This window comes from Amycolatopsis sp. NPDC050768 (genome assembly GCF_040654155.1).
GTDB lineage: Bacteria > Actinomycetota > Actinomycetes > Mycobacteriales > Pseudonocardiaceae > Amycolatopsis.
The window spans coordinates 57466-112811 of the sequence record NZ_JBFAHL010000014.1 but is presented as its reverse complement, the minus strand read 5'-3'; the positions used below and the strand labels follow the sequence as shown (position 1 = coordinate 112811).

The 55346-nt window shown below is 70.7% G+C and carries 57 protein-coding genes and 1 pseudogene (2 of these 58 only partly in view); 27 read left to right on the top strand and 31 right to left on the bottom strand.

Annotated elements, in window-relative coordinates; all coding sequences use genetic code 11:
- The 3 genes in view from AB0H62_RS34460 to AB0H62_RS34450 are tightly spaced (each overlapping or abutting the next) and all read right to left on the bottom strand, a layout consistent with a single transcriptional unit that may run on beyond the window.
- Positions 1-660 carry the 5' portion of an ABC transporter permease gene (locus tag AB0H62_RS34460; protein WP_360590731.1) on the bottom strand. The gene continues 39 nt to the left of window position 1, outside the view, so the window shows 660 of its 699 coding nt (coding positions 1-660); the start codon lies at positions 658-660; the stop codon falls past the left edge of the window.
- Positions 657-1352: an ABC transporter permease subunit gene (locus AB0H62_RS34455; RefSeq protein WP_220243998.1), complete on the bottom strand. Its 696-nt coding sequence runs from the start codon at positions 1350-1352 to the stop codon at positions 657-659. The genes AB0H62_RS34460 and AB0H62_RS34455 overlap by 4 nt, the downstream gene beginning before the upstream one ends.
- Positions 1352-2440 (bottom strand): ATP-binding cassette domain-containing protein, encoded by a 1089-nt coding sequence (locus AB0H62_RS34450; RefSeq protein WP_220243999.1) that lies wholly within the window; start codon positions 2438-2440, stop codon positions 1352-1354. Before AB0H62_RS34450 ends, AB0H62_RS34455 begins: the two co-directional genes overlap by 1 nt.
- Before the next feature lie 195 nt (positions 2441-2635).
- On the opposite strand from AB0H62_RS34450, the gene AB0H62_RS34445 reads away from it, so the two are divergent.
- Entirely contained in the window at positions 2636-4057 is a 1422-nt protein-coding gene (locus AB0H62_RS34445; RefSeq protein WP_360590728.1) for a bis-aminopropyl spermidine synthase family protein, read from the top strand.
- A gap of 19 nt (positions 4058-4076) precedes the next feature.
- Here AB0H62_RS34445 and AB0H62_RS34440 read toward each other — a convergent pair whose 3' ends face one another.
- The 3 genes from AB0H62_RS34440 to AB0H62_RS34430 all read right to left on the bottom strand — a co-directional run bounded on the left by AB0H62_RS34440 (position 4077) and on the right by AB0H62_RS34430 (position 7152).
- The gene (locus tag AB0H62_RS34440; protein WP_360590726.1) at positions 4077-4952 is read right to left on the bottom strand and encodes an LLM class F420-dependent oxidoreductase; all 876 of its coding nucleotides are present in this window, start codon (positions 4950-4952) and stop codon (positions 4077-4079) included.
- 45 nt (positions 4953-4997) lie between these two features.
- Positions 4998-5873, bottom strand: a complete 876-nt coding sequence (locus tag AB0H62_RS34435) for an LLM class F420-dependent oxidoreductase (RefSeq protein ID WP_220244002.1) — start codon at positions 5871-5873, stop codon at positions 4998-5000.
- 88 nt (positions 5874-5961) lie between these two features.
- On the bottom strand, positions 5962-7152 hold the full coding sequence (locus AB0H62_RS34430) for an NADP-dependent malic enzyme (protein WP_354864606.1): 1191 nt from the start codon (positions 7150-7152) through the stop codon (positions 5962-5964).
- A 461-nt stretch (positions 7153-7613) separates the two neighbouring features.
- Here AB0H62_RS34430 and rfbC point away from each other — a divergent pair, with 461 nt between their 5' ends.
- The 3 genes from rfbC (at position 7614) to AB0H62_RS34415 (ending at position 9143) form a co-directional block, all read left to right on the top strand.
- Entirely contained in the window at positions 7614-8222 is a 609-nt protein-coding gene (gene rfbC, locus AB0H62_RS34425) for a dTDP-4-dehydrorhamnose 3,5-epimerase (protein WP_220244004.1), read from the top strand.
- 67 nt (positions 8223-8289) lie between these two features.
- Entirely contained in the window at positions 8290-8703 is a 414-nt protein-coding gene (locus tag AB0H62_RS34420) for an SRPBCC family protein (RefSeq protein WP_360590723.1), read from the top strand.
- A complete protein-coding gene (locus tag AB0H62_RS34415; protein WP_360590721.1) occupies positions 8700-9143 on the top strand; it encodes a MarR family winged helix-turn-helix transcriptional regulator in 444 nt (147 codons plus the stop codon). The genes AB0H62_RS34420 and AB0H62_RS34415 overlap by 4 nt, the downstream gene beginning before the upstream one ends.
- Before the next feature lie 4 nt (positions 9144-9147).
- Here the strand turns inward: AB0H62_RS34415 and AB0H62_RS34410 are convergent, their stop codons facing one another.
- Complete coding sequence (locus AB0H62_RS34410; protein WP_360590719.1) at positions 9148-10677, bottom strand: GMC oxidoreductase; 1530 nt, start codon at positions 10675-10677, stop codon at positions 9148-9150.
- 10 nt (positions 10678-10687) lie between these two features.
- Positions 10688-10988, bottom strand: a pseudogene (locus AB0H62_RS34405) (hotdog fold domain-containing protein); the annotation flags it as partial.
- Positions 10989-11074: 86 nt separating this feature from the next.
- On the opposite strand from AB0H62_RS34405, the gene AB0H62_RS34400 reads away from it, so the two are divergent.
- Together AB0H62_RS34400 and AB0H62_RS34395 are read left to right on the top strand one after the other, a co-directional pair.
- Positions 11075-11665, top strand: a complete 591-nt coding sequence (locus AB0H62_RS34400) for an acid phosphatase (protein ID WP_220244007.1) — start codon at positions 11075-11077, stop codon at positions 11663-11665.
- Positions 11666-11669: 4 nt separating this feature from the next.
- Positions 11670-12152 carry a GNAT family N-acetyltransferase gene (locus AB0H62_RS34395; RefSeq protein WP_220244008.1) on the top strand — a complete coding sequence of 161 codons (483 nt, stop codon included), beginning with the start codon at positions 11670-11672 and terminating at the stop codon, positions 12150-12152.
- Between the two features lie 14 nt (positions 12153-12166).
- Here the strand turns inward: AB0H62_RS34395 and AB0H62_RS34390 are convergent, their stop codons facing one another.
- Positions 12167-12649 (bottom strand): hypothetical protein, encoded by a 483-nt coding sequence (locus AB0H62_RS34390; protein WP_220244009.1) that lies wholly within the window; start codon positions 12647-12649, stop codon positions 12167-12169.
- Between the two features lie 349 nt (positions 12650-12998).
- Here AB0H62_RS34390 and AB0H62_RS34385 point away from each other — a divergent pair, with 349 nt between their 5' ends.
- From AB0H62_RS34385 to AB0H62_RS34360, 6 genes are all read left to right on the top strand, one after another.
- Positions 12999-13925: a diacylglycerol kinase family protein gene (locus AB0H62_RS34385; protein WP_360590716.1), complete on the top strand. Its 927-nt coding sequence runs from the start codon at positions 12999-13001 to the stop codon at positions 13923-13925.
- Positions 13926-14199: 274 nt separating this feature from the next.
- A complete protein-coding gene (locus tag AB0H62_RS34380; protein ID WP_220247091.1) occupies positions 14200-14454 on the top strand; it encodes a WhiB family transcriptional regulator in 255 nt (84 codons plus the stop codon).
- 543 nt (positions 14455-14997) lie between these two features.
- Positions 14998-15381, top strand: coding sequence for a PadR family transcriptional regulator (locus AB0H62_RS34375; RefSeq protein WP_360590714.1), 384 nt, complete (start codon positions 14998-15000; stop codon positions 15379-15381).
- Complete coding sequence (locus AB0H62_RS34370; RefSeq protein WP_220244012.1) at positions 15378-16337, top strand: permease prefix domain 1-containing protein; 960 nt, start codon at positions 15378-15380, stop codon at positions 16335-16337. The genes AB0H62_RS34375 and AB0H62_RS34370 overlap by 4 nt, the downstream gene beginning before the upstream one ends.
- Positions 16334-17011 (top strand): VC0807 family protein, encoded by a 678-nt coding sequence (locus AB0H62_RS34365; RefSeq protein ID WP_220244013.1) that lies wholly within the window; start codon positions 16334-16336, stop codon positions 17009-17011. The genes AB0H62_RS34370 and AB0H62_RS34365 overlap by 4 nt, the downstream gene beginning before the upstream one ends.
- Entirely contained in the window at positions 17008-17733 is a 726-nt protein-coding gene (locus AB0H62_RS34360) for an SDR family oxidoreductase (RefSeq protein ID WP_220244014.1), read from the top strand. The genes AB0H62_RS34365 and AB0H62_RS34360 overlap by 4 nt, the downstream gene beginning before the upstream one ends.
- On the opposite strand, the gene AB0H62_RS34355 is transcribed toward AB0H62_RS34360, so the two are convergent.
- Positions 17720-18421, bottom strand: coding sequence for a MerR family transcriptional regulator (locus tag AB0H62_RS34355; protein WP_220247092.1), 702 nt, complete (start codon positions 18419-18421; stop codon positions 17720-17722). The two genes, AB0H62_RS34360 and AB0H62_RS34355, sit on opposite strands and share 14 nt — an antisense overlap.
- A 113-nt stretch (positions 18422-18534) precedes the next feature.
- Between AB0H62_RS34355 and AB0H62_RS34350 the strand changes: the two genes are divergently transcribed.
- Positions 18535-19749 carry an erythromycin esterase family protein gene (locus tag AB0H62_RS34350; protein WP_360590711.1) on the top strand — a complete coding sequence of 405 codons (1215 nt, stop codon included), beginning with the start codon at positions 18535-18537 and terminating at the stop codon, positions 19747-19749.
- Here the strand turns inward: AB0H62_RS34350 and AB0H62_RS34345 are convergent.
- The 3 genes from AB0H62_RS34345 to AB0H62_RS34335 form a co-directional block, all read right to left on the bottom strand.
- The gene (locus AB0H62_RS34345) at positions 19746-21266 is read right to left on the bottom strand and encodes a PAS domain-containing sensor histidine kinase (RefSeq protein ID WP_220244016.1); all 1521 of its coding nucleotides are present in this window, start codon (positions 21264-21266) and stop codon (positions 19746-19748) included. The genes AB0H62_RS34350 and AB0H62_RS34345 overlap by 4 nt on opposite strands.
- A gap of 361 nt (positions 21267-21627) precedes the next feature.
- Complete coding sequence (gene rsrA / locus AB0H62_RS34340) at positions 21628-21954, bottom strand: mycothiol system anti-sigma-R factor (protein WP_220244017.1); 327 nt, start codon at positions 21952-21954, stop codon at positions 21628-21630.
- Positions 21951-22577 (bottom strand): sigma-70 family RNA polymerase sigma factor, encoded by a 627-nt coding sequence (locus AB0H62_RS34335; protein ID WP_220244018.1) that lies wholly within the window; start codon positions 22575-22577, stop codon positions 21951-21953. Before AB0H62_RS34335 ends, rsrA begins: the two co-directional genes overlap by 4 nt.
- Before the next feature lie 189 nt (positions 22578-22766).
- Between AB0H62_RS34335 and ybaK the strand changes: the two genes are divergently transcribed.
- The 3 genes from ybaK (at position 22767) to AB0H62_RS34320 (ending at position 24302) form a co-directional block, all read left to right on the top strand.
- Complete coding sequence (gene ybaK / locus AB0H62_RS34330) at positions 22767-23243, top strand: Cys-tRNA(Pro) deacylase (RefSeq protein WP_360590709.1); 477 nt, start codon at positions 22767-22769, stop codon at positions 23241-23243.
- A 214-nt stretch (positions 23244-23457) separates the two neighbouring features.
- A complete protein-coding gene (locus AB0H62_RS34325) occupies positions 23458-23877 on the top strand; it encodes a prevent-host-death protein (protein WP_360590707.1) in 420 nt (139 codons plus the stop codon).
- A gap of 62 nt (positions 23878-23939) precedes the next feature.
- Entirely contained in the window at positions 23940-24302 is a 363-nt protein-coding gene (locus AB0H62_RS34320) for a cytotoxic translational repressor of toxin-antitoxin stability system (RefSeq protein WP_255638428.1), read from the top strand.
- 4 nt (positions 24303-24306) lie between these two features.
- Here AB0H62_RS34320 and AB0H62_RS34315 read toward each other — a convergent pair whose 3' ends face one another.
- Together AB0H62_RS34315 and AB0H62_RS34310 are read right to left on the bottom strand one after the other, a co-directional pair.
- Positions 24307-24915 (bottom strand): alpha/beta family hydrolase, encoded by a 609-nt coding sequence (locus AB0H62_RS34315; RefSeq protein ID WP_220244022.1) that lies wholly within the window; start codon positions 24913-24915, stop codon positions 24307-24309.
- Positions 24912-25667: an SOS response-associated peptidase gene (locus tag AB0H62_RS34310; RefSeq protein ID WP_220244023.1), complete on the bottom strand. Its 756-nt coding sequence runs from the start codon at positions 25665-25667 to the stop codon at positions 24912-24914. Before AB0H62_RS34310 ends, AB0H62_RS34315 begins: the two co-directional genes overlap by 4 nt.
- 112 nt (positions 25668-25779) lie before the next feature.
- Between AB0H62_RS34310 and rsgA the strand changes: the two genes are divergently transcribed.
- The 4 genes from rsgA to AB0H62_RS34290 all read left to right on the top strand — a co-directional run bounded on the left by rsgA (position 25780) and on the right by AB0H62_RS34290 (position 30074).
- Positions 25780-26790 (top strand): ribosome small subunit-dependent GTPase A, encoded by a 1011-nt coding sequence (gene rsgA / locus AB0H62_RS34305; RefSeq protein WP_220244024.1) that lies wholly within the window; start codon positions 25780-25782, stop codon positions 26788-26790.
- A 101-nt stretch (positions 26791-26891) separates the two neighbouring features.
- The gene (locus AB0H62_RS34300; RefSeq protein ID WP_255638429.1) at positions 26892-28103 is read left to right on the top strand and encodes a cytochrome P450; all 1212 of its coding nucleotides are present in this window, start codon (positions 26892-26894) and stop codon (positions 28101-28103) included.
- 162 nt (positions 28104-28265) lie between these two features.
- On the top strand, positions 28266-29153 hold the full coding sequence (locus AB0H62_RS34295; RefSeq protein WP_220244025.1) for a hypothetical protein: 888 nt from the start codon (positions 28266-28268) through the stop codon (positions 29151-29153).
- A 150-nt stretch (positions 29154-29303) separates the two neighbouring features.
- A complete protein-coding gene (locus tag AB0H62_RS34290) occupies positions 29304-30074 on the top strand; it encodes a hypothetical protein (RefSeq protein WP_220244026.1) in 771 nt (256 codons plus the stop codon).
- Positions 30075-30087: 13 nt separating this feature from the next.
- On the opposite strand, the gene AB0H62_RS34285 is transcribed toward AB0H62_RS34290, so the two are convergent.
- A complete protein-coding gene (locus AB0H62_RS34285; protein WP_360590703.1) occupies positions 30088-31620 on the bottom strand; it encodes an FAD-dependent monooxygenase in 1533 nt (510 codons plus the stop codon).
- Positions 31621-31671: 51 nt separating this feature from the next.
- Here AB0H62_RS34285 and AB0H62_RS34280 point away from each other — a divergent pair, with 51 nt between their 5' ends.
- Complete coding sequence (locus tag AB0H62_RS34280) at positions 31672-32388, top strand: TetR/AcrR family transcriptional regulator C-terminal domain-containing protein (RefSeq protein WP_220244027.1); 717 nt, start codon at positions 31672-31674, stop codon at positions 32386-32388.
- Positions 32389-32395: 7 nt separating this feature from the next.
- On the opposite strand, the gene AB0H62_RS34275 is transcribed toward AB0H62_RS34280, so the two are convergent.
- From AB0H62_RS34275 to AB0H62_RS34265, 3 genes are read right to left on the bottom strand one after another with little or no spacing between them, the layout of a single operon-like run.
- Positions 32396-32896 carry a DUF4240 domain-containing protein gene (locus AB0H62_RS34275; protein ID WP_255638431.1) on the bottom strand — a complete coding sequence of 167 codons (501 nt, stop codon included), beginning with the start codon at positions 32894-32896 and terminating at the stop codon, positions 32396-32398.
- A 40-nt stretch (positions 32897-32936) separates the two neighbouring features.
- Positions 32937-33428 carry a hypothetical protein gene (locus AB0H62_RS34270; protein WP_220244028.1) on the bottom strand — a complete coding sequence of 164 codons (492 nt, stop codon included), beginning with the start codon at positions 33426-33428 and terminating at the stop codon, positions 32937-32939.
- Positions 33425-34831, bottom strand: coding sequence for a wax ester/triacylglycerol synthase family O-acyltransferase (locus AB0H62_RS34265; protein WP_220244029.1), 1407 nt, complete (start codon positions 34829-34831; stop codon positions 33425-33427). Before AB0H62_RS34265 ends, AB0H62_RS34270 begins: the two co-directional genes overlap by 4 nt.
- 34 nt (positions 34832-34865) lie before the next feature.
- On the opposite strand from AB0H62_RS34265, the gene AB0H62_RS34260 reads away from it, so the two are divergent.
- Positions 34866-35627: an RNA methyltransferase gene (locus AB0H62_RS34260; RefSeq protein ID WP_220244030.1), complete on the top strand. Its 762-nt coding sequence runs from the start codon at positions 34866-34868 to the stop codon at positions 35625-35627.
- On the opposite strand, the gene AB0H62_RS34255 is transcribed toward AB0H62_RS34260, so the two are convergent.
- Entirely contained in the window at positions 35620-36003 is a 384-nt protein-coding gene (locus tag AB0H62_RS34255) for an HAD-IA family hydrolase (protein WP_255638432.1), read from the bottom strand. The two genes, AB0H62_RS34260 and AB0H62_RS34255, sit on opposite strands and share 8 nt — an antisense overlap.
- Positions 36004-36168: 165 nt before the next feature.
- Between AB0H62_RS34255 and AB0H62_RS34250 the strand changes: the two genes are divergently transcribed.
- Positions 36169-36657, top strand: a complete 489-nt coding sequence (locus tag AB0H62_RS34250; RefSeq protein WP_220244031.1) for an Rv3235 family protein — start codon at positions 36169-36171, stop codon at positions 36655-36657.
- A 33-nt stretch (positions 36658-36690) separates the two neighbouring features.
- Here AB0H62_RS34250 and AB0H62_RS34245 read toward each other — a convergent pair whose 3' ends face one another.
- From AB0H62_RS34245 to AB0H62_RS34210, 8 genes are all read right to left on the bottom strand, one after another.
- A complete protein-coding gene (locus tag AB0H62_RS34245) occupies positions 36691-37899 on the bottom strand; it encodes a cytochrome P450 (protein WP_360590699.1) in 1209 nt (402 codons plus the stop codon).
- Positions 37900-38096: 197 nt separating this feature from the next.
- Complete coding sequence (gene secA / locus AB0H62_RS34240; RefSeq protein WP_220244032.1) at positions 38097-41003, bottom strand: preprotein translocase subunit SecA; 2907 nt, start codon at positions 41001-41003, stop codon at positions 38097-38099.
- A 261-nt stretch (positions 41004-41264) separates the two neighbouring features.
- A complete protein-coding gene (gene raiA / locus AB0H62_RS34235; protein ID WP_220244033.1) occupies positions 41265-41972 on the bottom strand; it encodes a ribosome-associated translation inhibitor RaiA in 708 nt (235 codons plus the stop codon).
- Positions 41973-42512: 540 nt separating this feature from the next.
- Positions 42513-43322: a ComF family protein gene (locus AB0H62_RS34230; RefSeq protein ID WP_360590696.1), complete on the bottom strand. Its 810-nt coding sequence runs from the start codon at positions 43320-43322 to the stop codon at positions 42513-42515.
- A gap of 79 nt (positions 43323-43401) precedes the next feature.
- On the bottom strand, positions 43402-45153 hold the full coding sequence (locus AB0H62_RS34225; RefSeq protein WP_360590694.1) for an LpqB family beta-propeller domain-containing protein: 1752 nt from the start codon (positions 45151-45153) through the stop codon (positions 43402-43404).
- Positions 45150-46847 (bottom strand): MtrAB system histidine kinase MtrB, encoded by a 1698-nt coding sequence (mtrB, locus tag AB0H62_RS34220; protein WP_360590916.1) that lies wholly within the window; start codon positions 46845-46847, stop codon positions 45150-45152. The genes AB0H62_RS34225 and mtrB overlap by 4 nt, the downstream gene beginning before the upstream one ends.
- Before the next feature lie 94 nt (positions 46848-46941).
- Entirely contained in the window at positions 46942-47619 is a 678-nt protein-coding gene (mtrA, locus tag AB0H62_RS34215) for an MtrAB system response regulator MtrA (RefSeq protein ID WP_139099890.1), read from the bottom strand.
- A gap of 180 nt (positions 47620-47799) precedes the next feature.
- Entirely contained in the window at positions 47800-48141 is a 342-nt protein-coding gene (locus AB0H62_RS34210; RefSeq protein WP_360590692.1) for a bifunctional 3-phenylpropionate/cinnamic acid dioxygenase ferredoxin subunit, read from the bottom strand.
- A 162-nt stretch (positions 48142-48303) separates the two neighbouring features.
- Between AB0H62_RS34210 and AB0H62_RS34205 the strand changes: the two genes are divergently transcribed.
- The 3 genes from AB0H62_RS34205 (at position 48304) to solA (ending at position 52730) form a co-directional block, all read left to right on the top strand.
- Entirely contained in the window at positions 48304-49089 is a 786-nt protein-coding gene (locus tag AB0H62_RS34205; protein ID WP_220244037.1) for an IclR family transcriptional regulator, read from the top strand.
- 219 nt (positions 49090-49308) lie between these two features.
- Positions 49309-51588, top strand: a complete 2280-nt coding sequence (locus AB0H62_RS34200) for an FAD-dependent oxidoreductase (protein WP_360590689.1) — start codon at positions 49309-49311, stop codon at positions 51586-51588.
- Positions 51585-52730: an N-methyl-L-tryptophan oxidase gene (gene solA, locus AB0H62_RS34195; RefSeq protein WP_360590687.1), complete on the top strand. Its 1146-nt coding sequence runs from the start codon at positions 51585-51587 to the stop codon at positions 52728-52730. Before AB0H62_RS34200 ends, solA begins: the two co-directional genes overlap by 4 nt.
- Before the next feature lie 4 nt (positions 52731-52734).
- Here the strand turns inward: solA and AB0H62_RS34190 are convergent, their stop codons facing one another.
- Together AB0H62_RS34190 and AB0H62_RS34185 are read right to left on the bottom strand one after the other, a co-directional pair.
- Positions 52735-53385 carry a dTMP kinase gene (locus AB0H62_RS34190; RefSeq protein ID WP_220244040.1) on the bottom strand — a complete coding sequence of 217 codons (651 nt, stop codon included), beginning with the start codon at positions 53383-53385 and terminating at the stop codon, positions 52735-52737.
- A gap of 13 nt (positions 53386-53398) precedes the next feature.
- On the bottom strand, positions 53399-54424 hold the full coding sequence (locus AB0H62_RS34185; protein WP_360590685.1) for an aldo/keto reductase: 1026 nt from the start codon (positions 54422-54424) through the stop codon (positions 53399-53401).
- Positions 54425-54563: 139 nt separating this feature from the next.
- Here AB0H62_RS34185 and AB0H62_RS34180 point away from each other — a divergent pair, with 139 nt between their 5' ends.
- Positions 54564-55190 (top strand): TetR family transcriptional regulator, encoded by a 627-nt coding sequence (locus AB0H62_RS34180; protein WP_360590683.1) that lies wholly within the window; start codon positions 54564-54566, stop codon positions 55188-55190.
- Here the strand turns inward: AB0H62_RS34180 and AB0H62_RS34175 are convergent.
- Positions 55187-55346: the final stretch of a hypothetical protein gene (locus AB0H62_RS34175; RefSeq protein WP_360590681.1), read on the bottom strand. Its footprint extends 272 nt past the window's final position; only the last 160 of its 432 coding nucleotides appear in the window; its start codon lies beyond the right edge, outside the window; the stop codon is at positions 55187-55189. The genes AB0H62_RS34180 and AB0H62_RS34175 overlap by 4 nt on opposite strands.

Here is a 55346-nt window from a genome sequence, read left to right as displayed (position 1 = left end):
CGCCTGCGCGGCGAGTCGGACGCCCTCCGGCACGAGTGCGCGCTGCACCGCGGCGAGCACCAGGTCGAACGCGATCGCCAGCAGCGCCGTGAGGATGGCGCCCGCGACGACCTCCGTGTAGTCGAGGATGGCCAGCCCGTCGAGCAGGAACCGGCCGAGGCCGCCGAGGCCGACGTACGCGGCGACCGCCGCCGTCGCGATCAGCTGCAGCACGGCGTTGCGGATCCCGCCCAGCACCAGCGGCAACGCGATCGGCAGCTCGACCTTCCACAGTTGCTGCCAGCCGGTCATGCCGATGCCCTCGGCGGCGTCGACCACGTCGTGCTCGGCCGCCTGCAGGCCCGCGTACGTGCCGGCCAGCACAGGCGGGATCGCCAGCACCACGAGGCCGATGATCGTGGCCGTGGTGCTCTCGGTGAAGAGCAGGAACAGGAACGTGACGAGCCCCAGCGTCGGCAGTGCGCGGATCGCGTTGCCCGCGCCCACCAGCACCACGGCGCCGCGGCCGGTGTGCCCGACCCACAGGCCGAGAGGGAACGCGATCACGACGGCGATGACCAGCGCCAGCAGCACGTACCCGATGTGCTCGCCCAAGCGCGTGGCGATGCCGTCCGGGCCCTGCCAGTTGGCTGCGGTGGTGAACCAGTCGAAGACGTTCACGCGGTCGCCTCCGCGAGCACGGGTGCACGGCCGGCGCGCTCCCACGGGGTCAGGACGTTGCGCAGCTGCACGAGCACCACGTCGACGACCAGCGCCAGCAGCAGCGTGAGCACGATGCCGACCACGATCGGCGAGAAGTACTCGCGCTGGAAGCCGTCGGTGAACAGCACGCCCAGCCCGCCGGTGCCGATCAGCGCGCCGACGCTCACGAGGCTGATGTTGCTCACCGACGCCACGCGCACGCCCGCGGCGAGCACCGGCACCGAAAGCGGCAGCTCCACGCCGAGGAAGCGCCGCGGCGCCCGGTAGCCGATGGCCGTGGCGGCGGCGATGATGTGCGACGGCACGGCCTCGAGCGCGTCCAGCACCGGGCGTACGAGCAGCGCCGTGGTGTAGATCGTGAGCGCGACGATCACGTTGATGCTGTCGAGGATCTTCGACCCGATCAGGCCCGGGATCACCACGAACAGCGCCAGCGACGGGATCGTGTACAGCAGGTTCGCCACCACCAGCAGCACACTGCGCACCGGCTGCCAGCGGTGCCCGAGCCAGCCCAGCACGATGGCGAGCACGATCCCGATCACCAGCGGCACCAGCGCGAGGTAGATGTGCTCGCCCAGGTCACCGAGGATCTCGCCGCGGTTGTTCGCGCTGCCCAGGTAGCGCCCGAGCTCGTCGAAGAAGCCGCCCATCAAGACGCCTGCGGAGTGGCCTCGATCACGTCCAGGACTTGGTGGGCCACGACCGTGCCGATCACGCGGTGTTCCTCGTCCACGACCACGCCGAGGCTGGCGGGCGACGACAGGGCGGCGTCGAGCGCGCCGCGGATCGGCGTGCCCTGCACGTAGAGGGATCCGCCGGCCACGATGTCGCCCTCGGCGAGCTCACCGTCCACAGTGGAGTTCGGCGGCAGCCAGCCGCGGGGTTGCTTGTCGGAGTTCACGACGAGCAGCCAGTTCTTCGACGGCTCCGGCACCTTCGTGCCGAGCTCCACGACGTCCGCAGGGGACACCTCGACGCCGCTGGCGGACACGAAGGACAGACCGCGGTAGCCGCGGTCGCGGCCGACGAACGACGCCACGAAGTCGTCCACCGGGTGGCGCAGCACGTCGGACGGGGTGCCGTACTGGGCGAGCACGCCGCCCACGCGCAGCACCGCGATCTTGTCACCGAGCCGCACCGCCTCGTCGATGTCGTGCGTGACGAACACGATGGTCTTGCCCAGCTGCGACTGCAGCCGCAACAGCTCGTCCTGCAGCTCCTCACGCACGATCGGGTCGACCGCCGAGAACGGCTCGTCCATCAGCAGCACCGGCGAGTCGCCCGCGAGCGCCCGGGCCACGCCCACGCGCTGCTGCTGGCCGCCCGAGAGCTGAGCCGGATACCGCTTGCCCAGCTCCTTCGGCAGGCCGACGGTCTCCAGCAGCTCGGCCGCGCGGGCGCGGGCCTTGCGCTTGTCCCAGCCGGACAGCAGCGGCACGGTCGCGATGTTGTCGAGCACCGTCCTGTGTGGAAAGAGGCCGGCGTGCTGGATCACGTAGCCGATGCCGCGGCGCAGCAGCGCGGGGTCGCCCTCGCTCACGTCCTTGCCGTCGAGCAGCACGGCACCCGACGTGGGCTCCACCATGCGGTTGATCATGCGCAGCGACGTGGTCTTTCCGCAGCCCGAAGGGCCGACGAGCACGGTGATGGTGCCGTCGTCGACGGTGAGCGAGAGTCCGTTCACCGCCACCGTGCCGTCCGGATAGCGTTTGGTCACATCGCGGAACTCGATCGTCACGGACTTCTCCCCACGTCAGATGCAGATCGACCGTAGCCCACTCGGCGGGCCTTGGCAGCCTTTCCCGCACTGTGGCCCCTTACCGATCCGGCCAAAAGAAGGCGGGTACCCAACCGGACGTGACCGCGTCTGACGACCATTCCCGCCGTGGCTGTGGCCGGATTGGTAACGAGCAGCACAGTAGGCTGGGCGCTCGTGACCGCTCTCGACGACCTCTTGACCGCGCACGGCGCCGGCGTACGCCCGCTGTACGAGGTGATCGACCTGCTCCGCACGGGTCCCCGCGAGCTGGCCGACCTGGTGCGCCTGGCCGCGGCGCCCCGGCGCAGTGTCGAGGACGTGCTGGCCGCGCTGGAGCGTGATTTGGAGCGTTCCGCCGCAGGTATCCGGATCGCACCCGCCGCGCTGCCCGAGTACGAGGCGTACCGCTTGCCGCGGTTGCCCGATCCGCTCGACGGCGCCGTGGCCGCGCATTCCGAGCTGCTCGCGTCGATTTCCGGCTGGGTCGCCGGTGTGCCGGCGCCGCTCGCCGCTCTCGACCACGTGCAGGCGACGCCCGAGACGGTGCTGCGGCGTGCTTTGTGGCTCAACGCCCGCTACGACCTGCGCCGCTCCCGCCTGCTCTTCCTCGGCGACCACGACCTGACCTCGCTGGCCGTGCACGCCGTGTGCCCCGAGGCCGAGCTGACCGTGGTGGACCTCGACGAGCGCGTTCTGTCCTACCTGGACTCCACCAGCGACCGGAAGGTCGCCACCGCGCACGCCGACCTGCGGGTCGGCCTGCCGCCCGCCGTGACGGGCCGCGCGGACCTCGTCTTCAGTGATCCGCCCTACACCCCGGACGGCATGGGGCTGTTCGCCGCTCGCGCCGTGCAGGCGCTGCGCGAGCCGACCGAGGGCCGCATCCTGCTGGCCTACGGCTACAGCCCCCGCCACCCCGCACTCGGAGCCCAGGTGCAGCGTTCGCTGGCGACGCTCGGGCTCACGTTCGAAGCGATCCTGCCCGACTTCAACCGCTACGACGGCGCCCAGGCCATCGGCGCCGCCGCCGACCTCTACGTCTGCCAGCCCACCGCGAAGGCCCGCAAAACGGGCCGGGGCAAGGGAAAGTCGGCCATCTACACCCACGGGCCGCAGTCCGTGGAGGCCACCGGCACGAAACCGACGCTGCTGTCCGCGTTGCGCGACATCGCCTCCGAAGGCGGTCTGGCCCTGGAAACCCGGCCCGTCGACTGGTCGATGTCCGCGCCCGAGGGTGACGCCGTCGCCATGGACCTCACCGCGGACCCCGGCCCGTGGCTGCTGCGCACCCTGCTCGGCACCAACGCCCGCCGCCTGGCCCTGCTCGTGCCCAACAACCACCCGGACCTCGCCGACGCGGCCTCGCAGGCGGCACTCACCGACCTCATGGCCGGCAAGTACCGCCTGCGGTTCCTGCGCAGCACGCCGGACAACCGCCACGCCGTGGTCACCGCGGACATGGTCGACGACCCGTCGGAGGTCCTGACCCGGGCGCACGCGCGGCTGGCGAACGTCGCGCTCGACGTGCCGGGCGAGCTGGTGGACCTCCGGCTGGTCGACGTGCCGCGGCACCGGCTGGTGGAACTGCTGCGCTGAAGCCGGGGACCGCAGTGGCTCAGAACAGTTCCGCGGCCAGTGCCTTGTAGACACTGAAGACCTCGTCGTCGTAGACCTGCAGTTCGACGTCCGGAATGGCCGGGTGGGTGGCGTGGCGGGTGGTGATCACCTGGATGGCGACATGGTTCGCGCCCTGATTGTGGTGTTCGCCGAGCTGCCCGGCGATAGCGGCCGCGTCGCCGTGGGCGACGACGGCGTCGATGAGGCGGTCGCTGCCGTCGCCGGTCAGGTCTTCGTCGGTGAAACCCAATCGACGCAGGTTGCTGGTGTAGTTGGTGAGGCCCAGGTACGGGTGTTTGATGCGCGGCCGCGCCGTGTCACGGGCGCGAGCCGGGTCCGTGTCGAGCACCACCTTCTGCTCGGGCGCCAGCAGCGCGGAAGGGCCGAGCGCCGCACGCGAAAGCCGCGTGTGCGACGGCGGCACGAGGTAGGGCACCGACCCGCCCGCGCGCGAAGCCGTGAGCTCCAGCATCTTCGGCCCCAGCGCGGCGATCGCGCGGCCCTCCACCGGAACGCCGCCCTCGTCGAGGCCGTCGAGGTAGCTCTTCATCGCGGCGAGCGGCTTGGTGAACTCCCGCGTCTGCTCCGGGTGACCCGCGCCGATGCCGAGCCAGAACCGGCCGGGGAACCGCGAAACCAGCCGGTGGTACGCCTTCGCGGCGACGGCGGGGTCACCGTGCCAGATGTTGAGGATGCTCGTGCCGACCACGAGCGTCGAGGTGGCTTCGAGGAGTTCGTCGAGGCCCGCGAGGTCGGTTGGTGGGCCGGCGGCCCACAACGTGGAGAAGCCGAGCTGCTCGATCTCCTTCGCCATCGCCGGGGTGGTCAGAGCGGCCGGTTGCCAGACGCCGTAGGCGCCGAGGTCGATCGTCATGCCCCCAGCGTGGCGACAGAAAAATGGACCGGCAAGTCCAGAGCGTCAGAAGAGCTCGGCCGCCAGCGCCCGGTAGACGGCCAGGATCTCGTCGTCGTAGCTCGGCAGCTCGATCCCGGGGAAGTCGGGATGCTCGACGGTCGCGCCGGTGATCACCTGGATCGCGACGTGGTTCGCGCCTGCCGCCAAATGCTCGCCGAGGCGGGCCGAGATGGTGGCCGCGTCGCCGTGCGCCACGAGGGAGTCGAGCAGCCGGTCGCTGCCGTCCCCCGAGAGGTCCTCGTCGGTGAAGCCCAGGCGGCGCAGGCTGTTGGTGTAGTTGGCCAGCTTGAGGTACGCCGCCGTGACCCGCGGCCGGGCCGTCTCGCGCGCCCGCGCCGGGTCCGGGTCCAGCAGCACCTTCTGCTCGGGCGCCAGCAGGAGCGAGGGACCGAGGGCCTCACGGGCGAGCCGCGTGTGCTCGGGCGTCACGAGGTACGGCACGGCCCCACCCGTGCGCGAAGCCGCGAGCTCGAGCATCTTCGGGCCCAGCGCGGCGAGACCGCGGCCTTCCACGGGCACGCCCGCGGCGTCGAGGCCGTCGAGGTACGCCTTGGTCGCCGCCAGCGGCTTGGCGAACTGCTGCGTCTGCTCGCGGTGCCCCACACCGAGCCCGAGCCAGAACCGGCCGGGGAACCGCGTGCTGATCCGGTGGTACGCGGCAGCGGCGGTGGCCGGGTCGCCATACCAGATGTTGAGGATGCCCGTGGCGACGACGAGCGTCGACGTCGCCTCGAGCAGCTCGTCGATGCCCGCCAGGTCGACGGGCATGGCCGCCACCCACAGCGTGGTGAAGCCGAGCGCCTCGATCTCCTTGGCCATGTCGGGAGTGGTCAGGGCGCCGATCTGGAAGATGCCGTACTGACCGAGTTCGATCTTCATCACCTCAGCATGGCCCGGAAAAAATGGACCGGCGAGTCCAAAAAAGGGGCTCCTCACCATAGAGGAGCCCCTTTTCGGCAGGAAGAACTCAGCCGGTCACACCGTCGGCCACCGCGGCCTTGGCGACGGCCGCCGCGACCTCAGGGGCGACGCGCGGGTCGAGCGGGCTCGGCACGATGCGGTCGGGGCCGAGGTCGTCGGTCGCGACGGAGACGATGGCGTCGGCCGCGGCCAGCTTCATGTTCTCGGTGATCGCGCGCGCACCGGCGTCGAGGGCGCCGCGGAAGACGCCGGGGAACGCCAGGACGTTGTTGATCTGGTTCGGGAAGTCGCTGCGCCCGGTGGCGACGATCGCCGCGTAGCGCGCCGCGTCGGCCGGGTGCACCTCCGGGTCCGGATTGGACAGTGCGAACACGATCGGGTCGTCGGCCATCGAGCCGAGCAGCTCGGGGTCGATCGTCGCGCTGGACAGGCCGAGGAACACGTCGGCGCCCTTCAGCGCGGCTTCGAGACCGCCGGTGAGACCGGAGGAGTTGGTGGTCGTGGCCAGCTGCTGCTTGATCGGGTTCAGACCCTCGCGTCCCGAGTGGATGATGCCGCGCGAGTCGAGCACCGTGACGTCGCCGACACCGGCCTCCTGCAGGATCTTCGCGCAGGCCACCCCCGCCGCGCCCGCACCCGAGATGACCACGCGCTGGTCGGCGATCGCGCGGTCCAGCACCAGGTTCGCCCCGCGCAGCGCAGCGAGCGTGACGATCGCGGTGCCGTGCTGGTCGTCGTGCATGACCGGGCAGTCGAGCGCGGCCTTGAGCTTGTCCTCGAGCTCGAAGCACCGCGGCGCCGAGACGTCCTCCAGGTTCACCGCGCCGAACGACGGGCGAAGGCGCACCAGCGTCTCCACGATCTCGTCGACATCGGTGGTGTCGAGCACCAGCGGAATCGAGTCGAGGCCGCCGAACGTCTTGAACAGCACCGACTTGCCCTCCATGACGGGCAACGACGCGCTCGCGCCGATGTCGCCGAGGCCGAGCACCGCCGTGCCGTCGCTGACGACCACCACGAGACGGTCGGCCCAGGTGTACCGCTTCGCCTGGGCGGCGTCCTCGGCGATCGCGCGGCTCACCTTCGCCACGCCGGGCGTGTAGGCGATCGAGAGGTCGCGCGGGTCGGAGATGGGCCGGGTGGCCGCCACGGAGAGCTTGCCGCCCTCGTGCCCGGCGAAGATCTCGGCGTCCGTCACCGGCGCGGCGGTGGCGGCGGTGCTGGCCTGGTCGGTCATCGGGGTTCCTGTCGTCGTTTCCGGCGTTCGCCCCTCGGCGATCGCGGAACTCGCGGGGTGGATCTGCGTCACTGAATTACTCCTGGGACTGCGAGCGGGGGACCACTGGCAGCGGGCGAAGGCGCACCCGCGCACCCTTGGAACTTGTCCTCCGGACGGCAGCCCAGCGCGGTAGCGCCGGCCTGTCGGCGAGGCGTCACAGCGGCCATCCGATCCGTGGGGTGTGGCTGATGGCCGCGGACGCTGCGGTCTCCCAATCATGACAGGAGCCCCTCCGGAGGCGGACCCTCGGTGCGGCTCATGTCACAGATTCAGTGGACTTCCCGAGGAAAACCGCCGAAAATCCCCTATTCCCAAGACGTCCGTCCGGTTTTGTTGAATGGTTCCGAACCGATTCAGTGACCACGACGGACCGCGGCCACCCGCATTTCGCGCCGCGCGGCACTCGATAAGGTGAGCGCATGCAATTCCGCCCACTGAAGGTCGCCGACGCCTACGAGTTCACCCCCCGCGCGTTCCACGACGAGCGCGGACTCTTCGTGGCGCCGTTCCAGGAAGAGGCGCTGCTGAGCGCCACCGGGCACCCGATGCGCATGGGCCAGACCAACCACAGCGTCTCCCGCCGCGGCACCATCCGCGGCGTGCACTTCGCCGACGTACCGCCGGGCCAGGCGAAATACGTCTACTGCCCCGCCGGTTCCCTGCTCGACGTGATCGTCGACGTGCGCACCGGCTCCCCCACCTTCGGCCAGTGGGACTCCGTCCTGCTCGACGCCAAGGACTTCCGCGCCGTGTACGTCGCCGAGGGCCTGGGCCACGCGTTCGTGGCGCTCGAGGACAACACGGCGATGGCGTACCTGTGCTCCGAGCCGTACAACCCGTCGGGCGAGCACGGCATCAGCCCGCTCGACCCCGCGCTCGACCTGCCGTGGCCCGCCGATCTGACGCCGATCGTGTCCGAAAAGGACGGTTCCGCCCCGACGCTGGCGGAGGCCGAGGCACAGGGGCTGCTGCCGTCGTACGCGGATTGCACGGCCTATTACGAGAAGCTGCGCTCAGCTCACCACTGAGTTCCGGCCGACCCACGGCCGGTTCTCGCTGTTGCGCCTTTAATATGCGCGCATATAGTATGCCCGCATGGCACTATACGAGTACGAGCACACCGAGACCACCACCGCGCCCGCGTCCGCCGTCTGGCCACTGTGGACGGACACGTCGCGCTGGCCCGAATGGGACGCGGGCCTGCGGGAAGTCGTGCTGGACGGCCCGTTCGAGGCGGGCACCAGCGGCACCATGACGATGCCGGACCAGCCGCCGATCCCGTTCACGCTCACCGCCGTCGACGATGGCCGCGGGTTCACCGACGAGACCCGGCTGCCCGACGCCACGCTCGTCTTCGAGCACTGGCTGGAGGACGCCGAAGACGGCACGCGCATCGTCTACCGCGTGACGGTGGACGGACCACCGGAGCTGGGCCCGGCCGTCACCGAGGACACCCCGGACGCCGTGCGCGCGCTGGCACGGCTGGCCGAGGCATCCTTGCGGGCATGACCGCTCTGGAGTCCCGCCTGCCCGGTCCCGACGAGAGCCCCGGCTTCCTGCTGTGGCGCGTCACGCTGGCCTGGCAACGCGTGATGCGTGCCGCGCTGGCGCCGCACGACCTCACGCACGTCCAGTTCGTGCTGCTCACCACCACGTGGTGGCTCACGCGCTCCGGCGAGCCGCCCACGCAGCGGCAGCTCGCCGAGCAGGCCGGCACCGACACGATGATGACCAGCCAGGTCGTGCGCAAGCTCGCGGACCGCGGCCTGCTCACGCGCGCCGACGATCCGGCCGACGCGCGCGCGAAGCGGGTGCAGCTCACCGAAGCCGGCTCGGCGCTCGTCGCGAAAGCGTTGCACGACGTCGAAGACGCAGACGCACGGTTCTTCGGCGGGCTCGGCGAGCGGACCGGTGGGTTCGTGTCCGCGCTGGCCGAGCTCGGGACATGAGAGCTCAGACCAGCACGTCCTCCGCCAGCACCCGTTCGACGTTGCGCTCGGCCAGGGCCGTGATCGTGACGAACGGGTTCACGCCCGTGCTGCCCGGGATGAGCGAGCCGTCCGTCACGTAGAGGTTGCGGTAGCCCTTCACGCGCCCGTAGTCGTCCGTCGCGTCGCCGAGGACGAGGCCGCCGAGGGGGTGATAGGTGAACCGGTTCGCGAACGGGCGGGTGTCGCCGAAGAGGTCGTAGCGGTAGATGGTGACGTTGGCCGCGTTGATCTTGTCGAACATCGCCTTCACCGCATCGATCGACGGCTGGCCTTGCGAGGCGGTCCACTGCAGTTTCGCCGAATCCGAAGCCACATCGTAGGTGAAGTGCCCACGTTCCGGGTTCTTCGTGATCGCCAGGTACAGGCTCACCCACGTCTCGAGCCCGGCCGGCACGGGCGCGATCTCCGCGAAGACCGGGTGCACGGGGTCGTTCCAGTTGTCGATGCCGAGCGCGGGCATGCCGGACTGCAGGCTGCCCGTGGTGTCCCAGACGTGGTTGGCGCGCCCGAGCATCACGTTGCCGTTGGTGCCCCAGCCCTGGCCCACGGCGTCAGGCAGGTCCGGCAGGCGGCCGGTTTCCCTTGCCCGCAACAACAGTTCGGTGGAACCGACACTGCCGGCGCCGAGGAAGAGGTGCTTCGTGCTCACGCGCTTGGTGGCCACGACCGCGCCGTACTGGTCGATTTCGCGCACCACCAGCGTGTACGCGCCGTCGGGCTGCTGGATGATTTCGCGGACCTCGTGCAGCGTCTGGACCGTCACGTGCCCGGTGCCCAGCGCGGCCGCGAGGTAGGACTTGTCGAGCGAACGCTTTCCGTGGTTGTTGCCGTAGATCACTTCCGACGCGAGCGCGGAGCGTTCGACGGTGCCGGCCTCTTCCTGCTCCAAGTATGAGAAGTCGTAAACGCTGGGCACGAAAGTCGTCGTGAAACCGGCTTTCTGCGCGGCTTTCTGCGCGGCTTTCCGCGAAACGCGCGCGTATTGGTAGGAGCGGCAGGTCTCGAACCACTGCTCGTCCACGGAGTTCACGCCGAGCCCGGCCCGCGCGCGCGGGAAGTACATTTCGTACATCTCGTCGGCGTCCACGCGCGGCAGAATTTCCTCGAAGTACGAACGTTTCGGCGTCACGGCCATCGCGCCGTTGACCAGCGAGCCGCCGCCGACGCCGCGGCCGAGGTACACGGACATGTCGCCGTAGTTCACGCGGTCGAGCACCCCGGCATACGGCTTGATGTCGTGGTTGGCGATGTCGAGCCACAGGAACGACGCGAGCGGCGCCTGCGTGCGGTTCTTGAACCACATCGAGCGCTGGTCGGGGTTCAGCATCTCGCAGAAAACCTTGCCGTCAGGCCCGGGATCGTGCCATAGCTGCCCCATTTCGAGCATCAGCGTGGGCACACCGGCCTCGCCGAGGCGCAACGCGGTGGCCGCGGCGCCGTAACCGGTCCCGATGATCACGGCGGGCGAATACCCGGGCAGGGGCGTGTTCACGGTGGCGCCGCACGTCCATCCCCTTGGGCAGCCAGCGGTGCGACGGCGGCACGGTCGCCTCCGCGAGCATGCCCATCGCGATCTCCGCGAGGTTGCACGCGGCGATCGCGTGAAAGGTCCGGATGTGGTTGTGGACACCCCACCACTTCGGCGCGGTGACCGAACAGTGCCCCGGACACAGCTGCCGCACCGACGGCAGCACGGTCGGCGAAATAGGGCACGCGCAGGCACATCGCCGCGGAAAACAGCTGCTTACCGCCCGGTTTGCCGGCCAGCCGGCGCCACAGCGCGAACGTCGGGCTCGTGCCCATCGGAACCTCCCCATCTACCTACTCGTCAGTAGGTAAACACAGTACGCGACCTGCCCACAAACGGGAGCGGGGCTATATTCGGGCTCGTGGCACATCGGCTTTTCCTCCTCAGACACGGCCAGACCGAGTGGTCCGTCAACGGCAGGCACACCGGACGCACCGACATCCCGCTCACGGCGGCGGGTGAGGACCAGGCGCGCGCGGCGGGCGGCACCCTGCGCACCCTGCTTGGCGGCCCCAAGCTCGTGATCTCGAGCCCGCGCGAACGCGCGAAGCGCACGGCCGAGCTCGCCGGCCTGCGCGTGGACGAACTCACCGAAGACCTCGCCGAGTGGGACTACGGCGAGTACGAAGGCCTGACCACGCCCGTGATCCGCGAAACGGACCCGGGCTGGACCGTGTGGACGCACGCGATCCCCGGCGGCGAGAGCGCCGCCGACGTCGCCGCGCGCGCCGACAAGGTCCTCGATCGGGCACGCCGCGAAATCGACAACGGCGACGTGGTCCTGGTGGGCCACGGGCACTTCAGCCGCGTGCTGGTGGCGCGCTGGGTGCGCCTGTCGTCCACCGCGGGTGTCCACTTCGGACTGGACCCGGCCGGCATCGCCGTGCTGGGCGACGAACGCGGCGAGCCCCAGGTCGAGCACCTGAACCTGCTGCCCGCACTGGAAGGCTGAGCGCTTGCCCGACCCCCGCATCCGGCGGATCCGGCCCGAAGACGTCGACGCCGTGGTGGAACTGGTCTACGCGCTCGCCGAGTTCGAGCGCGCGCCGGACGAATGCCACCTCGAAGCGCCGCAACTGCACAAAGCGTTGTTCGGCCCCGCGCCGGCGTTGTTCGGCCACGTCGCGGAAGTCGACGGCCGGGTCGCCGGGTTCGCGTTGTGGTTCCTGAGCTTCTCGACCTGGCGCGGCACGCACGGCATCTACCTGGAAGACCTGTTCGTGCGCGCCGAGCTGCGTGGCTCGGGGCTGGGCAAGGCGCTGCTCGCGGCGCTGGCCGCCGAGTGCGTCGAGCAGGGTTACCAGCGGCTGGAGTGGGCAGTGCTGAACTGGAACCCGGCCGTCGGGTTCTACCGGGCACTCGGTGCGCTGCCGCAGGACGAGTGGACCACCTACCGGCTCACGGACGCGCCGCTGAAGGCGCTGGCCTCCGAAAGCTGACGCAGCCAGGCCCGTCAATCCTCGTCGTGGCGCTCGCGTTCCTCGCGGCGCCCGGCGAGGCCACCGCGTTCGGCTGCTTCTTCCTCCGTCTCGCCTTCGCGCAGGCCGAGCGCCCACGCGCGGGCCGGGCGGCGGAAGAGCAGCACGAGCGCCGCGAGGCCGCACACGCCGATCGGCACACCCCAGGCCGGCTGGCCGGACGGGCCGAGCACATACCAGCCGATGCCCATGAGCAGCAGCGCGACCACGACACCGGGCGAGCGCGCCCACTGCCGGCCGAGGACCAGCCCCGCCGAGGCGGCCAGGAACGCGATCGCCAGCACCGCGTAGGTGCCGAACTCGGCCCAGATGTTGTTGCCCGGCTGAGAAGGTTCCTGCAGGCCGCGCACGAGGATCACGACGCCCAGCACCAGGAGCCCGAGACCGGGCAGCGCGGTGAGGATCCCGGCCAGCCGGACCTCGAACGGGGTGGGCGGCTGGTTCTCGTCGAGCGACACGGGTGCGGCCTTCCAAGCTGCTTTGCGGGAGCACAGCGACCCGACCTGCACGGGTCACGGTGGGTGAGCGGTTTCGATCGTATGCCACCCGGTCGGCCGTTTTCGCGGGGCGCCGGGCACGTGAAAATCGGGGTTGTCGTCGATGAGCGGGCGGTCGGCCCGGGTGCACTTGTCACGACGAGCGGATGTTCGCCGTACGCAAGGGAGGATCGCCCGCCACAGGGTCACCGGACGCAGTACTGGCGCACTCCTTCGGTGCATCTGGAGCGCCGTTCCCCGTGTTGAGCTTCGCGTCACCTTGTGCCGTCGAAGGTTCTCCACCCGGGCGAACGTCACCTACGGTGGGGAAGTGCGCGCCATCCTCGTCGTGAACCCCCAGGCCACCTCGACCACCGCCGGTGGCCGGGATGTGCTGGCGCACGCGCTGGCCAGCCAGGTGAAGCTCGACGTCGTCGAGACGGACTACCGCGGCCACGCGATGGCCGTGGCGCGCTCGGCGGCCCGCGACGGTTTCGACCTGGTCGTGGCCCACGGCGGCGACGGTACGGTCAACGAGGTCGTCAACGGTCTCCTCGCGGACTCCACCGGCGACCCGGGCCGGCTCGGGTGCGTCCCGATGCTCGGCGTGGTGCCCGGCGGCTCGGCCAACGTGTTCGCGCGCGCCCTCGGCCTTCCCGTGGATCCCGTCGAAGCCACGCACCAGCTGCTGATCGCGCTGGAGAACGACCGGCGCCGTCGCATCGGGCTCGGGCTCGCCGACGGGCACTGGTTCACCTTCAACGCCGGGCTCGGCTGGGACGCCGACGTGGTGGGCCGCGTGGCGAAGCGGCGGGGCAAGGAAACGAGCGCCGCTCTCTATCTACGCGCTTCAGTGGGCTCCTACTTCCGGCCGCCGATGGGCCGGCCCGCCCTGACCGTGCGGATCCCGGGCGAGGAACCCGCCGAGGTGGTGACCGCGTTCGTGTCCAACACCGATCCGTGGACCTACCTGGGTGATCGCGCCGTCCACCTCAACTCGGGTTGCTCGTTCGAGACAGGATTGGGCCTGTTCGCGTTGAACGGTCTGCGGTTGCCCACCGTGTTCACGCATGTACGCCAAGCTTTGCTCACGAAGAGCGACCAGCACGGGCGTCGTCTGATGCGCCGCGACGACGTGCCGATGATCCGCATCGACGCAGCTGAACCGGTGAACTTCCAGGTCGACGGGGACCTCGTCGGGCAGCGGACGCGGGTGGAATTCCACAGCGTGCAGGATGCACTCACAGTAATCGTGTGACGGTGCGACCACTGATCGCCTGCGGCAAAGTGCATCTTGCCGCTCGTCGACCCAGAACCTCCGCTCACCGCATCGCGCTTCCGCCGGGCGGTCTGTTTCGGACAGAAACCGCAGGTCAGAGGCGTCGCTCGGCCGGGTGAGCTGACTCACCGATCTTCGGGAAACCCTTGTCGAACGCGGTGCTTCGTGAAAGCATTCACAAGCACCCAAAAACACGACCGCCATGACGACTGTGGCGCGGCCTTCCCGCGCCACTATGAAGGAGCTCACGAACATGGACTGGCGCCACGACGCGTCCTGCCGAGACGAGGACCCCGAGCTGTTCTTCCCGGTGGGAACCAGCGGTCCGGCTCTGCTGCAGGTCTCCGAGGCGAAGGCCGTGTGCCACCGCTGCACCGTCGCTTCCGACTGCTTGGCCTGGGCTCTTGCCAGCGGCCAGGACGCCGGCGTGTGGGGCGGCATGAGCGAGGACGAGCGACGCGCGCTCAAGCGCCGCCGTACGCAGATCGGCACGCGTACCATCGCCTGAGCCTGAAGGCTCAGAAGCACCACAACCCTGAACTGGATTCGTCGCAGGGGCTTTTCTTTGTCCCGTCCGCCTGCGACTTGGGGCGATACCCATCCGGTTTAAGCGTAACAACCGAGGTGAAACCACCCGCACCCGGGTGCACTGCACCTCACCAGGACTGAACAAGTCCTCCCGCGGAACGTCGTGAGGGCCGGTACCGATTCGTTCGGTACCGGCCCTTCGGCGTGTCCGGGGTTCTTTCGGCGTCGCCCTCTTCCGTGCCGCCGACCCAGTCGCCCGCCGGCCGTCCGTTGTGGACCGACCTCCGCGGCCGATTGCCCTGGGGTAGAAGATCTTTCGCGTTTGACGCGCCTTGCCGCCGTCGTGAGCTCGCTCCGCCGGCCGCGTTCCCGATGAACGGCTACCCGTCGGTTGAACGTTTGCCGAACGACTCCTGAACGCGACGCGACCCAAGCCTGCGTGACCCCCCCTCTCGCACACCCTGCCGCCTCGCACAGCATTGCCATTTGACGATACTGTGTCTCACACACTATCGTGGCAAGCGTGAAAGACACCGACTTGCTGGACGCGCATCGGCAGGAGCTGTGGCGAGGGACGGTCGTGCTGGCGAGCCTGCTGGCGCTGCAGAAGCCCGGGTACGGCTACGGACTGCTCGACGCACTGGAGCGCGCGGGGGTGCCCGCGCCGGCCAACACGCTGTACCCGCTGTTGCGCCGCCTTGAGGGTCAAGGGCTGCTGACCAGCGAGTGGGACACCTCGGGCACCCGGCCGCGGAAGTTCTACCGCACCAGCCGCGACGGGCTACGGCTCGCGCGGGAACTGCAGAAGGAGTGGCGCGCCATCGACACCGCGCTGAGCCTGCTGGACACCGAAGCGGACCCGGAGACGAAGACCGAAGAAGACACCGAACTGGGGGAACAACCATGAGCACCACACTCACCGACCGATATGTGGCCGCCGCCGTGCGGCATGTCTCGGGCAAGCACCGCGGCGAGATCGACCGCGAGCTGCGGGCCGCGATCGCCGACGACGTCGACGCACGGGTCTCGCTCGGGGAGAGCCCGGGCCAGGCCGAGTACGCGGCGCTGGCCGAGCTCGGCGACCCGGCGCAACTGGCGACGCGGTACGCCGACAAGGCGACCGCGCTGATCGGGCCGGCCACCTACCCGGACTACGCCCGGGCGGTGCGCCTGCTGAGCGCGACCGTCCTGCCCATCACCTACGTCGTGAACGGGATCGGGCACTGGGTGCGCGGCGAAAACGTTGCGGCGGCGATCTTTTCGCCGCTGGGCGCCACGTTGACCGTCGCGATGTACCTGCTCGTCGCGATCACTGTCCTTTATGTACTCGTCGAGCGCTTCGGCAGCGAGCGCGGCCCCGGCGAACCCGACGAGGACTGGAAACCCGACCAGCTCCCGTTCTCCGACGCCACGGCGACCACCACGTGGAACGAAGTCGGCAGCGGCATCGTGCTGGCGGTCCTGCTGGTGGTGGCGCTGTTCGTGCAGCGTTCGGCCACGCTCGTGACAACGGCTTCCGGCGCGCGGGTGCCGGTTCTCGACCCCGCGTTGTGGGGGTTCTGGGTGCCGTTCTTCGTTGTCGTGCTGGTGCTTTCGCTCGCACTGGCGGTGGCGAACCTGCGACTGGGCCGCTGGACGCCCGCGACGGCCGTCGCCGGCACCGTGCTCATCCTCGCGGCGACGGGACCGCTCGCGTACCTGTTCTTCGAGGCGCGCGTACTCGATCCCGCGCTCGGCAGCGGCTTCGCCGAGACCGGCAGCTGGATCGGCTGGCTCGCCCTGGTCGTCCTGGCTGCCGTCACCGTCGCCGTGCTCGCCAAGACCTGGCGCCACCGCGACCGTCAGCGGATCGAGGTCCGATGACGACCACGCTCGCCCCTCCCGAAAAGCCCACCACTCCCCCGGAACTGCGCCGGGAGCTGATCGTCAACCTCGCCATCAACCTCGTCGCCCCGGCCGCGCTCTTCTACGGCCTGCGCGCGCTGGGCGTCAACCAGTGGCTGGCGCTGCTGGCGGGTGTCGTCCCGCCGGCCGTGCGCGCCGTGCAGACGGTGGTCACGAAGCGACGCGTGGACACGCTCGCGGTGTTCACGTTGAGCATCCTGGTGCTGAGCGTCGCGACGTCGTTCCTGTCCGGCAGCCCGCGGTTCCTGCTGGCCAAGGACGGCTGGATGACCGCGGCCGCCGGGCTCTGGATGCTGGCGACGCTGCTGCGGACACCGTTCCTGTACCAGGTGCTGCGGTCGTTCCTCGGCCAGGAGGCGCGCGACCGCATGGAGCGCAACTGGCTCGGGTCGCCCACCTACCGCCACGTGCTGCGCGTGACCACCGCGATGTGGGGTGTGGTGCTCGTGCTCGACGCCGGGGTGCGCGTGGTGCTGGCCTACACGCTGTCCGTGGACCGGGTGCCGCTGATCAGCGGGCTGCAGTACGTGGCCGTGTACCTCGCGCTCGAGGTCGCCACGCGGGTCTACGCCCGTCGCAAGAGTGTCATCGCCGCCATCGCGGCCGAAGTCGGAGAGGAATCACCTGCATGACCGTCGTTCTGATCACCGGAGGTTCGAGCGGCATCGGTGCCGCCGTGGCGCGGCACTTCGCGGCCGAGGGCGCCCGGGTGGTGGTGGCCGACGTCGACGAGGCTGCCGGCGCGGAGGTCGCCGCCGAGGTCGGGGGCCTGTTCGTGCGCACCGACGTCACGCGGCCCGAGGACAACGAGGCCGCCGTGGCCGCGGCGGTGGCCGAGTACGGCGGGCTCGACGTCGTGCACCTCAACGCCGGCACCGGCGGCGCGGGCGGCCTCGACGACTTCGACCTGGAGCGTTATCGCCGCACGTTGGCGGTGAACGTCGACGGCACGATGTTCGGCCTGCGCGCCGCCGTCCCGGCGCTGCGGGCTCATGGCGGTGGCGCGATCGTGGTGACGTCCAGCCTCGCCGGCATCTCGCCGGCCACGTTCGACCCGGTGTACTCGGCGAGCAAGCACGCGATCATCGGCCTGGTGCGGTCACTGGCCCCGGCCTGTGCCGATTCGGGGATCACGCTCAACGCCGTGTGCCCGGGGTTCGTGGAGACGCGGATGATCGGCGGGCTCAAGGACACGCTCGTGGCGAACGGCTTGGCCGTGGCTTCTCCGGCGGAAATCGCGTCCGCGGTCGCGACGATCGCCTCGGGTGAGGGCACTGGAGAGGCGTGGATGCTGCAGGCCGGGCGCGCTCCGGAACGCGTCGAGTTCCCGGTGGTCGAGCTCAGCCAGGCGTGACCGAATCGCGCAAGGTGAGGTAGGCGTCGAGCTGGGCGGCGCCGGCGAGCAGGGCGCGGCTGCGGGCGGTGAGCCGATGCTGCCAGGCGTCGAGGAAGGCGCTCAACGCGTCGGCCCCGCCCGCCTCGCGCAGTGATTCGAGGAACTGCGCGACCTGGCGCAACAGGTAACCGCCACGGCGGAGCTGCCGGGCGATCTCGGCGTCACGCACGCAGTCCGGGCCGTATTCGCGATAACCGGTGGCCCGATTTCGTTCAGGACGCAGGATGCCCTCGGTTTCCCAGGCGCGCAGCGTCGCCGGGTGCACGTCGAGCCGTCGCGCGAGCTCGCCGACGGTCAGCGGCGGGCCTTGCAACGGTGCCGGCGCCGTGGACAGGGTGCCCAGGGCCGCCGCGACTTCAGTGCGGGTGTCGCGTTCGGCGAGCAGAGCGACATGCGCGGCGTCGATGAGCCGGTAGGCGGATTCGGTGTCACCGCGGTGGATCGAGCGCATGATCTCCACTGCCGGCTGGTGCCCGTGGCCCGCGCGCAACGCTAGGAAGGCGCGCAGGCCCTGCGCGTGCAGCGGCGTGTAGCGGCGGTAGCCGCTGTCGCTGCGTCCGGTCGGCGGGAGCACGCCGGCGTCGTCGTAATTGCGGACCGCTTGGGCGGACAACCCGTGCTCCCGCGCGAGGTCGATGGGTCGCAGGGTGAACCTCCGTTTGAGGCTTTCGGCCTTGAACTGCAGGTGGTTCGCATCGAAGTTTCACTCGATTCTTCAACGATACGGTCGAGGACAGGTTTCTCTGGAAGGGGTTTTCCATGTCCACTGCCACCACCCTGCGCGGGGCCGGCCGCGAAATCGGCGACGCGGCGAGCCTGGGCCGCACCGTCGACGAGCTGCTCGCCCAGGCCCGGCCCGCGCTGCTCGCCCTCGGCGAGCCGACGCACGGGATCCGAGCGTTTCCCTTGCTGCGCAACGAACTTCTCGCCCACCTCGTCGAGCGGGGCTACCGGTCGATCTCGCTGGAGACCGACGTTTTCGCCGCGTCCATCGTCAACGACTACGTGACCGGCGGCGCCGGTGACCTCGACGAGGTGCTGAAAACCGGCTTCAGCCACTGGTTCGGTCGCGTGCCGGGCAACCGAGAACTCGTCGAGTGGCTGCGCGAGCACAACGCCGGCCGCGCGCCCGAGGATCAGGTGCGGTTCCACGGCTTCGACGCGCCGACGGAGACCACCTCCGCGCCCAGCCCGCGGCGCGCGCTGACCGCCGTGATCGACTACCTGCCCACAGCGTTGTGTCCGGCCTCGATCCACGACCTGGATTCGTTGCTCGGCGAAGACGACGACTGGACGAACGAGCAGGCCATGTACGACGCGGCCGCGTCGATCGGCGGCTCCGACCGCGCCCGCGCGTTGCGCATCGTCGCCGACGACCTCGCGAGCGCCCTCCACCGCGCGGCGCCCGTGCTCCAGCCCGCCGATCCCCCCGGCTACGCGCTCGCCGCCGCGTACGCACGCACCGCCGTGAGTCTGCTCCGCTACCACGCGGCGATGGCCTTCGCCGCGCCCGATCGGTTCGGGACCCTGCTCAGCCTGCGCGCCGAGATGATGGCCGACAACCTGCTCGCGATGCTCTCGCAGGAGCGGGACCGCGGGCCGAGCCTGGTGTTCGCGCACAACGTGCACCTGCAGCGCGTGCCGTCCACCCTGCAGATGGGCCCGGAGGAGGCGACGTGGGGCAGCGCGGGCGCGCTCGTCGCGTTGACGCTGGGCGAGCGCTACGTCTTCGTCGCCGCCGACGCCAACCCCCACGCGGAACCCGGCACGCTCCAGGGCGAGCTGGCCGCGGCCACCACCCGTCGCTCGCTGTTCCCAGCGCAAGCCCTGCGCGGCGCGCTGCCCGCGTCGACCGGCACGGGCGAGCCGATCCTGCCCGGCCACCTCCCGCTGAGCCCGGCCCAGATCGACGGCGCTGACGCGGTCGTCTTCGTGGCCGACACCGACGGGCAGCGCGTCGAGTACTGGCGTTAGAGCCGGCGGGAGAGGGGGATGCGCAGCGCGGCCTCGGTGCCCGGCACGCGCGCGCCGGTGGAATCCGTGCGCACCTTGCGCAGCGACAGGGACCCGCGCAGTTCCGACTCCACCAGCGTGCGCACGATCTGCAGGCCGAGGCCGTCGCTGCGTTCCAGCGAGAAGCCCGAAGGCAGGCCGCGGCCGTTGTCCCGGATGAGGACGTCGAGCCAGCGCGCCGAGCGTTCCACGATGATCTCGACCTTGCCCGGGCGGCCCTGCGGGAACGCGTGCTCGATGGCGTTCTGCACGAGCTCCGTGAGCACCATGACCAGCGGCGTCGCGATCTCGGCGATGACGATGCCGAACGAGCCCTTGCGCGTGAGCCCCACCTGCGACTCCGCGGTGGCGACCTCGCCGACCATCGGCAGGACGTTGTCGAGCAGCTTGTCGAGGTCCACGCGCTCGTCGACGGAGATCGACAGGGCCTCGTGGACCATCGCGATCGACGAGACGCGCCGCACGGACTCGCCGAGCGCGAGGCGGGCCTCTTCGCTCGTGGTGCGGCGCGACTGCAGCCGCAGCAGCGCCGCGACGGTCTGCAGGTTGTTCTTCACGCGGTGGTGGATCTCGCGGATCGTCGCGTCCTTGGACAGCAGGGCGCGGTCGCGGCGCTTGACCTCGGTGACGTCGCGGACCAGCACGAGCGCGCCGGCCGCCTGACCCGACGGGCGCAGCGGCAGCGCACGGAACAGCACCACGGCGCCGCGGCGGGAATCGGCCTCCGTGCGGGTGGAGGGCTTGCCGTCGAGGGCCTCGATGATGCGGTGCGAGACCTCGGTGGCGTCGAACGGGTCGCGGATCAGCGACCGCGTCAACGGCGCCAGCCGCTGCCCCACCAGGTCGGACTCGTGGCCCATGCGGTGGTAGGCGGACAGGCCGTTGGGGCTGGCGAACACGACGGTGCCGCTCGGGTCGAGGCGGATGAGGCCGTCGCCGACGCGGGGGCTGGTGTGGGTGTCGGCCTGGTTGCCGCCCGGGGGCGGGAACGTGCCGTCGACGATCATCTGGCACAGGTCGCCCGCGCTGCCCAGATACGCGATCTCCAGCGGGCTCGGCACGCGCGGCGCGGCCAGGTTCGTCTCGCGGCTGAGCACGGCGATCACCTCGCCGCCGAAGCTCACCGGCACGGCTTCGCGGCGCATCGGCAGGTCGCGGTACCAGTGCGGGTCTTCCTCGCGGCCGATCTTCCGCTCGCGCACGGCCTTCGCCAGCTCCGGGTGCTCGGCGACGGTGAACCGCGTGCCGACGACATCCTCGGGGTGCGCGGTGGGCGCCGTGGTGGGCCGGGCGTGTGCGACGCACACGAAATCGCCGCCCTCGGGCTGCAGGTCCCTCGCGACGGGGACCCACAGCAGGAAATCGGCGAACGACAGATCGGCCAGCAGCTGCCACTCCGCGACGACGGTCTGCAGATGGTCGGCGGCCTCACCGGGGAGACCGGTGTTCTCGGCGAGCAGGTCGGAAAGGGTGGACACGAGCTACTCGACGACCACGAGTGCGTGGTGCGCGGTTCCTCCGGTCATCCGCCCATCAAACCAGAGCGGACGCCGATCAGCACGGGCGCCGCAGGTGAGCCGGGGCACGCATGACACACTGGAGCGGTTGACCCGAGCCCGGCAGGTGCTCCGGCACCCCGCACCCGGGCCATCCCGCGTGAATACGAGGAGTGAAGCATGTCGAAGCGCGCCCGTAAGCGTCGCGACCGCAAGAAGAACGGCGCGAACCACGGCAAGAAGCCCAACGCCTGATTCCGGCGTCCGGACGCGACACGGCCCCCGCACCACTGGTACGGGGGCCGTCGTCGTCGGAAATCCCGGAAAAGCGTGAGCTCGGGTGTTACTCGCCGGTGCGCTGCTCGACGGTGATCTCGGTGCGCTCGACCGTCACGCCGCCGCGCGTGGCGACGGTCTGGCGGATCGAGGCGCGCAGGCGGCTCTTCAGCTCCGCCGGCGCCAAGTCACCGCCGCACTTGCGATGCAGCAGCTCCTTGATCTGCTCGTCGATGCCGTACTCCTCGAGGCACGGCGGGCAGTCCTCGATGTGGCGGCGCAGCTCGGCGTCGCGCAGGGGGCTGCACTCCTTGTCGAGGAGCAGGTAGATCTCCGAAAGCGCCTCTTCGCAGCGGACCTTGTCCTCGGTCCCCGGCGCGTCACCCGTGCTCATCGCTTCGCCACCTCCTCGCGGTCACCGCGGATGAAGCCGCGCTCGCGCGCGACGTCGGCCAGCAGGTCGCGCAGCTGGGCGCGACCGCGGTGCAGACGGGACATCACGGTGCCGATGGGCGTGTCCATGATCTCGGCGATCTCCTTGTACGCGAAGCCCTCGACGTCCGCCAGGTAGACGGCCAGCCGGAACTCTTCGGGCAGCTTCTGCAGCGCCTGCTTCACGTCGGCGTCGGGGAGGTTGTCCATCGCCTCGACCTCGGCCGAGCGCAGCCCGCTGGAGGTGTGACTCTCCGCCTTGGCGATCTGCCAGTCGGTGATCTCCTCGGTGGGCTGCTGCACCGGCTGCCGCTGACGCTTGCGGTAGCCGTTGATGTAGGTGTTGGTGAGGATGCGGTACATCCACGCCTTGAGGTTCGTGCCGGCCTTGAAGGAGGCGAACGCCGCGTATGCCTTGAGGTAGGTCTCCTGGACCAGGTCCTCGGCGTCGGAGGGGTTCCGCGTCATCCGCATCGCGGCCGAGTACAGCTGATCGAGCAGGGGCATCGCGTCGCGTTCGAAGCGCTCCGCCAGCTCCAACTCGTCGGCCGCCGTCTCCGGCGCGGTGTTCGGGGTGCTCGGCAAACCGTTCCCTTCCCGTTCGGCGTCGATGCGCTTCTGCGCATACGGCAACGCCGAGTTTACGCGGGGGCTCGGAAGGCCCTGCTCGGTGCTGCGCCTACGAGGGCGGGCAGTGGTAAGCGTCGTGGTCACGTTTCTTTCAACAGAACGTGGCGGGCGTCCATTCCCGACGCCTTCGTAGACTCCGATCCCATGGCGGGCAAGGGAACACCGGCGACGGCGCTGCTCACGAAACACAAGGTGGCGCACACGCTGCACTCGTACGACCACGACTCGCGGGCCGAGTCGTACGGCCTGGAGGCGGTCGAGGCCCTGGGCCTGGAGGCGGCGCGCGTCTTCAAGACACTGGTGGCGGACGTCGACGGCAAGCTGACGGTGGGCGTGGTGCCGGTCACGGGGTCTCTGGACCTCAAGGCGCTGGCCGCCGCGGCCGGGGGCAAGAAGGCGCGGATGGCCGATCCGGCAGGTGCCCAGCGGGCAACCGGGTATGTGCTCGGGGGGATTTCGCCCCTGGGGCACCGGAGCCGTCTGCCGGTGGTGGTGGACGAGTCGGCTTCGGGGTTCGCGACGGTCTACTGCTCGGCCGGGCGGCGGGGGCTCGAGGTGGAGCTGGCGCCTGGGGACCTGGTGCGGTTGACGGGGGCTGTGGTGGCTTCGATCGCCGGCTGAGCACTGTGCACGCCTAGCTGTCCACAACTGGGGGAAGCGTGTGGACAACTACCCGCAGACGCGGCCGAAGTCCTGCCGCCGCGACGAAGTCGCCAGTACTCCAGGTACCTGATGTACTTGACGTACTTGAGGTACCTCCGCATACTGGTCCCCCAAGGCGAGCTGCGGCTGACGCGCGCCGTCGATTCACCACGCGGCTCGGGAGGGAGCGGAAGTGAGCACCTCGGTCCACTACGAAAGCTCGAGTGAAGCCCGCAAGAACCTGAAGAGCCTCTTCGACGCCGCCGGACAGGGTCGCGTGGCCACGATGCGCCGCGACAACGACACGGTGGCGGTCGTGGACGTGGAGCGCCTGCGACACTTCCTGACGTCCGTTGTCCCCTCGCGCGCCGAGGTGGTGTCCGAGACCGGCGGGTGGTCGGTGTTCATCCCCGGGCTTCCGGTGGCGGCCGATGCCGAGACTTTCGACGACGCCGTCGCCGACATGGTGGGGGCGCTGCGGGAGTACGCGGACGATTGGCAGGACCACCTGCGCGACGCGCCGAACCACCGGGACAACTGGGGTCTGGTCCAGCTGATCGAGCTCAGCAGCGACGTGGACCTGCAGGCTTGGCTGGTGAACAGCAGCCGATGATGTGCCCGGCACCGACCCGGGCGGATCACGACGCGTTCTGCCGAGCCGAGGGATGGCAACTGGTGCGGGATGCGCGGGGGCGCTCCGTCACGCACCACGTGACCTACGAGCTGCACCTGCCCGACGGGCGCGTGCTGCGGACGAGGATTTCCCGCCCGCCGAACCGGTCGACCTACGGACCGCAGATGTGGCGCGCGATCCTGCGTGACCAGCTCTGTGTGACCGAAGCCGATTTCTGGGCGTGCGTGCAGGACGATGTGGTCCCGGAACGATCCATCGCGCGTCCGGTGGCCGAGGCCGGCGTGCCGGCACAAGTCGTGCACACGCTGATCCACCAGGTCGGCATCCCCGACGCCGAGGTCGCCGCGATGAGCCGCGAGGAAGCGATCGCGCGCGTCAACCAGTTCTGGACCGAGGGCGCCTGACCACTCAGAGGTGCGGCCTCAGCACTCGCCCCAACCACTCCGCCGCCGCGCGCGACACCGCGTCCAAGTCGGCCGACAAGGTGTGGTCCCCCGAGACCATCACAACCTCGTGGTGCGGCCCCGCCGAAGGGCGGCCGAACGGGTCGCGCTCGCCCTGCACCACCAGGGTCGGCACTTCCACCGCATCGAGCTCCGGTTGCCGCGTCTTTTCCGGCCGGCCGGGCGGGTGCTCGGGAAACGCCAGGCACAACACCGCCACAGCCTGGCCGGCCGAAGCTGTCCGGCAGGCAACCCGCGCGCCCGAGGAACGGCCGCCGAAGACCAACGGCAGGTCGTCGAAGTGCGCCGACAACTCGTCCGCCACAGCCAGCCAAGCCGTGTCCAGCTGATTCGCCGGTGCGGGCGCCCGGCGCCCCGCCACCCGGTACGGCTGCTCCACCAAAGCCACGTGCACCCCGGCGGCCTTCGCGGCCCGCGCGACCGCCACCAGGTCCTTGGCCCCGATGCCGCCACCCGCGCCGTGACCGAGCAGGAGCACGGCGGCGCCGTCCTTGGCGCAGTGGAGCTCGGCGCGCGCGGGGCCGTGGGGAGTGTCGATCTCGAGGGTGGTCATGGCGCGTCGAACAGGGTTTCCGAGGCGGCGGGCTCGGCGCGCGTGAGCAGCTGGGGGCCGTTGTTGCGGACGTTGTTGACCAGCGTGGAAATCGGGCGCAGCTCGAGCGACTCGACGAAGTCCGGCGGCGTGGGCACGAGCAGACCGTCCACGGAGGACTGGTCCGGGTCGAGCCAGCCGTCCCAGTGCTCGCCCGGGACGATCAGCGGCATGCGGTCGTGGATGCCCCGCAGCTGGCCCTCGGCGTCGGTCGTGATGATGGAGAACGTGATCAAGGGCTGCTCGTCCGACGAGCCGTCCTTCGGGCGCCAGCTCTCCCAGATCCCGCCGAACGCGAGCGACGAGCCGGAAGGATCCGTCATGTAGAACGGCTCCTTCTCCTTGCCCGTGCGGCGCCATTCGAACCAGCCGTCGGCCGGGACCAGGCAGCGACGCGACTTCAAAGCGCGTTTGAAGGCCGGCTTTTCAGCCGCCGTCTCCGCGCGCGTGTTGATCATGCGCGAGCCGACGGAGGGGTCCTTCGCCCAGAACGGCACGAGGCCCCACTTCATGATCCGCAGCGACCGCTCGGCGGGCTCGTCCTCGAGCACCTGCCCCTCGGCGTCGCGGGGGTGGCGCTGGACCACGGTGACGACGTTCTTGGTCGGCGCGACGTTGTAGTCCTCGCGCGCGGCACCCTCGGTCAAATCGACCGCGGCGAACTCGTCGATCAGCTTCGCCGGGTCCTTCGTCGCCGCGTAACGGCCGCACATGCCAGCCTCCTCGCACCTCTCAAGACGCCATCGTTACACGCAGGCCGGGCCGGGCGCGACCGGCATGGGATCATTTCGACCAGGCAGGACGAGCGGGAGGACGGTGGGCGGTTTGGCGAGAGGCGACTGGAGCAAGCTGGACGAATCCGACGTGCGGGTTCGCCCCGGCAAGGGCACCAGGCCCCGGACCAAACGCCGGCCCGAGCACGCCGATGCCGTCACCGCCATGGTGATCGGCAAGGACCGCGGCCGCTGGACGTGCGCCGTGGACGCCGACCCCGAACGCGTGGTCACGGCCATGCGCGCCCGCGAGATGGGGCGCGTCTCCGTGGTCGTCGGGGACATGGTCGCCCTGGTCGGCGACGTCTCGGGCCTGCAGGACACGCTCGCACGCATCGTCCGCGTCGACGAGCGCACCAGCGTGCTGCGCCGGACCGCCGACGACACCGACCCGTACGAGCGCGTGGTCGTCGCGAACGCCGCCCAGCTGCTGATCGTCACGTCGCTCGCCGATCCCCCGCCGCGGACCGGGTTCATCGACCGCTGTCTGGTCGCCTGCTACGCGGGCGGGCTCGAGCCCGTCCTCTGCCTCACGAAAGCCGACCTGGCCAGCCCCGACGAGCTGCTCGCGAGCTACGCGGGCCTCGACGTGCCGGCCATCGTCACGCGCCACGACGAGAAGCCCGAAGGCCTGGCCGAGCGCCTCGAAGGGCGCGTGTCCGCGTTGGTCGGGCACTCCGGCGTCGGCAAGTCCACGCTGGTCAACCGCCTGGTGCCCGACGCCGAGCTCGCCACGGGCGTCGTCAGCTCCGTCGGCAAGGGACGCCACACGTCCGTGGCGGCCGTCGCGCTGCCGCTGCCCCTCGCGGGCCGCGGCTGGGTGATCGACACGCCGGGCGTGCGGTCGTTCGGGCTGGCGCACGTGACCGCCGACGACATCGTGAACGCCTTCGAGGAGTTCGCCGAGGCCGCCGAGGAGTGCCCCACGAACTGCGGCCACCTCGGCCCGCCGGAGGACCCGGACTGCGCGCTCGACGCCGTCGTCACCGAAGGTCGCGCAAGCGCCGAGCGGCTGGCGTCGCTGCGTCGGCTGCTCGTTTCACGCGCGGGTGGCGCGGAGTGACTCTTGATCACGGGAAAAACGGGCGCTGACGGCGGCCGGAGGTTGGCAACCGCGCGCGGAGCCGATGGGGTGGGAATCCCCACCACAAGGAGCCGCCGCCCGTGCCGACCGACCCCGAGGCCTACCCCCTCGACATCGAGTACGTCCAGAATCCCCACGAGATCGAAGCGAAGCTGCGGATCGAAGCACCCGTCCGGCTGGTGCAGACGCCGCGGGGAATGCGGTCGTGGCTCGTCACCAGGTACGAGGACGTCAAGCAGGTCCTGACCAGCCCGGACGTCCACAAGGACGAGGGCAGGCGCGCCCAGATCATCGCCGAGCGGCACGGCCCGTCGTTCGCGATGCTGTCCCCCGCCTTCCGGCTGCTCGAAGACCACATGCTCAACAGCGACCCGCCGGACCACACACGGCTGCGGCGGCTCGTCGCGAAGGTGTTCACGACCCGCGCGATCGCGCGCCTGCGGCCGCGGATCGAGAGCGTGACCGCCGAGCTGCTCGACGCGATGGCCGGACAGGATCGGGTCGACCTGGTCGCGAGCTTCGCAGCGCCGCTGCCGATGATCGTCATCTGCGAGCTGCTGGGCGTGCCCGAAACCGACCGCGAGAAGTTCGGCTCCTGGGTCGAGGTGATCACGTCGGCCGGTGACCAGCGGCTCGTCGAGGCGTCCGAGCTGTTCCTGGCCTACCTGCGTGACCTCGTCACAGCCAAGCGGGCCGAGCCGGCCGAAGACCTGCTGTCCGACCTGGTCGCCGTGACCGACAGCGGCGACCGCCTGTCGGAGCAGGAGCTCGTCACCATGGCCGAGCTGCTCGTGATCGCGGGGCACGACACCACGGTCAGCCTCATCGCCAACGGCACGCTCGCGCTGCTGCGTGCCCCCGCGCAGCTCGCGGCACTGCGGGCCGACCCGTCGCTCGTGCCGAACGCCATCGAGGAGCTCCTGCGCTACGACGGACCGGTCCACATCGCAACCACGCGGTTCACCACCGCCCCGATCACGGTCGGTGGCATCGAGATCCCGGCGAACGAGTTCCTCTCCGTGTCGCTGCTTTCCGCGAACCGCGACGGCGAGCGGTTCGCGGATCCCGATGAGCTCGACGTGACCCGACCGGTCGGTGGGCACCTGGCGTTCGGGCACGGCATCCACCACTGTCTCGGCGCGCCGCTCGCCCGGTTGGAGGGAGCGATCGCGCTCGGCGCGCTCATCGAACGGTTCCCGGCGCTTCGGCTCGCCGACGGTGCCGATCCGGCGCGGTGGCGGTTCTCGACACTGATGCGCGGACTCGAGGAGCTTCCCGTCGCGACCCGATGACTTCAGCGGGAACCGGCGACGGTCACCGTGCGTCCCATGATTACTCCGCAGGTGGACGACACAACGGGTGATTGATTACCCAAATCGTGATCGAAAGGGCGTAACTGTTGCCCCGATCCAGCGATACTGCGGGTGGAGTAATGACCTTCCTAGGGGGATTGCATGCGCAAAACCACTTTCGTCGTCGCCGCGGGTGCCGCGCTGGCGCTCGTGCTGACCGGCTGTGGTTCGAAGTCTGAGAACGGGACCGCGGCGCCGGCGGGCGACAAGGCCTCCTCGGGGATCGCCTCGCCGTTCGCGAACGTGCTTGAGCTGGCGAAGGCGTCCAAGCAGGGCACCGCGAAGTCGAAGTCGTCGAAGATGTCGATGACCATGTCGGTCGGCGGAAAGAACGTGACCGCCGAGGGACTCATGTCCTACGACCCGGCCAACTTGAAGATGTCGATGACGATGACCACCGACGGTGAGCAGAGCGAGATCCGGCTCATCGACAAGACGATGTACATGAAACTCCCGGCGTCTGAGGCCTCGCAGATGGGCACCGACAAGCCGTGGGTCAAGATCTCGCCCGACGCGAACGACCCGATTTCGAAGGCCCTCGCCGGGAGCATGTCGCAGGCTTCCGAGCAGAGTGACCCGACGAAGATCCTCGACCAGATCAGCGAGGCCGGCCGGATCGTCAGCTCCGACCAGACCACGCTGGACGGCCAGCCGGTGAACCACTACAAGTTCGAGATCGACATCGCCAAGTCGATCGACAAGATGCTGGCCAGTGTTCCGGCCGAGTCCCAGGCCCAGGTCAAGGAATTGCTCAAGGGCAAGGACATCAAGATGCCGGCCGAGCTCTGGGTCAACAAGGACCAGCTCCCGCTCCAGATCACGATGGACGAGAGCGAAATGATGAAGGCGATGGGCGTGCCGGCCTCGGCCGCGGGCTCCGGCAAGATCGTCGTCAAGTACAGCGATTGGGGCGCTCCGGTCGAGGTCACCGCGCCGCCGGCCGACCAGGTCGCGGACCTGGGCGAGATCGCGAAGCACATGGGCGGCTGACCGCTCGCTGCTTGACCCGAAGGGCGCCTCGACAACCGTCGGGGCGCCCTTCGCGCTACTACGGGTAATTCCACTTCCCCCGAACGGGTCTTCGGAGCCGTCTGTGCTTTTGTAGGGTCTCTTTCCGCCGGTCAGGACGGGGTTTTCCGGATGCGCAGGACGGCTTTGGCGTGCGCCGCGCTGCTCGTGATCGGCGGGTGTTCGGCTTCGCCCGAGCGGTTCTCCGACGCGCGTGCCCTGGCCGACGCGGCCGTCGCGGCGACGAACGCCGGTCACTCCGCGAAGTTCACCACCGATGTCGCCGCGGGTGCGCTCGTGTCCCACGGTCAGGGTGAGGCCGTGTTCGGCCCCGGCGGGACGGCGCTGCAGATGACCACGGACTACGTCGGCGAGCCGCTGGAGCTGCGCCTGGTCGCGCAGACGCTGTACGCGAAGGTCCGCCCGAGCGCCCTCGACCAGGTGACCGGCCGCAAACCCTGGGTGAAGGTCTCGCCCGACGGCAGCGACCCATTCTCCCAGGTCCTCGGCGGCAGCCTCGCACAGCTCGCCGAGCAGAACGACCCCGCGCGCACGCTCGAACAGGTCCGCACCGCGGGCACCCTCACTGCCAGCGACGCGACCACCCTCGACGGCACCGACGCCTCCCACTACCGCGTCGACGTCGACTTGGCCCACCTCGGCGCCGAGCTGCCCGCGGGCCTCCCGGCCGACGCGCAGCTCGGTGGCACGAAGGTCCCCCTCGACCTGTGGCTCGACGAGGACAACCGGCCCCTGCAGCTGGTCCTCGACCTGTCGCCCATCCTGCGCGGCTCAGGCGGCCAGGGCAGCGCCCGCATCACAGCGCGCTACTCGGCGTGGGGCTCGCCGGTGAACGTCACGGCCCCGGCAGCCGACCAGATCGGCACGCTCATCGGTGGCTGACGCAGGCGGTGGTTCAGCCCACCTGCGCGGGTTCGGGTGAGGGCGCGCCGGCCCACTGGTGCAGGACCGTCGCGAGATCGGCGGGGTCGGGGGTGACCGTGGCCCAGGCGACGACGCCGTCCGGGCGGAGCAGGAGGCCGGTCGGGGTCGTGGGGGCGTCGGGGACGACGGTGACGCGGGTGGACCACGGGGCGGCGAGAGCCGCGAAAGCGCCGTCGGGAGTGCGGTCGAGCAGGACGAACCCGCCCGAGTGGGTGTGGTCGGCGAGGCGGGAGCCGTCGGACAGCCACACGTCCGGGGCGTAGCGGCCGATCAGTGGGTGGTCGCCAGGCAGGTCGAGGCGCTGGGTCACGCCGGAGATCTTCTTGACGGCGTGGGTGGCGCCGTCGGGGGTGGCGAGCAGATCGGCGACGACGGTGCGCAGCGCGGCCGACTTGGGGTCGCCGCGCAGGACGCCGATCTGGGCGCGCGTCCAGTCCAGGACCCAGGTGCCGAGGGGGCGGCGTTCGGCGTCGTAGGTGGTCAGCAGTCCGTCGGGAGCCCAGCCGGCGATGACGGCGCCCAGTTTCCAGCCCAGGTTCATCGCGTCGCCGACACCGAGATTGAGGCCCTGGCCGCCGAAGGGCGGGTGGACGTGGGCGGCGTCGCCGGCGAGGAAGACGCGGCCGGAGCGGTAGGTGGCGGCCTGGCGGGTGTTGTCGGTCCAGCGGGTGGCGGTGCCGCGCAGGGCGGTGAGGGTGACGTCGGTGCCGGAGACGCGGCGCAGGCTGCTCTGCACCTCCTCCAGGGTGACGGGCGCCGTGCGATCGGCGGGGCCGCCGTCGAACTCGACGGTGGTCACGCGGCCGGGCTGCGGGCCGCGGCGATAGGCACCCGCGGCCGACCAGGCCCAGCTGTCGGCGAGCTTCTCCGGGTCGGCGATGTCGGCGACGGCCAGGCGCCCGGTGAGCTCGGGGGCGGTGCCGGGAAAGTCGATGCCGGCGAGGCGGCGGACGGCGCTGTGCCCGCCATCGCAGCCGACCAGCCACGCCGTGCGCACCGGGCCGGCCGTGGTTCCGACGAGCACGCCGGCGTCGGTGTCTTCGAGCGACGTGACCTCCACCCCGCGCCGCACCGGCACGCCGAGCCGCGCGACGTGCTCGGCCAGCAGCGCCTCCAGCTCGCGCTGCGGCACCAACCGCGCACCGTCGACGGCGGTGTGGGCGGCGAGGTCGGGATCGGACCAGTCGACGAGGTCGGCGTCGAGCACCATGCCCGCGAAGTGGCCGGTGAACCGCGGGCCTTCCCGTTTCTCGACCAGGCGCGCGAACGACCCCACCTGCCCCAGCAGCTCCCGCTGCACCTGCTCGGCCGCCGGCAGCAGGCCGCGGCGGTCGAGGGCCTCGGCCGTCGGCACGTTGATCGCGCCGGCCTTCACTGCCTCGTCCGGCTCGGTCAGCCGCTCCAGCACCTGCACTTTTGCTCCGGACAAGGCCAGCTCGGCGGCGAGCACGAGGCCCACCGGCCCGGCACCGACCACGGTCACGTCTACGCGTTCGTCAGACACGAACAATGTTCTACTTACGAACGTTGTTCGTGTCAAGCTAGGCTGGCCCTCGTGAACCCGCGAGAGCGACGCGCGGCGCGCCACCAGCCGCCGAACCTCCAGGCCGACACCCGACCGCGGCGCCGTCGCAAGACCCCGATCGTGGAACAGGTCGTCGACACGGCCCTGGACGTGATCGCCCGGGAGGGCTACGAGGCCCTGACCATGCGGCGCCTGGCCGACGCCCTCGACACCGGACCCGCGTCGCTCTACAACCACGTGGTCAACAAGGCCGACCTCGGCGAGCTGCTCATCGGACGGCTGTGCTCCGAGCTCGCGCTGCCCTGGCCTTCCGCCGAGGAGTGGCGCGACCAGATCCGCAGCGTGTGCGAGCAGCTGCGCGACCAATACCTGCGCTACCCCGGCATCTCCAGCGCCGCGTTCGCCATGGTCCCCACCGACCTGGAAGCCGTGCGCGTCAACGAAGGCATGCTCGCGATCCTGCTCACGGGCGGCGTTGCGCCGCAGACCGCCGCGTGGGCCATCGACGCGCTCCTGCTGTACGTCGCGTCCTACTGCCTGGAGCTCTCCATCGCCCGCCAACGCTCAACCCGCGACGACACCGCCTGGGTCCTCGACCGCGACGAACTCCGCCGCCGCCTCACCGCCCTGCCCGCCGAGACGTTCCCCCACACGACGCGCCACGCCACGGAACTCACGGCCGGCGAAGGCCACGATCGGTTCGACTTCACGGTGGGGTTGATGATCGACGGTCTCGGCCGCCGCTAGCCCCGGTTCAGGCGGCGAACAGCGCGGACAACCGCGGCAGCCGTTCCCGAGCCGAATCCGGGTCCTCGACGTCGAAGTCCGGGTCCAGCGGCGGCAGCGAGACGGGCGGGTCCTCAGGAAGTGGTTCCCCGGTAGCCGAGAGATAGGCCGCTGCGGTGAAGTACAGGATCTCTTCGCACTCCAGCTCCTCGCCCTCGGCGGCGGCGGCGCGGACGGCCGGCACGTCGGCCAGCGAGTCGGGGTCGGCGAGGGCGCGGGTGAAGACCTCGCGGCCCTGGGTGAGGAGCCAGCCGCGGAAGTAATCGAAGCCGTCGTCGGAGCAGCCGCCGTTGACGACGTACGCGGCGGCCCACAGAGGACTGCGGTAGGACTCCGTGAGGAGTCCGCCCAAAACCCTGTGCGCGGCAACGATTTCCGCGCGCGAGCGGGCCGCGAGCAGCTCGCCGGCGCGGGCGGCCACGTCGGCGTGGGAGGAGTCGATGAGCTGCCAGAAGTCGAGTTCGGTCACGAGTCCGAACTCTGCCAGCCGGGTCCGACAAAAACGGGGACTACATCAGCTCCAGCAAGAACGGCAGCTCCTGCGGCGCATACCAAGCCAGCTCATGATCCTCCGCATCACCCAGCACGAACTCGGCGTCCTCGTCGCCAAGGTCGGCGGCGTCGATCACGGCGGCGGCCGCGGAGACGGCGTCGGCGGCTTCGGCGGAGTCCACGTGGATCGCGGCGATCCGGCTGAGCGCGACAGGGCCGTCGAGGCGGACGACGGCGGCGTCGAGGTCCGCGCGCAACGTCACGTTGTCCACGTCGGCCGAGACGACGGCGCGGCGGGGCTCGCCCTTTTCCTCCGCGTTGATCAGGCGAAGCGACGCGCGGGCGGCGTCCAGCAACGCGGCGTACTCCAGCTCTTCGTCGGAGCCGCTCACGTACGCCTCGCGCAGCCCTGGCGTCAGCGCGAACGCCGTGCCGCTGCGGGCCCGGAACTCGCCGTTCGACTCGAGTTCGCGAAGCATCGCGATCGTCGCCGGAATGTAGACCCTCACCAGTGCGCACCCTTCAGCTCTTCCAACGCTTCTTCGATCATCCCGCCGAGCAGGTCGACGTCGAACGCGGCCTTGCGGTCGCCGTTGAGTCCGAAGTAGACACCGCCGCGGTAGGACGTGACCCCGATCGCCAGCGCCTGGGTGCGCATCAGCGGCATCACGGGGAACATTTCGATCAGTTTCGCCTCACCCGCGTACACCGGTTCCTGCGGCCCCGGCGAGTTGGTGATCATGAGGTTGAAAATCCGGCCCGACAGCGAACCGCCGGCCCGCGCGCCGAGCGAATGCAGCGTCGCCGGGGCGAAGCCGCTTACCTTCAGCAGCCCGCGCGCGGCGACGGAACGGCCGGAGTCGAGGTGCGCGCTCATCGCGTGGCCGACGTGCTGCAGCCGCAGCACGGGGTTCGGCTCGCCCACCGGCAGGTCGACGAGGTAGGCCGCCACCTGGTTGCCGACGAGCGCCGGTGTGGAGTACTCGGCCGTGTCCTCGTCGCGCACGGCCAGGGGCACCAGCGCGCGCACGGTGGCCGTGGACGTGAGGTTCACCCCGCGCGAAAGGAGCCACTCGCGCAGCGCGCCGGTGATCGCGGTGAGAATCACGTCGTTGACGGTCCCGCCGTGCTCAGCGCGGACCTTCCGGTAGTCCTCCAGCCGCGTGCGCACCACGGAGAACAGCCGGCCGCCGGAGACACGCACGTTGAGCGGGCCCTGCGGCGCCGGGTTGACGACGGTGCGCAGCGTGGACGCCACCTCTCCCAGCGTCTCGGCGACCTTGCCGACCGACGCCCACGCGTCGTTGGCGGCGGAGCGGACGTTCTCGACCAGCTCACCCGGGCGTTGCACGGCCTCGCTCACGGCGTCGATCATCAGCTGCGCGCGGCTCGGCTCGCGGCGCGGTGTCCAGGTGTCCTCGTACGGCTCGGGCGGCGCCGGGGCGTCGTCGAGGATGAGCTGGCCGAGGTCGATGGTGCCGATACCGTCCACAACGGACTGGTGCGTCTTCGTCACCAGCGCCACGCGGTCGCCGACGAGACCCTCGACGAAGTAGGCCTCCCACAGCGGGCGTTCGGGCGCGAGCCGGCGCGACATCAGGCGCGCGACCAGGTCGAACAGCTGCTCGTCGGTGCCCGGCTGGGGCAGCGCGGAGCGGCGGACGTGGTAGTTGAGGTCGAAGTCGACGTCGTCCACCCACACGGGCCGGGCGAGGTGGCCGGGGACGTCGAGCACGCGCTGGCGGTAGCGCGGCAGGAACGGCAGGCGCGAGCCGACGAGGTCGAGCACCTGCGCGTAGTCGAGCCCGCCGCGCGGGCGCTCGAAGATGGCCACGCCGCCGACGTGCATCGGGGTCGCGTGGTCCTCGACGTACAGGAACGAGGCGTCGAGCGCGGACAGGCGGTCGGGCATGAGCCGATCCTTACACAGTGCGAGACTGACCGGCGTGGGTGATGAGGCGGAGGTTTCTCCGAAGGACCGGTTCCTGACCGTCTACGGGCGCAAGCCGGTGCTCGAAGCGCTGGCCGACGACGGCCTGCAGGTGGACAAGGTCATCCTCGCCGACACCGCCCGCGGCCCGGCCGCGGTCGAGATCCAGCGCGCCGCGAAGGACGCCGGGGTGCCGGTGCAGCGCGCGAGCGCCCACCGCGTGAAGGTGCTGGCCGGCAACGGCAAGCAGGACCAGGGTGTGCTGGCCGACGTCGTCGCGCCGCGGATGCGCTCGCTCGCCGCCGCGCTGGACGACCGCCGCCCGCCCGCGCGGGTCCTGCTGCTCGACGGCATCACGACGCCCGCGAACGTCGGCATGATCCTTCGCACGGCCACCGCCGCCGGTCTGGAAGGTGTGATCGTGCCGCGGCGGGGGGTGGCCGCGTTGGACCCGATGGTGGTCAAGGCTTCGGCCGGCGTGGCGTTCCGCGCGCCGGTGCTGCGGTGCGGCAGCGCTCGTGAGGCGGCGGAAATGCTGACAGACGCCGGGTATGGCCTGTACGCGCTGAGTGCGTCGGGCAAGTCGACGGTGTTCGACGTTTCGCTGCCTCAGCGGGCGGCGTTCGTGCTGGGCGGGGAGACGGAAGGCGTGGGCGCGGCCGTGGCCGAGCTGGTGACCGAGTGGGTCTCCATTCCGATGCCCGGCGACGTCGAGTCGCTCAACGTCTCGGCGGCGGCCGCGGTGCTGTCGTTCGAGCTGGTGCGACGGTCTAGCTGAACAGAGCGGCCAGCTCTCCGAGGGTGTTCTCCATCGTGACGTGGTGGATGGCGACCATGCCCGCCTCGGCGGCGCCGCGGACGTTGCGGGCGGCGTCGTCCACGAACGCGCAGGTGGCGGCGGCGAGGCCGAGGCGTTCGGCGGCCACGAGGTAGATCTCGCGATCGGGTTTGGCCACGCCGACCTCGCCGGAGAAGACCAGCGTGTCGAAGTAGTCGGCCAGCTCGTGGCGGACGGCCGGCGTGGCACCGGGCGCGTTGGAGACCAGGCCGGTGCGCGTGCCGCCGGAGCGGATGGCGCGCAGGTAGTCGTAGAGCAGGTGGGCGTCGGGGTCGGTGAGGACGCCGGCGTAGTCGACCAGCAAGCCTTTGAGCACGGGCTCACCCTAGCGATCCGCGTGCGCGGCAACGGGCGTAGCGCATCTTGCAGATCGGAATGGGCGGATTCGCGGATTTCGCCGGATCAGGCGCAGACGGTCCCGGTTTCGGCTTTGTCCGGGCACTACCTGCAGCGGATCGTCCGCGTTTCAGGGGAGGAACACATGACGACCCACCGCCTCCGGGGCCTCGCGGGCAGCGAGCCCGCAGCCCGGCCCCGCCCTGTCCGCCACGTCACGCGGCACCGCCCGCCGGTCCGCGACCTGCCACCCACGGGGCACAACGTGGTTCAGCTCCTGGGACCCCCGAGCGAACGCCAGCTCACCGGCCGCCTCAACGCCATCCTCGAAGTCCTCGGCGGCCGCCGCGCCGCGGCGCAGGTGCAGAACCTCGTCGACCCGGCCCTGTTCGCGCGGCTTCTGACGCACAGCCGCCTGCCGAGCACGCGGCATCGGGTCGGGACGCTGCACCTGTGTCACCCGACGGATCTTGCGCTGGAGGCCGCGACGACCATTCGGAACGGTCCTCGGGTGCTCGCTCTGGCCGCGCGGTTCGAGCGGACGCGGACGGGGTGGGTTTGTACGCGGTTCCACTTGCTGGCGCCACGTCTGGGTCCAGCGCGTGCGGTACCGGCGCGTCCGTCGGCTGCTTGATGGGACGGGTGTCCCAAACAGCGGGTCACGGCGTCAGCCGATCGCCACCGGGAGCTGGGACAGGCCGCGCATGGTGATGGTCGGGTTCCAGGTCGGGGGGCCGGCCAGGTGCAGCGCCGGGGTGCGGACGGCGAGTTCGCGCAGGGCGGTCTGGCCTTCGAGGCGGGCCAGGGGTGAACCGAGGCAGAAGTGGATGCCCTGGCCGAAGGCGAGGTGGCGGGAGGGCTCGCGGGTGGGGTCGAAGGTGTCCGGGTCCGGGTGGGTCGCGGGGTCGCGGTTGGCGGCGCCGATGAGGACGATCGCCTGGGCGCCGGGGGCGACGTCGGTGGTGCCGACGCGCGTGGGCTGCAGGGCGACGCGGCTGGTGAGCTGCACCGGGGAGTCGTGGCGCAGGACTTCTTCGACGGCGTTGGGCGCGAGGGCGCCGTCGTCGCCGAGGGAGCGAAGGCCGGCTTCGGTGCCGAGCAGGGCCAGAACTCCGTTGCCGATGAGGTTGGTGGTGGTCTCGTGGCCGGCGACGAGCAGGAGAGTGAGCGTGACCAGGAGCTCGGCTTCGGTGAGCTTGTCGCCCTGATCGGTGACGGCGACGAGGTCCGACAGGAGGTCCTCACCGGGGTTGCGGCGGCGTTCCGCGGCCAGTTCGCGGAAGTAGGCGTTGAACTCGCGGCCGGCGTCGCCCGCTTCTTCGAGCACGGAGTCGGCGACGAGGAACGCCGGGTCGAGCGCGCGGGCCAGCGCGTGCGACCACTCGGCGAAGCGCGACCGGTCGGCCATCGGGACGCCGAGCATCTCGCTGATGACCTCGACCGGCAGCGGCGCGGCCAGCGCGGTCATCAGGTCGGCCGAACCGGCGTCGATCAGGTCGGAGATCAGGCGCGCGGTGATGTCCTCAACGCGCGGGCGCAGGCGCTCGACCATCCGCGGCGTGAAGGCCTTCGACACGAGCCGGCGCAGGCGCGTGTGGTCCGGCGGGTTGAGACCGAGGAACGACACCACCGGGCGGCCCTCGGCGTCGACCAGGTCGTCCGGGTGGCGGGCGGCCGGGTCAAGGACCTCGGGCTGGGGGTGCCCGAACGCGGGATCACGCACAACCTCCGTCGCCTCCGCCAGGCCGCTCACCACGAGGAACCCCGGCGCGATCTCGGCGACGGGCTCGGCCTCACGCCACTTGCGGTACAGCGGGTACGGGTCCGCTTTGTACTCGGGCGCGAACATCTGCGTGAAGGTTTCCAGGTCAGCCACGGCTCTCCCCCTCGACGGCACCACTGACCACGTTAGGCGCGTCGGCGGATCCCGTCACGTGAAGGCACTCAGCGACCCGCCCTTCGAAGAACCGCGTCAACAACAGGGGGTGTCCTTCGCCGCCTGAACGCGACCCCGGGCGCAGCACACAAAAAGGGCGGGCCGCACGAATGCGACCCGCCCCGGAAAAACCTGCGTCAGCGACGCGGGCCCTTCTTGCCCTTCTTCGCCTGTGCGCGCTCGGCGGCGCGGCGTTCGCGTCGCGTGTTGCCCGCGCCGGCGCCGTCGGAGTCGGCGCTGTCCGAATGGGACTCAACGCCACCGCCCTCGGCGGGGCCGGACATGGTCAGTCCGGATTGGACACCGCCGCCGACGCCCTTGCCACGCAAGGCCGACGGCACCGACTCGGTGTCGGTCGTGGGCGGTTGGGGCGGGGTCGGGCGTGAGTGGCGGCCGCCGTCGTCGCCGAAGGAAGCGGCCGCGGCGCCCGTGGCCGACGTGATCCCTGCGGGCAGCGCCGACGGGTCCAGCTGCGGCGCGGGTTCCGGCTCGCTGCGTTCGACCTGGAGGTTGAACAGGAAGCCGACGGCCTCCTCCTTCAGCGATTCGAGCATCGCGCGGAACATGTCGAAGCCCTCGCGCTGGTACTCGATCAGCGGGTCGCGCTGAGCGAGCGCCCGCATGCCGATGCCCTCCTTGAGGTAGTCCATCTCGTAGAGGTGCTCGCGCCACTTGCGGTCCAGCACGGTCAGCATCACCTGGCGCTCGAGGCGGCGCATCGCGCCCTCCTCGCCCACCAGCTCGTCGATCTCCGCCTCGCGCTTGTCGTACGCGTCGATCGCGTCGTTGACCAGCGCCTCGCGCAGGCCTTCGGCGTCGAGGTCGCCGTTCTCCACCAGGTCGTCCCAGTTCAGGCCGACGGGGTAGAGCGTCTTGAGGGCGGTCCACAGCTGCTCGTGGTCCCAGTCCTCGGCGTAGCCCTCGGAGGTGGCTCCGTCGACGTACGCACCGACGACGTCCACGCTCATGTGCTCGATCTGCTCGCGCAGGTCCTCGCCCTCGAGCACGCGGTGGCGCTCGGCGTAGATCACCTTGCGCTGCTCGTTCATGACCTCGTCGTACTTGAGGACGTTCTTGCGCGTCTCCATGTTGAGCTGCTCGACCTGCGTCTGCGCGCTCTTGATGGCCTTGGAGACCATCTTGTGCTCGATCGGCACGTCGTCGGGCAGGCGCATCGTGGTCATCACGCGCTCGACCATCACGGCGTTGAACCGGCGCATGAGGTCGTCGCCCAGCGACAGGTAGAACCGGGACTCGCCCGGGTCGCCCTGACGGCCGGAACGACCGCGCAGCTGGTTGTCGATGCGGCGCGACTCGTGGCGCTCGGTGCCGAGCACGTAGAGACCACCGGCCTCGCGGACCTGCTCGGCCTCTTCCTTGGCACCGGTCTTGATCTCCTCGAGCACCTTCGGCCACGCGGCCTCGTACTCCTCGGAGTTGTCCACCGGGTCGAGCCCGCGCTCGCGCAGCACCTGGTCGGCGATGATGTCCGGGTTGCCGCCCAGCACGATGTCGGTACCGCGACCGGCCATGTTCGTGGCGACGGTGACCGCGCCGACCTTGCCGGCCTGCGCGACGATCAGCGCCTCCCGGCCGTGGTACTTCGCGTTCAGCACCTCGTGGGGCACGCCCAGCTTCAGCAGCAGCTTCGAGAGGTGCTCGGACTTCTCGACGCTCGTGGTGCCGACCAGCACCGGCTGGCCCTTCTCGTGCCGCTCGGCGATGTCCTCGGCGACGGCCTCGAACTTGGCCTGCTCGGTCTTGTAGATCAGGTCGGCGCGGTCGGCGCGCACCATCGGCCGGTTCGTCGGGATCGGCACCACACCCAGCTTGTAGGTCTGGTGGAACTCCGCGGCCTCGGTCTCGGCCGTACCGGTCATGCCCGAAAGCTTGTTGTACAGCCGGAAGTAGTTCTGCAGCGTGATCGTGGCCAGCGTCTGGTTCTCGGCCTTGATCTCGACCTTCTCCTTGGCCTCGATCGCCTGGTGCATGCCCTCGTTGTAGCGGCGGCCCACCAGGATGCGGCCCGTGAACTCGTCGACGATCGTGACTTCGCCGTCGCGGACGATGTAGTCCTTGTCCTTGTTGTAGAGCTCCTTGGCCTTCAACGCGTTGTTCAGGTAGCCGACCAGCGGCGTGTTCGCGGCCTCGTAGAGGTTCTCGATGCCGAGCTGGTCCTCGACGAACCGCACGCCCTTCTCGGTGACCGCCACGGTGCGCTTGCGCACGTCGATCTCGTAGTGGTACTTCGAGTTGATCAGGTTGGCCTTCTCGACGCGCTCGCGCGAGCCCATCGTGGTGGTGTCGATGCCCTGCATCAGCGGCCCGAGGCGGGCGAACTCCGTGTACCACCGCGACGACTGGTCCGCCGGGCCCGAGATGATCAGCGGCGTGCGCGCCTCGTCGATGAGGATCGAGTCGACCTCGTCCACGATCGCGTAGTTGTGCCCGCGCTGCACGCACTCGTCGAGCGACCACGTCATGTTGTCGCGCAGGTAGTCGAAGCCGAACTCGTTGTTCGTGCCGTAGGTGACGTCGGCTTCGTAGTGCCGGCGGCGCTCCTGCGGGTCCTGCTCGGCGAGGATCACCCCGACCTCGAGCCCGAGGAAGCGGTGGATGCGGCCCATCCACTCGGCGTCGCGCTTGGCGAGGTAGTCGTTGGTGGTGACGACGTGCACGCCCTCGCCCGACAGCGCGTTGAGGTACGCCGCGAGCACGCAGGTGAGGGTCTTGCCCTCACCGGTCTTCATCTCGGCGACCTGGCCGAGGTGCAGCGCCGCGCCGCCCATGATCTGCACGTCGTAGGGCCGCTGGCCGAGCACCCGCTTGGCAGCCTCGCGGGCGACCGCGTAAGCCTCGGGGAGCAGCTCGTCGAGCGTCTCCCCCTTGCCGTACCGCTCTTTGAACTCGCCGGTCTTCGCCTGCAGTTCGGCGTCCGACAGGTCCTTCACGTCGTCTTCGAGGGTGTTGACGTGATCGGCGATGTTGCGCAGCCGCTTCACCATCTTGCCCTCACCCGCGCGGAGCAGGCGGTTCAGCACCATCCGGTCGACCTCACTAGCTGATCATGATCGCACCCGAGCCGGTCCCGGGCTTGTGGGCACGGCGCGCACTCGTAGTGCGGCGCCGCCGTCTCACCACATCGTAGGGAACACACAGTGGTCCGCGCACGCACGTGCTCGCAGAAGGTCACGAGAGGCCCCTTCGCACGCTACTCCCGGCACGCGGGTGGCCCGCACGCGCTCGCGTGCGGGCCACCCGTGGCACCGGCCGGCTCCCCCTCCGGCCGCGCCGGCTTGGCGGGCTCAGCCGCCGAGCCGGATCACGCCGTAATCGAAACCCTTCCGCCGGTACACGACGCTCGGCCGCCCGGACTCGGAGTCGTTGAACAGGTAGAAGTCGTGACCGACCAGCTCCATCTCGTAGAGAGCCTGGTCCACCGACATGGGGTCCGCGTTGTGGTTCTTCTCGCGGACGACGCGGCCGGGCTGGTAGCCCAGATCGTCGTCTTCCCAGCGTTTCTGCTGGGGCAGGGTGATCTCACCGGAGCTGACGGCCGCGAAACCATCGGTGATCGGTTCGGCCGTGTCAGCGGCGGGTGCCTCCAGCACTGCCGTGCTCGCGGTGGGACGGGCGACGGCGTCCGGCGATCCGCCGGCCATCGCCATCGAGGTCGCCTCGGCGACCGACTCCGGGCGGCTGCGCCCGTAGTGCACGCGCCTCCGGTCGTGTGTTCGCCTCAGCCGGTTCTCCAGCTTCGTGACGGCGGAGTCGAGCGCTGCGTAGAAGTCCGCGGCGCACGCTTCGGCGCGCACGGCCGGACCGCGGCCCTTTCCGGTGATCTCGACGCGCTGGCAGCTCTTCGCCTGCCGGCGGTTCGGCTCGTGGAACAACTCCACGTCGTACCGGATGACCTTCTTGTCGTAGCGCTCAAGACGGGCCAGCTTTTCGCTGACGAGTGCCCGGTAGTGGTCGGGCACCTCCACGTTGCGGCCCTTTACGACGATGTCCATACACGACCTCCCTCGCTGAGATGTCTGCGAGCTGTTGTGTGTTCACACGGCGCCGGTAGTGCGGGGACGGAGCCCGGATCTGGCGGGCTGAGAAGAACTCGATGGCCGGTCACGACGTCTCGTGGCGGATGCTCGAGCGCGGACTCAGCGCGCCTCCGGCGCCAGGGACATGGGCTGCACACCTCCCTGCCTGCGGGGATTGCTGATAGCGGAGCACGTTAGCTTCATCACGCCGCTCGCAACAGCCCCCGGGCCGGGGGATGTCACGATTCGGGAACCCGTTACGGCGCGCAGCGAAACGCCCGTGCGCAGCCCGAAATCCCGCCCCTGACGGTCGAACGCGAGCGATGCATTTTCACGCGTACGGCGCAACGGCGCGGGAGCCCGGAAGCCGAGAGTCACGGCCCGCCGCGCCACAGCCGCCACCCCGGTGGAGTGTTCGGCCGCCCGCGTGATTCCGAGCCAGACCCTCATGTCCCGACAACGGGCGGCCGTTGCGTCGCGTTCCCTGTTGACATCACTCGTGTAGGTGACGTCTGCTCACCCTGCGGCGAGCAACGCGACCACAGCCGACACGGCGACCCCGGCGTCGGCGAGTACTCGCACGCACGCGGCCGCCGTGGCACCCGTGGTGACCACGTCGTCGAGCACCACGACCCGGCTGCCCGGCGGTGGCCGGCCCGCGGGCACGAACCGCAACCGCCCGGCCAGGTTGGCGACGCGCTCCGCCCGGTTGAGACCCACGGCGTCACGGGCGCCCTTCAGCGCGAGAGCGGGCGCGACGAAGGCCTCGGCGCCCGTCTGGGCGAGACAGCGCGCAGCGGCCTCGGCGAGACGCTGCACGTGCGGGCCACCACGGAGGCGTGAAGCCGAGCGACGGCTCGGTGCCGGGACGAGGCACCACGGCCCGGCGCGCGCGGAATCCCCGGCGGCTGTGCCATTCCTGGGGACGGTGGAATCCCTGGAGACGACGGGCTTTTCGAGGCGGAGACCGGTGCCCGAAGACCCGACGAAGGTCGGTTCACCGAACGAAGGTCCACCGAGTGAGTGTCCCTCGCGGCGCGGGCCCGCGCGGGGAGCATCGGCGCGAGGCAAGGCGGTCAGCGCGGACGCAAGCACCCGGCCGAGTGCCGGCGCGACATCGCGGCGCCCGCGCTCCTTGTAGGCGATCAGGACGCGCTTGGCGACGCCCTGGTAGCGGGCCAGCGCGTACGCGGGCGCGAGACCGGTCAGCGGCGCGCGGACCACCTCCGTGAGTGACCCCCACACCCGCGAACACTCCGCGCAGCACGGGACACCCCGGGCACCACAGCCGGCGCAACGGGCGGGGACGAGCAGATCGAGAACCATGACTCGCAGTGTGCACCCGGGCACCGACAGTTTCGGCGCTCTCGAGTCCCGCCGGGCGAAAACGAGCGGAAAACCCTCGTCAGCCCGGGTAGAACGGCGTCGCGTTGAGCATCGTGTGGGCCTGGGGCCGCCAGACCTCACCCAGTTCGGTGGCGTTCCACAGCCCGCCCGGGTCGGCCACCACGATGGGCCGGTTGGGCGCCGCCGTGACCGCCGTGACCGGCGCGGTCAGGTTCGAGCCGTTGAACGCGTCCATCCGGCGCCCGTCCACGGAAACACGCTGCACGGGCTGGGAACTGGACGACGTGACGACCACCAGCGAGTCCGCCGTCGAACCCCAGTCGAGGTCCACGACGTCCGAGAGATCACCCGGCTGGAGCACGCGCGGCTCCCGCAGCGTCACCGTGTCGCCGTTGCGCACGACCGCCGCGACCACGAGCTGGCCGTTGACGATCGCGGCCACGCGGGCGCCGTCGCGCGACAGGCGCAGGGCGTCGATGTCGGTGCCGAGCGCGAGCAGGTCGTTGGCGTTCACGCTCTGGCGCAGCCAGTGCCCGGTCGGGTCGAGGACCATGCGGGCGACGATCGAGTGGTCCACCACCGTCCACACCTCACCCGACGGACCGGCCTCGCTCGGCGCCGGCCGCCAGGTCGGGCGGCTCAGCGAACCGCCGGAGAGGTCCACCAGCGGCAGGTCGCGGCCGAGGTCGCCGACGCGCAGCTGCACGCGGTCGCCGCTGCGCTCCACCACCGCGAGCCGCTTGCCGTCGATCGACTGCGCGGCGCTGACCACGGCGTACCCGCCGTTGCCGGCCGGCCCCGCCACCGGCGCGCCGTCGCCGAGCGAGCGGATGCGCCCGTCGACCGTCATCAGGCCCAGCAGGTCGGCGCTCGGCGACGAGGCGGCGCTGTAGGACGGAACGTCGCTGCTGCGCCAGTACTCGTGGCCGCGCACAAGCGGCTGGCCGTCGGCGAGCAGCCGGACGCGCGTGGACGTGACGGCCTGCATCGACAGCATGATCTGCGCCGCGATCAGCGTTCTCGTCTCCGGGCTCGCCCCGGTGAGCCCCGAGAGCTGCACGAGCAGTGAGCCGTCGTCGCTGTTCTTGACGTTGGTGTCGAGCGCGACCTGGTCGCCCAGCAGGTTCTTCACGGCCCCGGCCAGCCCGGCCGACGGCCCCTGCAGGATCAGGTCCATCACCCGCCCGGGCAGGCCCGACTGCGGTTTCGCCGGCACGTAACGCAGGTCGGGCACGAAGGCGCCGGAGTCGGGCGAGTAGAAGCTCACGGCGACGCGGTTGTAGTTCGCCTCGAAGTCGTCGTCAGTCACGAAAAGCGTGGGCGGCGCGCTGGAGATCCGCCACTGCCCGTTCGCCTGCTTGCGCACCTGGATCGTCTGCTCGGCCGGGCCGGAGCCGGGGATGAACGCGCTGTCGGCGCTCAGCGTGCCGAGGGTGAACCCGCGCAGCCCCACGTTGCGCACGTTCGGGTCCGGCGGCGTCGAGGTGGACGGCGACGGGGGCGGCGTTTCGTAGACGGTGCTGAACGTGTTGTCGATGATCGTGATCGCACGGCCGGGTTTCCACGTGCTGCGCTGCTGGCCGTCGAGGTACGCGCGCGCGGCCGCGTTGTTGGAGCGCGGGTCGCCGTTGTTCCGGATGAACTCCCGCACCAGCGAGAGCGGGTCGATGTCGTTTCTCGGTTCCGGCGCGTCGTTGGCCAGCGGCGGCGTCGAGTCCACGGACACGACCAGCGGCTGCGACTCGAGCGGCACGTTGGCGCAGCCGGCGAGCAGCAGCAGACACGCCAGCGCGGCGAGAACGCGTCTCACCTGCCGACCTCCTCGCGGTCGGAGTTCCGCTCGGCGTCGCGGTCGGCGAGGATCGCGTCGGGCGCGGGCTGCACCTCGAGCACCGACGACGGCGACAGCGTGATCTCCGCCGTGGCGTCGGGTGGCGGCAGGCGCAGCGGGTTCTCCTCGATCGGCACGTTCTGGTGCCGGGGCAGCAAGAGCCGGAAGCAGGCGCCCTGGCCCAGCTCGCCCCACGCGTCGAGGACGCCGCCGTGCAGCCGCGCGTCCTCCTGGCTGATTGCCAGGCCCAGGCCGGTGCCGCCGGTGCGCCGGTTGCGCGACGGGTCGGCTCGCCAGAACCGGTTGAACACGAGGTCGGCTTCGCCCGAGCGCAGGCCCACGCCGCGGTCGCGCACGGTGATGGCCACCGCCGTCTCGTTCACGGCGACGGTGAGCTGCACCGGTTTGCCCTCGCTGTGGTCGACGGCGTTGCCCAGCAGGTTGCGCAGGATCCGCTCCACGCGCCGGGCGTCGACCTCGGCGGAGGCGTCCTCCTCGGGCAGGATCAGCTCGACCGAGCTGCCCGCGGTCCCGGCGATCACGCGCACCTGCTCGACCGCGCGCGTGGCGATGGGCCGCACGTCGATGTACTCGGCCGACAGCTCTTCGACACCGGCGTCGAGCCGGCTGATTTCCAGCAGGTCGCCGAGCAGCGCCTCGAAGCGGTCGAGCTCGTCGACCAGCAGCTCTGTGGACCGCGCGAGGCCGGCGGGGAACTGCTCGCGAGACGCGTGCAGCACGTCGGCGGCCATGCGGACCGTGGTGAGCGGGGTGCGCAGCTCGTGCGAGACGTCGGAGGTGAACCGGCGCTGCAGCCCGCCGAACTCCTCGAGCTGGCGGATCTGGCGCTGGATGCTCGCGGCCATGCCGTTGTACGACACGGCGAGCTTCGCCAGGTCGTCTTCCCCGACCACGGCGAGGCGCTGCTCCAGGTCCCCGCCCGCGAACTGCTCGGCCGCCGCGGCGGCCTGGCGGACGGGCCGCACCACCTGCCGGACCACCAGGTTCGTGATGCCGGCCAGCAACAGCAGCAGCACCAGCCCGCCCACGAGCAGCGTGTTCTGCACGGTCGACACGGTGTTCTGCTCGCTGGTCAGCGGGAACAGCAAGTACAGCTGCAGCGGGCTCGCCACCGAGCTCAGCGGCGTGCCCACGATGAGGTAGGTGGTGTTGGCGTTGTTCTCGGAGACGGTGTGCTCGACGCGTGCGAGGTTGCCGCCCTCGACGAACTGGCGCAGCCGCACCGGCACCGACGTGAACGGACCCACGAACACCGGGTCGGCGTCCGACTGATCACGCCCGACGCTCGCGAGCACCGGCTCGAACGTGCCCGCCGTGGACCCCGCGGGCGACGCCGACGTCGTGGAGATCTTTTTCAACGCGTTCTCGAGCCGCGTGTGCAGCGCGTCGGGCGACTCGCCGCCGACGCCCACCAGCTCGCGCGCCGCGGTGTCGGCCAGTGCCTGCGTCTGCTCGACGGCGGCCTTGCGCTTCGTGTCGAGCAGGCGCTCGGTGATCTGGTTCTGCAGCACCATGCCCAGCACGAAAACCACGGCGGCCGACAGCGCGAGCGTCGAGATCGTCACGCGGAACTGCAGCGAGTGGCGCCACAGCTCGTTGAACGCCACCACTCGGCGGCGCGCCAAGACCACGAGGCGCCGCACGAAGCGCATCGTGGCTCGGGCGAAAGCGGTCAGCCGTCCCACCTTCGGGTGACTCTTCGTCCCGGCGGGTGGGCCGGCTGCCGCGGAAGCGGTCATCGCCTCATCACGGCGGGCCGGCCTTGTAACCGACGCCGCGCACCGTCAACACCACCTCGGGGTGCTCCGGGTCCTTCTCGACCTTCGACCGCAGACGCTGGACGTGCACGTTGACCAGCCGCGTGTCCGCCGCGTGGCGGTAGCCCCACACCTGCTCCAGCAGCACTTCGCGGGTGAAGACCTGGCGCGGCTTGCGGGCCAGCGCCACGAGCAGGTCGAACTCCAGCGGCGTGAGCGGGATGGCCTTGCCCTCGCGGGTGACCTCGTGGCCCGGCACGTCGATCGCCAGGTCGCCGATGGTCAGCGACTCGGCGGGCTCGGCCTCAGTGCGGCGCAGGCGGGCGCGCACGCGGGCGACGAGCTCCTTCGGCTTGAACGGCTTGACCACGTAGTCGTCGGCGCCGGACTCCAGGCCCAGCACTATGTCGACGGTGTCGCTCTTGGCGGTCAGCATCACGATCGGCACGCCGGACTCGGCGCGGATCGCTTTGCAGACGTCGATCCCGTTCATGCCGGGCAGCATCAGGTCCAGCAGGACCAGGTCCGGTTTGAGCTCGCGCAGCGCCGGCAGCGCACGCGAACCGTCCGCGACCACCGCGGTGTCGAACCCCTCACCGCGGAGCACGATGGTGAGCATCTCCGCCAGCGCAGGGTCGTCGTCGACCACCAAGACACGTGCCTTCATGAGCACATGTTCGCACTACTTGCGCCGCCGTCGAGCACGACCCGCGCGTTTGACCACCAGAAAGATCAAGATCGCGAGCTGAGATTGCTCCATCCGGGCGCTCCCGAGCAGGTGTTGGACGGCCCGTGAAGGCTCCCGGGCACGCGCTCGGGAACCCCCACGGGCCTCGGGTGGGAAGAGCTAGGCGGTGAACTGGGCGCTGCCCTCGCCGACGACCGCCGGCACCGGCGCGTCGACGAACACCACGCCGTCGGTGACCACCACGGCGTAGGTGCGGACGGGGCTCTTCGCCGGCAGGCATGTCGGCGCGCCGGTGCGCAGGTCGAACTGGGCCGCGTGCAGCGGGCACTCCACGAAACAGCCTTCGAACCAGCCGTCGGCGAGCGAGGCGTCCTGGTGGGTGCAGGTGTCGTCGATGGCGTAGAAGCCGGTGGCGGTGTGGAAGACGGCAATCGGGGTCGGGCCGTCGATGCGGAGGGACTCACCCTCGGGCAGGTCGGCGACGGCGCAGGCACGGATCATCGGGAAGCCTCCGGGAAACGGGTCACGGGAACCAGGAGCGGTTCGTGAATGTTGCGCATGACGCGTCGATGTGCACTGTGCGCAACAGCCCGGGTGCCCCCGTCGTCAAGGGATTCGCCCGCTCAGCCGAACAGATCGCCGCCCAGCCGTTAGTGTTGCGCTATGCGGAACCAGGACTCGGGCAACGCAACGGGAAGCCAAGTTCAGTCGGTCGACCGCGCGATTTACGTGCTGGAATTGCTCGCGCGCAACGGGGAGTCGGGGATCACGGAGATCGCCGGTGAGCTCGGGGTGCACAAGTCGACGGCGTCCCGACTGCTGAGTGTCCTGGAACAGCACGGGCTTGTCGAGCAGCTGGGCGAGCGCGGGAAGTACGCGATCGGCTTCGGCATCGTCCGCCTCGCCGGCGCGGCCACCGGCCGCATGGACCTCGCGAAACTCGGCCGCCAGACCTGCCAGGCCCTGGCCGAGGAGCTGGGCGAGACCGTGAACATCGCGATCGCCGACGACGGCGTGGCCATCAACATCAGCCAGGCCCGCGGCGCGGCCGCCATCACCACGCAGAACTGGACCGGGCAGCGCACCCCGCTGCACGCGACCTCCAGCGGCAAGGTGCTGCTGGCCGCGATGACCGAGGCCGACCGCAAGCGCGTGCTCGGCCACGGCCTCGAGCAGTACACGCCGCGCACGACCGTGGACCCCGACGAGCTCGAGTCGGAGGTCGAGCGCGTGGCCGAGGACGGCTACGCAGCCTGCTTCGAGGAGCTGGAGCTCGGCATGCACGCGGTCGCGGTGCCGATCCACGGCCCGGGCGGCGAGGTCGTGGCGGCGATGAGCGCCTCGGGGCCGTCGTACCGGCTGTCGAAGCAGCGGATCAAGCAGATCGTGCGGCCGATGACCGAAGCGGCGAAAGAACTTTCGGCGCAACTGGGCTACTACGCCAGCTGATACTCCCCCGGCGTCGGATCGCCTCTGCCGACGTTCGCGTTACGGGCTTCACCTGCCTGGGCGCAAGCGAAAAACCCCTTCCGCGCGCAGTCTTGACACGTACCCCCGCGATCCCGCACTTTGTTGCAGAAGACGGAACACACACCCCCATCCGCAACCTGGCCCGTGCCCGGCGGGTCGTTCGGCGCGCCCGGTGAACCCCGGCCAGGAGGTACCGCGATGGCAGCCCGACCGCGAGTGGTCGTCATCGGGGCCGGGCTGCTCGGCTGCGCGCTGGCCGACGAGCTCACCGAACGCGGCTGGACCGACGTCACGGTGCTGGACCAGGGCCGACCGGCGAGCGCCGACGCGCCGGGCCTGGTGTTCCAGACCGATCCCGACCGCACGCTGACGCGGTTCGCCCAGTACACCGTGGCCAAGTACAGCGCGCTCACGCTCGACGGCGGCTGGTGCTTCCAGCCCGTCGGCGGCCTGGAGCTCGCGATCACGCCGGAGCGGCTCGCCGAGCTCAAGCGGCGCCACGGCTGGGCCACGTCGTGGGGCGTGCGCAGCTACCTGCGCTCGCCGGCCGAGTGCGCCGAACTGCACCCGCTGCTCGACGCGGCGAAGGTGCTCGGCGGGCTCCACACCCCGGGCGACGGCCTGGCGAAACCCCGGCGCGCGGCCGAGGCGCAGGCCCGCCGGGCGACCGGACGCGGAGCGCGTTTCCTGACGGGACAACGGGTTACGGCCGTCGAACGCAGTGCCGGGCGCGTGACCGGCGTGGTCACCGGGACCGATCGCTTCCGCGCCGACGTGGTGGTCTCGTGCGCGGGTGTGGGCGCGCCGGAGATCGGACGACTCGTGGACCTCACCGTGCCGCTCGTGCCCGTGGCGCAGCACTACGCGCGCACCACTGCGCTGCCCTCGCTCGCCGGTGACAACGATGACTTCACCGAGGCGGGCAAGCCGGTCCTGCGCCACGGCGGGCTGACCGTGCGCGAGCACGTCGACCGCCTCGGCATCGGCCACGCCGCGCCCCGCACGGCCGAGCCGTTTGCCCGGGCCGACTTCGAGCAGCCCTGGGCCGAGGCCGCGCGCCTGCTGCCCGCGCTGGGCGACGCCAAAGTCGAACACGGCGTGACCAGCCTGGTCGCGGCCACCCCGGACGGCAGGCCGCTGGTCGGCGAGCACCTGGACCTCGACGGTTTCTGGATCGCCGAGGCCGTGGCCTTCTCGCATACCGCCGGCGTCGCGCGTGAGGTGGCGCGCTGGCTCGTCGACGGACAGCCCCGGCTCGACCTGCACACGAGCGATCTCGCCCGGTTCGAGCGGGTGCAACTCGCGCCGGACCACGTTCGGGAACGCGCGATCCGGACGTTCGCGGGGACTCGGCACGACGAGCCGCGGCGGCCGTTGCGCACTTCGCCGTTCTACGAGCGGCACGTCGCCTTGGGTGCGTGCTTCGCGGAAACCGGCGGCTGGGAGCGCCCGGTTTGGTTCTCCGCCAATGAAACCTTGCCTGAGCTCTCCCGCGTGCCGTCAGCCGAAGCGCGGACAGCGGGTGCCGAGGCGATCGTCGCGCGCGAACGGGTGGCGGTGTTCGACCTGACCCCGGCGACCCGGCTGGAGGTCACCGGACCGGGTGCGCTGCCGTTCCTGCAGACGATGACCACCAACCAGATCGGCCACGCTCCGGGCGCGGTCACGTACACGTTGCTGCTCGGCGAAGACGGCGGTGTTCGCAGTGATCTCACGGTGGCGTGTCTGGACGCCGACCGGTTCCACGTCGGGGCGAACAGTGCACTCGACGTCGACTGGCTGCGCCGCCACCTGCCCGGCGACGGCACGGTGCAGATCCACGAAACCACCGGCGGCACGTGCTGCCTCGGCCTGCGGGGACCGCTCGTGCCGCAGGTTCTCCCGGCACTGTCCACAGTAGACGAAGGCGCCTTGGACACGTACGTCGGCAACGTGCCGGTGCTCGCGCTGCGCTCGCCCTACGAACCCGACTGGGAGCTGCACACCAGCGCGGACCTCGGCCGGCTGCTCTGGGACACCCTGTGGGAAGCCGGGCAACCGCACGGGATCGTCGCGGCCGGGCACGAGGCTCTCACGAGCCTGCGGCTGGAGGACGGCCGCCGCACGTGGGGCGTCGACTTCACCGCGGAGCACGATCCGTACGAGGCCGGGCTCGGGTTCGCCGTGCGGATGGACAAGGGCTACTTCCTCGGCCGCGACGCCTTGCTCGGCCGGTCGGCCACCACCGTCGGGCGCGCGCTGACGTCCCTGGTCACCGAGGATCTGGTGCGGGGCAAGGAACCCGTGTACTTCGAGGGCCATCCGGCGGGCTACGTGACGAGCGCGGCGCGCGGCCACACCGTCGGGGAGAACCTCGCGTACGCATGGTTGCCCATCGAATGCGCGAAACCTGGTACACCGGTGGAGATCGAATACTTCGGCGAACGAGTGTCCGCGGTGGTGGCCGATTCGGCGGAACGGACGAGGAGAACCGCTTGACGCACTACGACGTGATCGTGATCGGCCTCGGCGGCATGGGCAGCGCCGCGGCGTACCGGCTCGCGCAGCGCGGGCAACGGGTGATCGGCATCGACCAGTTCGCGCCCGTGCACAACCTCGGCTCCAGCCACGGCGGTTCGCGCATCACGCGCCAGGCCTACCTCGAAGGCCCCGACTACGTGCCGTTGCTGCTGCGCGCGCACGAGCTGTGGGACGAGGTCGAACGCGACACCGGCCGGCACCTGTTCACGCGCTGCGGCGGGCTGATGGCCGGGTCGCCGGACTCGCGCACGATCACCGGCAGTGTGCTCTCGGCCGAGAAGTTCGACATCCCGCACGAGCTGCTCGACGCGCCGGAGATCCGCCGCCGTTTCCCCACGATGGCCCCGCGCGACGACGAGGTGGCGCTCTACGAGCCGGGCGCCGGGTTCGTGTCGCCGGAGGGCAGCGTCGCCGCGCACCTGCAGCTCGCCGCGCGCCACGGCGCCGAGCTGCACCACGAGGAGCAGGTGTTCACGTGGAGCACGTCGGAGTCGGGCGTGCGCGTGGGGACGGCGTCGAGCTACTACACGGCTTCGCGGCTGGTGCTGTGCCCCGGCGCGTGGGCGCCGTCGCTGCTGGCCGACCTCGGCGTGGACTTCGAGGTGCAGCGGCAGGTGCAGTACTGGTTCGAACCGGCGGACGCGGCGGCGTTCGCGGCCGAGCGGCACCCGGTGTACCTGTGGGAAACCGAGCAGGGCGAACAGTTCTACGGCTTTCCCGCGCACTCACCGCAGGGCGTGAAGGTGGCTTCGCACCTCGCCGGCACGCCGTGCACCGCCGACACGATCGACCGCCGCGTGCACGACGACGAGGTGCGCGCCGTCACCGATCTCGTCGGCTCGCGGTTGCCGGCGCTGGGCGCGTTCCGCCGTGCCGCGACCTGCCTGTACACGAACACGCCCGACGAGGACTTCGTGATCGCGCGGCACCCGGCACACCCGCGTGTGGTCGTGGCGTGCGGGTTTTCGGGGCACGGCTTCAAGTTCGTGCCCGTGGTCGGGGAGATCGTGGCCGATCTGATCGTCGACGGGAGCACGACGCACCCGATCGCCCTCTTCGACCCGGCACGATTCGAACCCGCGCGCTTCGACGAACGCTGACCGCTCAGGACAGCAGCGACTTGGCCAGCATCGGCAAGTCGACACCGGCCACGCCGTCGAGCACATGCCACGGCGCGAGCCAGCCGGCCGCGGCCAGCTCGTCGTACACGGCGGCGCAGCGCTGCTGCAGGGCGTCGTCGGATTCGAACGCGTCCCGCGCGCGCTCGCTGTCCGCGGCGGCCCGGCGGACAGCGCGTTCGGCGGCGACCTCCGGGGACACCCGCAGCAGCAGGTGCGCGTCGGGCCGCGGGAGCGCGAAGCGGTCGACCTCGATGCCCCACACCCAGCGCACGACGTCGCCGTCGGCGTTCTCCCGCAAGCGTGCGGCTGCGTACGCGGCGTTGGACGCCACGTAGCGGTCGAGCAGCACGACGTCGTTGTCCGCCAGCAGCGCACGGATCTCGTCTGCCGCGCCGCTGCGGTCGAGGGCGTAGAGCAGGGCCATGCCGTAGACGGAGTCGGCGAGGTCGCCGTGACCGCGGTGCAGGGCCTCGCGCACGAGGTCCGCGTGGATGCTGCGGCCGTAACGCGGGAACGCCAGGCTGCCGACCCGCGCGCCCCCGCGCTGCAGCTCAGCGGTGAGCCCGTCCGCGAGGGTGCGCTTGCCGGCACCGTCCAGACCTTCGATCACGACCAGTCGCCCCACGGGGCTCACCCTAGGACAGCCGCTACCGGGACATCGGCGGGGTGACGCCGTAGGACCAGTTGTGGTCCAGTGCGACCTCGCGCTCACCGGTGACCGTCAGCGCGTCGAGCCGCTTCAGCTCGTCGCCGGCGAGCTCCAGCGACGCGCCGCCGGCGTTCTCCGCCAGCCGGCCGACGTGCAGCGTGCCCGGGATCGGGACCACGTCCGGCGCCTGCGCGAGCAGCCACGCGAGCGCGACCTGGCCGGGCGCGGCGTCGTGGGCCGCGGCGATGTCGCGAACGGTCTCCACGGCGGCGAGGTTGGCCTCGAACACCTCCCGTGCGAACCGCGGCATCTTTCGCCGGTAGTCGTTCGCCGGCAGGTCGTCGAACGAAGTGAGCTTGCCCGTCAGCATCCCGCGGCCCAGCGGGCTGTACGGGACGACGCTGATGCCGAGCTCGCGGCACAGCGGGAACACCTCGTCCTCGATGTCGCGCGACCACAGCGACCACTCGGTCTGCACGGCGGTGATCGGGTGCACGGCGTGCGCGCGGCGGATCGTGTCGGGCGCGGCCTCGCTCAGGCCGAGGTAGCGCACCTTGCCCTCCGCCACGAGCTCGGCCATCGCGCCGACGGTCTCTTCGATGGGCGTGTCCGGGTCCACGCGGTGCTGGTAGTACAGGTCGACGTGGTCGGTGCCGAGCATCCGCAGCGAGTGCTCGATGCGCTCGCGCACGTACTCGGGACGGCCGTTGATCACCGGTCGCGTGTCCGCGGTCGGGCCCTCGACGATGCCGAACTTGGTCGCCAGCACCACCTTCTCGCGGCGGCCGACGATCGCCTTGCCGATGATCTCCTCACTGGCGCCGTACCGGTCGGACGTGTCGATCAGCGTGACGCCGAGGTCCAGCGCGCGGCCGATGAGGGCGTCGGCCGTGTCGTCGGTGGCGTGGTCCTCGGACTGCCCGTACGGGCGCGCGAAGCCCATCGCGCCGTAGCCGATGGCGCCGACGACGGGACCGGTGGAGCCGAGCCGGCGCTGGGGAAGGGGGCCCTGGGATGCAGGCATGGAAGGAATCCTTAGTCGCGGTGGTAAACCTCGTCGGTGCGGTCAAGTCCGCACCTGTGGACACCATAAGTCCACGACTGCGGACTTAGCAACCCGCACTTGTCCCGGAGCCGGGGCCCGGGCTCGTACGCTGGCGACCATGAGCCCTGATTCGACGCCGAAGCGCCGGGACCCCGTGGCCACGCGCGCGGCGATCCTGAACGCCGCCCGCAAGGCGTTCACCGAGCACGGCTACGACGGCGCCGGCGTCCGCGAGATCGCCGGCGCGGCCGAGGTGGACGCGCGGCTGATCGGCAAGTACTTCGGCTCGAAGGAAGGACTCTTCGCCGAAGTCGTGGAGGCCGCGTTCGAGAAGTCGATGATGATGACGCCCGACCTCAACGCCGAGGCGGCGCGCGCCCTGCTGACCGGCGACGACCAGCACGCGTCCGACGGGCTGCTGCTGACCCTGCGCTCGGTCGCCAACCCGCGCGCGGCGGCGATCATGCGCGAGAGCATCGAGCGCAACTACCAGAGCCGGCTCGCCGACGCGCTCCCCGGAACCGACGCGACCGGCCGCTCGGCACTGCTGATCGCCATCTGCGCCGGGATGCTGCTCAACCGCATGCTGCTCGGTTCGACCGTGTTCACCGGGCCCGACGCCGAAGGCCTGATCCCGTACCTGCACGCGGCGCTCGACGCCGTGGCCGTGGCCCCGGACGAGACGGTGGTCGACCGGCGGCCCGGCGGGAGGGACGGCACCGCCGGGCCGGCCGGTACGCCTTAGGCGGCCTCGCGCCGCGCGTGCAGCAGGTAGCCCCCGCCGCCGGTGAGCAGCAGGCCCGCGAGGATGAGCAGCGGCAGCCAGCCCGAGTCGTGGTCCTCGGGCGGCGGGGTGTCGCCGCGCGGCAGGACGTCGGCGACGAGGCGGACGCCGTGCGCC

Excerpts from the sequence above, each read along its gene's own strand:
- AB0H62_RS34455 (WP_220243998.1), bottom strand. The coding sequence starts at position 1,352 with ATGGGCGGCTTCTTCGACGAGCTCGGGCGCTACCTGGGCAGCGCGAAC.
- AB0H62_RS34440 (WP_360590726.1), bottom strand. The coding sequence starts at position 4,952 with ATGACGATCGACCTCGGCGCCTACGGCGTCTGGCAACCGGCCGCTCTG.
- AB0H62_RS34435 (WP_220244002.1), bottom strand. The coding sequence starts at position 5,873 with ATGAAGATCGAACTCGGTCAGTACGGCATCTTCCAGATCGGCGCCCTG.
- AB0H62_RS34430 (WP_354864606.1), bottom strand. The coding sequence starts at position 7,152 with ATGACCGACCAGGCCAGCACCGCCGCCACCGCCGCGCCGGTGACGGAC.
- rfbC (WP_220244004.1), top strand. The coding sequence starts at position 7,614 with ATGCAATTCCGCCCACTGAAGGTCGCCGACGCCTACGAGTTCACCCCC.
- AB0H62_RS34420 (WP_360590723.1), top strand. The coding sequence starts at position 8,290 with ATGGCACTATACGAGTACGAGCACACCGAGACCACCACCGCGCCCGCG.
- AB0H62_RS34415 (WP_360590721.1), top strand. The coding sequence starts at position 8,700 with ATGACCGCTCTGGAGTCCCGCCTGCCCGGTCCCGACGAGAGCCCCGGC.
- AB0H62_RS34380 (WP_220247091.1), top strand. The coding sequence starts at position 14,200 with ATGGACTGGCGCCACGACGCGTCCTGCCGAGACGAGGACCCCGAGCTG.
- AB0H62_RS34370 (WP_220244012.1), top strand. The coding sequence starts at position 15,378 with ATGAGCACCACACTCACCGACCGATATGTGGCCGCCGCCGTGCGGCAT.
- AB0H62_RS34365 (WP_220244013.1), top strand. The coding sequence starts at position 16,334 with ATGACGACCACGCTCGCCCCTCCCGAAAAGCCCACCACTCCCCCGGAA.
- AB0H62_RS34360 (WP_220244014.1), top strand. The coding sequence starts at position 17,008 with ATGACCGTCGTTCTGATCACCGGAGGTTCGAGCGGCATCGGTGCCGCC.
- AB0H62_RS34350 (WP_360590711.1), top strand. The coding sequence starts at position 18,535 with ATGTCCACTGCCACCACCCTGCGCGGGGCCGGCCGCGAAATCGGCGAC.
- rsrA (WP_220244017.1), bottom strand. The coding sequence starts at position 21,954 with ATGAGCACGGGTGACGCGCCGGGGACCGAGGACAAGGTCCGCTGCGAA.
- ybaK (WP_360590709.1), top strand. The coding sequence starts at position 22,767 with ATGGCGGGCAAGGGAACACCGGCGACGGCGCTGCTCACGAAACACAAG.
- AB0H62_RS34315 (WP_220244022.1), bottom strand. The coding sequence starts at position 24,915 with ATGACCACCCTCGAGATCGACACTCCCCACGGCCCCGCGCGCGCCGAG.
- AB0H62_RS34310 (WP_220244023.1), bottom strand. The coding sequence starts at position 25,667 with ATGTGCGGCCGTTACGCGGCGACGAAGGACCCGGCGAAGCTGATCGAC.
- AB0H62_RS34295 (WP_220244025.1), top strand. The coding sequence starts at position 28,266 with ATGCGCAAAACCACTTTCGTCGTCGCCGCGGGTGCCGCGCTGGCGCTC.
- AB0H62_RS34290 (WP_220244026.1), top strand. The coding sequence starts at position 29,304 with ATGCGCAGGACGGCTTTGGCGTGCGCCGCGCTGCTCGTGATCGGCGGG.
- AB0H62_RS34265 (WP_220244029.1), bottom strand. The coding sequence starts at position 34,831 with ATGCCCGACCGCCTGTCCGCGCTCGACGCCTCGTTCCTGTACGTCGAG.
- AB0H62_RS34250 (WP_220244031.1), top strand. The coding sequence starts at position 36,169 with ATGACGACCCACCGCCTCCGGGGCCTCGCGGGCAGCGAGCCCGCAGCC.
- secA (WP_220244032.1), bottom strand. The coding sequence starts at position 41,003 with ATGGTGCTGAACCGCCTGCTCCGCGCGGGTGAGGGCAAGATGGTGAAG.
- raiA (WP_220244033.1), bottom strand. The coding sequence starts at position 41,972 with ATGGACATCGTCGTAAAGGGCCGCAACGTGGAGGTGCCCGACCACTAC.
- AB0H62_RS34230 (WP_360590696.1), bottom strand. The coding sequence starts at position 43,322 with ATGGTTCTCGATCTGCTCGTCCCCGCCCGTTGCGCCGGCTGTGGTGCC.
- mtrB (WP_360590916.1), bottom strand. The coding sequence starts at position 46,847 with ATGCGCTTCGTGCGGCGCCTCGTGGTCTTGGCGCGCCGCCGAGTGGTG.
- mtrA (WP_139099890.1), bottom strand. The coding sequence starts at position 47,619 with ATGAAGGCACGTGTCTTGGTGGTCGACGACGACCCTGCGCTGGCGGAG.
- AB0H62_RS34210 (WP_360590692.1), bottom strand. The coding sequence starts at position 48,141 with ATGATCCGTGCCTGCGCCGTCGCCGACCTGCCCGAGGGTGAGTCCCTC.
- AB0H62_RS34205 (WP_220244037.1), top strand. The coding sequence starts at position 48,304 with ATGCGGAACCAGGACTCGGGCAACGCAACGGGAAGCCAAGTTCAGTCG.
- AB0H62_RS34200 (WP_360590689.1), top strand. The coding sequence starts at position 49,309 with ATGGCAGCCCGACCGCGAGTGGTCGTCATCGGGGCCGGGCTGCTCGGC.
- AB0H62_RS34185 (WP_360590685.1), bottom strand. The coding sequence starts at position 54,424 with ATGCCTGCATCCCAGGGCCCCCTTCCCCAGCGCCGGCTCGGCTCCACC.
- AB0H62_RS34180 (WP_360590683.1), top strand. The coding sequence starts at position 54,564 with ATGAGCCCTGATTCGACGCCGAAGCGCCGGGACCCCGTGGCCACGCGC.